We start from the raw sequence: 53,634 nt of genomic DNA on the forward strand, positions 1-53,634 counted from the left end.
GAATTCGATTCTCAGCGTCTCGCCCGCTCCATTGCGCCGGATCCCATCGCCGTCAACTGCCCAACCCGCCTCATCCAGCAGCTTCATCGCGCGGCGTAGGTTCTTGCGGTCGTTCTGGCGGTCGGGGCTGGAAGTGTGGGCACTCACCGGCTCTTCGCTCAGCACCGCCGGGTCGAGTGCATCGCCCAGCGCCTCCAGCACTTCGCGCTCACGTCCCTCGGGCAGGCCTGTCGCCTCAAGCGGGGTGCCTTGCCAGAAGGAGTGGCGCTGCTGGAACAGGCCATACTGCAGGCTCTCGTTGGTCCATTCGAAGTTGAACGCCAACTGCACCGCCGCGCGCACGCGGATATCCTGAAACTGTGGCCGGTCCATGTTGATCACGAAACCGCTGGCGCTGGGCACATCGCCATCGCGCAGCTCGGCCTTGATCACATGACCCTTTTCGATGGCCGGAAAATCATAGGCGGTGGCCCAGCTTTTCGAGTTGTTCTCTTGCCGCAAGGTATAGTTGCCAGCCTTGAACCCCTCCATCGCGGCGATGGTGTCGGTGTAATACTCGACCCGGATACTGTCGTAATTGTTGCGCCCGACATTTACGTTCAGATCCGCGCCCCAGTAATCGGGATTGCGGCGATAGGTGATGCGCCGGTTGATGTCGAAGCTGTCCAGCACATAGGGCGCCGAGCCGATTCCCTGCTCAAGGCGCGGCTCGTCCAGGCGGCGTTTCTCGGGATCGGCCATGAACCAGGCCTTGGAAAAAATCGGCGTGCCGCCGACCTGGGTAATCAGCGCCCGGCGCGGGATGTCCGGGGCGAAATGGAATTTCACCCGGTGGCTATCCAGCGCCTCGGCCTTGGGAATGCGTTTCCTGACCGCCTCGGCATAGGATTTCAGACCCTGCTCCAACAGCAGTTCGTGACTGAACACGACATCTTCGGCGGTGATCGGCGTGCCATCGGAAAACCGCGCCTCGGGCCGGATGTTGAAGATCACCCAATCCTGGCTTTCGGGATACTCCAGGCTTTCGGCGACGAGACCGTAATACGACGCCGGTTCGTCATAAGACGGGAACAGCAGGGACTCGTATTGATCCGCCGACCTCGCCGCGGCGCGCCCCTTGCGGGTGAACGGGTTGAGGTTGTCGAATGTCCCGACTGCGGCGTAGCTCAGCTCGCCCCCTTTGGGTGCATCGGGGTTCACATAGTCGAAATGCGCGAATCCCTCGGGGTATTTCAGATCGCCGAATTCCGAGAACCCGTGACTTTTGATGATGGTTTCCTCGGCGCGGGCAATCCCGGCCAACGCCATCAGCAACAGCCCGGCAAACAGCAGCATCACACCTGGCCGGATATCCAATGCTCTGGCACGGGTGGCGGCGCGGGGGCGTGTGGTCAAGGCTCTTCCTCCGGGTTGGGTTGGCATATGCGCCAATCTTGTTGCCGTTAGCTAATGGTCCAGCGTGGGGAGTTGCAAGTTTAGAATAGGTGAAGCAATCGTGAAGTCACGCCGACCAACGAAAAAGGCCGCTGCACGGGGCAGCGGCCTTTGGTCAAAACCGGTCTGTGTCGAGCGATCAGTTCGAAACGCTCTGCAGATAGGCGATCAGGTCGACCCGGTCGCCTTGTTTCTTGAGGCCCGAGAAGCTCATCGAGGTGCCAGGTACGGCCGCCGACGGCTTGGTCAGGAATTCATCCAGCGCCTCGGGCGTCCAGTCGCCGCCGTGGCCCTGCATCGCGCCGGAATAGCCGAAACCGGCAACCGAGGCGACCGCGCGCCCAACCACGCCATCCAGATGCGGGCCGGTGGCGTCTTCGCCGTTCACCTTGTGGCAGGCGGCGCATTTCTTGAACACTTTTTCGCCCTTGGCGGCATCCGCCGAGGCCATCAGCTCTTCAAAGCTGACGGTTTCTTCGGTGCCGCTGGCCTCTTCGGCTTCGGCAACTTCGATTGCATAGGCGGGCTCGTCCCCGTGGCCACCAACATGATAGACCGTCTCGGCCGCCCACTTGGCGAGAAGAAGCGCCAGGAAAGCGCCGAACAGGCCGGCAGCGGCCTTGGTAACTGTCATCGTGTCGAACATTGATCGCGAGTCCATTTCAGCTGTCTGGGCGGCTGTCTAAGGCTTCCCCTCGCAAGAGGCAAGGTATAGACACCGCGACCAAACGCCCAAAATGTAACTTGTTGCACGGAAACGACCCCATGACCCATCGCATTGCCTTCCAGGGAGAGCCCGGCGCCTATAGTCACGAGGCCTGCCGCAACGCACGCCCGGACATGGAGGCGCTGCCTTGCCGCACCTTCGAGGACGTGATCGAGGCGGTGCGCCGGGGCGAGGCCGAGCTGGCGATGCTGCCGGTCGAGAACACGACATATGGCCGGGTCGCCGATATCCACCGCCTGCTGCCCCATAGCGGGCTGCATATCATCGACGAGGCCTTTGTGCGCGTGCATATCAACCTGCTGGGCGTGCCGGGTGCGACGCTGGACGATATTCGCGATGCCTATTCGCATCTGGTGTTGCTGCCGCAATGCGCGGGTTTCCTGAAACAGCATGGCATCACCGGCCGGGTCAGCCCCGATAACGCCCGCGCCGCGCGCGAGGTGGCCGAACGCGGCGACAAGAGCCATGCGGCACTGGCCAGCGAGCTGGCGGGCGAAATCTATGGGCTGAACGTGCTGGCCCGCCATATCGAGGATACCGACAACAACACCACGCGTTTCCTGGTGATGTCGCGCGAGACAGACGATTCGCGCCGCGGTGATTTCGGCATGATCACCAGCTTCGTCTTCGAGGTTCGCAGCATTCCCGCCGCTCTGTACAAGGCGCTGGGGGGCTTTGCCACCAATGGTGTCAACATGACCAAACTGGAAAGCTACATGTTGGACGGTTCGTTCTCGGCCACGCAGTTTTATGCCGATATCGTCGGCCACCCCGAAGACGCCAATGTGCGCCTGGCGATGGACGAGCTGAACCACTTCACCACCAATGTCGAGATCCTGGGCGTCTATCCGGCCGCCCAGCCGCGCGGCTGAAGCGCCCGCTTAGCGGGCGGATCGAGTATGGCGCCCGCTCAGCGGGCGCAGCGGCTCTCGATCTCTTTGGCAAACTCTGCCATCCGCAGCTTGAACCGGCGGGTCATGTTCTTGCGGGCCAGTTTCAGCGATTGCAGGAACAGGCGCGCGGACAGCGTGTTTGCCTTCAACTCGACCGAAAAGCTCATCCTGGTACGGCGCGGCGACAGCGCCAGCAATTCGATCACCACATCGCCGTTGATGCCCTTGCTGTGACTGGCAAAGCGCATCAGCGAGGGCGCGTCATACTGTTTCAGCACCACATGCATCTCGCGCGGTTTGCCGCGCAGGCGAAACCGGGTGTCCCAGGCCATTCCCGCACCGATCGGAGCACTGGCATCGACGCGCTGCACCTCGACACCGCGCCGCATGGCCGAGCGTTCAAAGGTCTCGAATTCCGACAGGATTGCAAAGACCTGCGCGACCGGCGCCTCGATGTCTTCCTTGCTGATGAACTGCATGACCCCTCGCCGGTTGTGATTTTTGCGCGAGTTTCCCCTTAATCCAGCGTGTCCGCAAGCCAGTTCTGCAACAGGAAATGGGCAATTGCCCCCTTGCGCGCAGGCAGCAGGCGGGGGTGCTCTCCGGCAAAGGCCAGCATCATGTCGCTGCGGCTGACCCAGATCGCATCCTCGATCTCGACCGGGTCGATGGTCAGGTTCCGCGACAGGGCCTCGCCCGCGCAGCCGAACATCAGCGAGGCGGGAAACGGCCAGGGCTGGCTGGACAGATAGGTGACCGCACCAACCGGCACGCCGGCCTCTTCCAGCACCTCGCGGCGTACGGCGGCCTCCAGCGTCTCGCCCGGTTCGACAAATCCGGCAAGCAGCGAATACATGCCCTCGGGCCAGCCCGGAGAGCGTCCCATCAGCACCTGATCGCCATGGGTGATCAGCATGATCACCACCGGATCGGTGCGCGGAAAATGCTGTCCGCCACAGTCCGGACACCCGCGTTGCCATCCCGCCTGGGCAATCTCGCTGCGGGCGCCGCAGCGGGCGCAGAACCGGTGGCTGGCATGCCAGCCGATCACCGCCTTGGCGGTGGCGGCCAGTTCGGCGTCGCGCGGGCTGAGCCGGGTCATGATCCGTCGCAATTCGGCAAAGACCTGCCCCTGTGGCAGGTCGGGGTGCTGCTGCTCGGATCTGTCGACGAACCCGCCCAGCCCGGTCAGGTCCTGCCCCTCGGCCCCCCAGGCCGAGATGTCCTGTGCAAAGAGCGGCGCGCCGTTCTCGTCGAGGCCCAGGAAAATCGGCGTTTCGGCCTCGCCCCCCGGCCCCTCGGTCACCAGCGGATGGGTCGGGCCGACCCAGGCCAGACGTTCCAGCCGCTCGCCTTCGACCAGCAGCTTGCCGCGCCACAGCAACAGACAGCGCGCACGCGGATCGGCCGACATGCGCTTCTGCGCCTCTCCATCGCCGCGCAGATGCGCCGCCCGGTCCAGGCCCGAGCCTCCGAATGTGACTTGCTCTGCCGTTTTCATCCCTGCCCCTCTCCTTCTTCGTATTCACCGGCTTGCCGGTCGCAAAGGGCTGCCACGACACGCGGTTCAGATCAATCGCGAACTGTCCGATGTGACGCCGGCAAGCGGCAGAGTTGACACAAATCGCCACCAACTAACCTCTTGCCATAATAAACTATTTTTTATTTGTGAGGGGTGGCTCTACCTATGGGAGAGTTTGGGCGCTGACTTGGCAATGGAATTGGAATGCAACCTTCAAAACAAGCCCTGTCATCCGCCCCGCATGCTCAGGACGCCGCCACGTTACGGGTGCGCCTACTCGCCACAACCGACCTGCACATGCAACTGACGGGTTACGATTACTATTCCGACCGCCCGGAAAAGACCGGAGGTCTGGCGCGGCTTGCGCCGCTGATTGCGGCGGCGCGTGCAGAAACAGGGGTAGACCTGTCCCTGCTGTTTGATAATGGCGACAGCATTCAGGGCACCCAGATGGGTGACATCGCCGCCAGACACCCCTCGGCCCCGCATCCGCTGATGCGGGCCTTTTCCTATCTGGGGTATGATGCGCTGGGGCTTGGAAATCACGACTTCAACTTCGGGCTGGAGGTTCTGGATCAGGTTCTGGAACAGGCCCCCTGCCCGGTGGTCTGCGCAAACGCACATCGGCTGGACCGCGCGACACCCTGGCAGCAGGAGGTGATCCTCGAGCGCGAGGTTCGAACCGGCGCTGACGTGACCCTGCTGCGGATCGGCGTGCTGGCCACCCTGCCGCCTCAGACGGTGGACTGGGACGCGCATCTGTTGTCGGGCCGGATGCGTGTCGACGGAATCGTCGAGGCGGCACGCCATGCAGTGACCCGCCTCAGGGCAGCGGGCTGCGATCTGATCATTGCCCTGGCTCATAGCGGGTTGGCCGAGGCAGACGCCGCGCCCGATCAGGAAAACGCGGTGATCCCGCTGGCTGCGCTGGATGGGATCGACGCGGTGATCGCCGGGCACACTCACCTGCGGCTGCCTTCGCAGGATGCCGCCCCCCTCCCCCATACGGATCGCGCCAATGGGTTGGTTCATGGCAAGCCGGTGGTGATGCCGGGGCATCACGGCTCGCATCTGGGGATCATCGACCTCGATCTGCGGCAAACCCCGGGTGGCCGCTGGCGCGTCGCGCGGGCCCAGGCCGTCTTGCGCCCTGCCGAAGGACCTGCGGATACCGCCCTTATGCAGCTGCTGGCCGCGGATCACGCCGCCACCTGCGCTGCCGCCAATCAACCCGCCGGACATGCCGACGACGCGATGCACAGCTATTTCACCTTTGTCGCTCCGGATCGCGGACTGGCCAAGGTTGCCGCCGCGCAAGCCGCCGCCTTGCGCCCGTTTCTTGCCGGTACGCCCTTGGCTGACCTGCCCCTGCTGTCATCGGTCTCCCCGCTCAAGGCTGGGGGGCGCGCGGGTCCAGACCACTATACCGACGTGCCCGCCGGGCCATTGTCGATGCGCCATGTGGCCGACCTGCACATGTTTCCCAACGAGTTGCGGGCGCTGGTCCTGACCGGCGCCGACCTGCGCGAATGGCTGGAAATGGCCGCCGGCGTATTTCTGTCACCGGCACCGGCCGGGGCCTGCGACATGTTGCTGGATACCTCTGTGCCCGGGCATAACTTCGACAGCCTTTACGGGCTGACCTATGAGATCGATCCGAGAGCGCCACCGCGATACGATATCGGCGGTCGCCTGATCGCGGACGAGAACCGACGGATCGGCTCCCTGTGCCACAACGGCACCCCGGTCGATGATCGGCAGAAATTCGTAGTTGCACTCAACAACTATCGCGCCAATGGCGGCGGCCATTTCCTGATGCTGGATCGGGGAGAACCCGTGCCACTGCCAAGCCTGCGGATACAGAGCGCCCTGCATGACTATCTCTCTGGCCGGCTGCCCGCCGACCCGCTGGAACAGGCGCCGCACCCCTGGCGACTGGCGCCACTGCCGGGGCAGAGCGCGATCCTGCGCACCGGACCACGGGCCCGCGATCATCTGGACGAGCTTGCCGGGCGCGACATCTCCGATCTGGGCCTTGATGCCGAGGGGTTTCTTCGCCTGCGCGTCGGGCTTTGAGATCTTGTCATCCCGACCCGACCCGCCTATATCGGGTCGCGAGAGGTTGGCGCGGGCGAGCGCCTCGCCAACCTGGTCAGGTCCGGAAGGAAGCAGCCACAACGAGTCCCGCTTGGGTCGATGTCCAGCCTCTCACTTTCACCGCCGTTCGCTGTGCCGCACTTGGAACCCTCTAGACTGCGGAGGGATTTATGATTGTAGCAACGACCCTTCGGGCAGCGCGGTTCTGACGACTCATACCCCTGCATGAACCCGTTCCGATCGAATGCGCGTGCGCCATCCGCCCGTCTTGCGTTGTTTCGCAACAAGCAAACCGGTGTCTCTTGCACTTCCGGACCTTGGATGGTCCCCTTTCTTTGCCACGCAGGCCGCGGCCCTTTCCGGCGCCTATGTCGCGCGGGCCGAAGCGCTGGTGCCGTTCCTGACGGTGCTGGCGGTCAACGCGTGCGGCCCAACCGATCTGGGCCCGATCCTCGCCTGGTGTCACTCCGACCGGACCGGGGCGCTGGTGGACTCGTCCGGCGTGTGCAAGACCACTTTGATGATCTCTCAAACCGACGCCGGGGAGGCAACGGTCGGTATTCGCGAGGGTGCTCGCAACTCGGAAAGCGTGGCCGAGGCCCGCGCGCCCGACAAGGCGTTCGACAAGATGGTGCGCGCGGTGAGGCGTGAGATGATAGGTCGAAACAAACGCTGACCGGCCCTCGATCGCCCCTGCCTCAAGGGGCGATCAACCGGGGCCACAGCGCGGCGTTTCGTCGGGCGAAAGCGCCCAGATGACCGATCTCGCGCAACCCAAACGCGCGCGGGTGCAGCAGATGCCTGCGCACGGTCTCGCCATAGACATCGGCTAGGCGCCAGACACAATTGGGCGGGATGGTCGTGTCATCCTCGAATGCGAACATGTCGACCGGCGCACCCGAACGGCTCCAGTCGGCTTGCGGCAGGCGGTCGCCCATCTCGGGCAGATAGGCGCCGGGCGTGGTGCACCAGCGCCGCCATTCCCAATAGACGCCGGGTGGCAGGTCGGACCCGAAACCGATCCGCCGCCCCGGCAGATAACCGAGGGTTTTCACCAAAAGCGGCGCGTGACCGAACCAGAACAGCCGCGCCAGCGCCTGATAGGGCCAGGGGTGGTCCGAATGATGCACCAGCCCGGAACAGACGCAGATCATCCGGGCGATAGGCTCGATCCCCGGTTGCAGCGGGCCAAGCATACCACCGACCGAATGGCCGATCACCCAAAGCGGCAGATCGGGATACCGCCGCTGCATCTCGGCATAGGCGGCGGGCATGTCGATCAGTGCCCAGTCGGACATGGTGGCGGTCGAGGCCGCGAGCGGCCCCCTCAGCGAATGCCCGAAATCGCGGTAATCATAGGTCAGGCAGGCGATGCCGCGCTCGGCCGCCAGCCAGGTGGCGAAATGCTGGTAGTACTCGCGCGGCACCCCGGTGGCGCCGTTGATCACCACTGCAACCTGGGGCGTGCCCGCAGGCAGATAGAGCCGCGCCGATAGCTGCGCCGACCCTGACGGAAAATGAAAATCCTCAACCACGACGCTTGCTTGCATATCCAGCATTCCAGCCTCCAGATGCTCTAGACCGATTGGTCTATTTCTCCCATCTGGACCAATCGGTCTAGAGCTGTCAATATCGCTGTCAAATGACCCAACGTCCGCTTCCGACCAAAGATCGCCTGATCCGCGCCGCCGCCCAGCTGTTCCAGCGCAGCGGGTATCACGGTGTTGGATTGTCCGAGTTGCTGGCCGAGGCCGAAGCGCCCAAGGGCTCGCTTTATCACCACTTTCCCAACGGGAAATCCGACCTGGCGCTGGCGTCGGCCACCTGGGCCTCGGACGAGATGCTGCGGCTGATCGCGGCCTCGTTCGAACCGGCTGACAGCTTTCATGCCGGGATGGAGGTGCTGTGCGGCAAGGTCGCTAAACTGTTCGACAAATCGGGCCAGTGGGATGGCTGCCCGATCTCGTCAACCCTGTTCGAAGGGCCGGACAACGCCGCATTCCGCGCCCATGCCCACCACCTGTTCGAAGGCTGGATCACCGAGGGCGCGCATCACGCCAGCCGCTTTGGGCTGGCCGATCCGCAAAAGACCGCCGAGACCATGTTCATCCTGCTGCAAGGCGGCTGGATGCTGGCCCGCGCCCGGCAATCCTCGGACGTGCTGCGCCGCCTGCCCGAGATGCTGCCGGGCGCGGATTAGAGCCGGTTGGTATTGAAGGTGTCGCAGGTTGCGACTTGGCCGCTTTCGAACCCGCGTTCGAACCAGGCCGCCCGCTGCGCCGAGGTGCCGTGGGTAAAGGTATGCGGCTGCGGAACCCGGCCCGCCTGACGTTGCAGCCGGTCGTCGCCGATCATCCGGGCGGCGTTCAGCGCCTCTTCCAGGTCGCCCTGCTCCATCAGGCCCCAGACCGAGCGCGCCCAGACCCCGGACAGGCAATCGGCCTGCAATTCCAGCCGCACGGTCAGGGCGTTGGCCTCGACCTGCGAGGAGCGCCGCCGGGCCTGATCCACCTTGCCAAGAATACCCAGCTGATTCTGCACGTGATGGGCCACCTCATGGGCGATGACATAGGCGGCGGCGAAATCGCCCCCCGCCTGCAATCGCCGCGCCAGGGTGGCAAAGAAATCGGTGTCCAGATAGGCCTTCTGATCGGCCGGGCAATAGAACGGCCCGGTCGCACCCGAGGCGCCGCCGCAGGGGCTGGATGTCACCTGCGAGAACAGCACCAGCGTCGGCGGGGTGTACTCGCGGCCCAGCTGGTCGCGGAACACCCCGGTCCAGACCTCTTCGGTTGTGGTCAGCACGCGCGAGACGAATTCGCCCGCCTGCCGTTCTTCCTCGGACAGCTCTGTTGGGGCGCTCTGGGGCGCTTGTGGCTGCTCTGTCAGAAACGGGGTCACGTCGATGCCGGTAAAGGCGCCGATCACCAACAGCAGCAGCACCCCGCCGATGCCCAGGCCGCGCCCGCCGATACCCTTGCCGCCACCGCCGCGTTGTCCGCGCCGATCCTCGACATTCCTGCTGCCGCGAACGCCTTTCAACCGCATGCCGATCACCCTTCGCAGCCTGTCTGTCCGGCGCCGACTCTAGCACCCGTCAAAAGGGTCCGAAACCCGGAATGGACTTGCGCTTGACAGGCGCCCGCAACACCCGCTACCGCTGGGTCGATGGTTCCCGGTCGTGCATGCGCCGGGATGAAAAGGGAACACGGTGCGGCCCTCTGGCGACAGAGGACCAATGCCGAGACTGCCCCCGCAACTGTAAGCGGTGAGCGATGCCGAAATGCCACTGGCCCCCGGGCCGGGAAGGCCGGCAAAGCCCGGACCCGCAAGTCAGGAGACCTGCCATCGCAACCGTAACTCGAACCCGGGCGGGGTGTCCGGACGGGATGCCTTGGCCCTGAGTGGCCGGTCCCCGACACCCTGTTCCGCCGCGCGGAGGGCGCAGGATGATCTGGACCACACAAACGCATGAATTTGCCGCAACCCTATGCCGTCGCACCGGCAGGCCCTGCCCCGCCCTGTCGGGGCTGGCCGAGAACCTGACCCGCGCGTTGCGCCGGGCCGAACCGATGACCGATGCGTCATTCGAGATCGAAGGCCATTGCGAGATGCCGCCCTGCGGGGCCGGTTGTCTGGCACGCTACGCCGCCTCGCATAGCCGGGTGCGGGTGTTCTGCGGCGTTGACGAAGATACCGCCCTGCCACACCTGCACCGGTTTGCCGATGCGCTGCTGGGGTCTGAAGGCGGAGGTTTTGCCGCCGGAAGCGGCCCGGTGCCCTGCGCCATGGTCGAAGCCCGCGCGCACGCGGCACAAGTCTCGGCACCCGTTCAGCCAACCGCCTGACGGGTCACTCGCGGATCGCCCGGCCAGCCAACGCCCAGTCCATCTGGGCGTCGGTTTCGACCGCGCAGGAGCGGACCGAGCGCAGATGCGCCAACGCCGCCTTGGGGGCTTCGCCTGTCTCGATCATCAGGCGCAGCGCCGCCATGCCGGACCGGCCACAGCCGCCCTTGCAATGGATCAGCACCCGCCCGCCGCCGCGCAGGGCATGGCGGGCCGAGGCGCTGATCGCGCTCCATTTCGCCTGCGCCTCGCGGCCCGGAGTTCCGAAATCCTCGACCGGCAGATGCGCCCAACGGCAACCCCGGCTTTGTACATCGGCGCCAAAGTTGCGCGCGCCATGCTGCAGCATCTCGACCTCGGTCGTCATCGAGATCACCAGCCCCGGCGCCCAGGATCCGATCAGATCGACATCGCCCGCATAATCGCCCGATATACCCGGCAACTGGCAGATCGCCAGCGTGCCGCCGCCGACTTTCAGCGCATAAAGCACCAGCTGCGCCATCTGCGGTATCCCTTCCCGACCGACCATTGCCACGGGGCGTGGCGATCCTGACCCCAAGGGTAGAATGGCCTTTAACGCGGTGGTATCGCAAGACAAGATACCCGTGAACAGATCAAACTGCACCGCGACGCGGGTCAGCGGTTGTCTATATACACGCGAATCTGATCCGGGCTCACGCCCTGAGCGCCGATCAGGTGCGCCACCCGAATGCCGTTGATCAGGACCATGGTGCCGGTCTGATCATCAAGCTCCTGCACGCTGACCGGTGTCTCGTCTCCGTTCCCCGGACGCAGCAGCGAAGCTTCGCCTTGCAGGGTCAGGACATCTCGTGCCGTATCGAAATCGGTGATCGTGACAACGTCATAGCCGTCCGCCACGCCGCTATAGGTTTCGAGGATGTCTTGATCGGCCCCACCCCTGGTGGTGACCAGGTCCCCCTCGTCCACGACCAGGGTATCGCGCCCGACGCCACCCTTGACGGTGTCCACCTTACCCAGGTCGCTGCGATCGTCCACCGCAACAATGAAATCATCTCCCTGCTGTCCGTTGATCAGGTTAGAGCCGAAATTGTCGGAATTCGCATCATCGCCCGCGCCACTTGCACTCGTGTCATCGTCCCGAACGGCGTTACCTCCAACGGGAAGGGACACGACGGAACAGATTCGTATACCCCTGTACGCGTCTGCATCAATCTCGAGAGAGGGGAACGCACCCGCCATTTGCGGCCCAATCCTGTTCCATCCCTGAAACAATCACACGGGCGGTGGACCTTCGCCCCGCTGGCCAGTACCGTCTGCAGAACCAGAATCCAGACCCGACGAAAGTTGAAAATGTCCGACGCGCCCTCGACCCCCTATCAGGTGCTGGCCCGCAAGTACCGGCCCGAGACCTTTGCCGATCTGGTGGGGCAGGACGCGATGGTGCGGACGCTGAAAAACGCCTTTGCCGCCGACCGGATCGCGCAGGCGTTCATCATGACCGGCATCCGGGGCACCGGCAAGACGACCACGGCGCGGATCATCGCCAAGGGGATGAACTGTATCGGTCCCGATGGGAATGGCGGCCCCACCACCGAGCCTTGCGGCAAATGCGAGCATTGCGTGGCCATCATGGAAGGCCGCCATGTGGACGTGATGGAGATGGACGCCGCCAGCCGCACCGGCGTGAACGACATCCGCGAGATCATCGACAGCGTCCGCTATCGTGCCGCCAGCGCGCGCTACAAGATCTATATCATCGACGAGGTTCACATGCTGTCGACCAGCGCGTTCAACGCGCTGCTCAAGACGCTGGAGGAGCCGCCGGCGCATGTGAAGTTCATCTTTGCGACCACCGAGATCCGCAAGGTGCCGGTGACGGTGCTGAGCCGCTGCCAGCGGTTCGACCTGCGCCGGATCGAGCCCGAGGACATGATCGCGCTGATGCGCCGGATCGCCGATGCCGAAGGCGCGCAGATCGCCGAGGACGCGCTGGCGCTGATCGTGCGCGCGGCGGAAGGGTCGGCGCGGGATGCGACCTCTCTGCTGGATCAGGCGATCAGCCATGGTGCGGGCGAGACCAGCGCCGAGCAGGTGCGCGCGATGCTGGGGCTGGCCGACCGGGGCCGGGTGCTGGACCTGATGGACATGATCCTGCGCGGCGATGCGGGCGCGGCCCTGACCGAGCTTGGCGCGCAATATGCCGAGGGTGCGGACCCGATGGCGGTGCTGCGCGATCTGGCCGAGATCACCCATTGGGTGTCGGTGGTCAAGATCACCCCCGATGCCGCCGAGGATCCGACCGTGTCGCCGGACGAGCGCGCGCGCGGCCAGCAGATGGCGGATGCGCTCGCGATGCGGGTGCTGACCCGGATGTGGCAGATGCTGCTCAAGGCGCTGGAAGAGGTGGCCGCCGCCCCCAACGCGATGATGGCCGCCGAGATGGCAGTGATCCGGCTGACCCATGTGGCCGATCTGCCCAGCCCCGAAGAGCTGATCAAGCGGTTGCAGGATGCGCCGCCGCCGCCGAACCCCGGCGGAGGGCCGCGTGTTGGTCAGGGCGCGAGTGCCCCGGCCCAGAACGGCGTCAGCGCCAGCTATGCGCCCGCCCCGCGCGGCGGTGGCGGCGGGCCGGTTGCGGCGCTGGCGCAGGATCCGCAAACGGCGCTGGCGCGCTTTCCCACCTTCGAGCATTTGGTCGAGCTGATCCGCGCCAATCGCGACGGCAAACTGTTGGCCGATATCGAGATGGACCTGCGGCTGGTCAGCTATCAGCCGGGCCGGATCGAATTTCAGCCCACCGAACGCGCGCCCACCGATCTGGCGCAGCGGCTGGGCAGTGCGCTGCAACGCTGGACCGGCAATCGATGGGCGGTCAGCGTGGTGGCGCAGGGCGGCGGCAAGACCATCGACGAGATCCGCAACGCCGAGAAATACGCGCTGGAGGAAAAGGCGCGTGAACACCCGCTGGTACAGGCGGTACTGGCGCAGTTTCCCAAGGCGCGGATCACCCATATCGAGACCCCGGAACAACGCGCCGCCAAGGTGGTGACCGAGGCGCTGCCCGAGGTCGAGGACGAATGGGATCCGTTCGAGGACGGCTGAGCGCCAACTCTCGATCGCGGAGCGCCGAGAATTTTCGACGAAAATTCTCGTGGCCGCCCGGGGCAACCGTTGGCGCGCTTCAGAAAAGTCTCTTTTGCATGGTGATCGAGGTGGGCCGATCGTAACCGGGATGCGCGGTTTCGCCGGTCTTTGCGAATCCCAGCCGGGCGAAGGTGGCGTGGTTCTCCACCAGTTCCACCCGCGTTTCCAGCTCGACAACCGGCAGGCCCAGTATCCGGGCGCGGGTCTCGGCCTGTGCCACCAGCCGGCGCGCCAGACCCTGACCGCGCATGGATGCATCCACCGCCAGCTTGCCGAGATAGAGCCGCCCCGGCTTGACCGTCAGGAACACCACCGCCACCGGCGGCGCGCCCAGCGCCCAGACCTCACCGGCAGCGGCCTGCGCGGCAACGGCCTGTTCGGTCAGCCGGTGCATCGAAGAGGGCGGGTCGATCCGGCCATCCATAAAGGCGAAACTGTCACGGATCAGGGCCAGGATCGCCCCGATCTGCGGGCTGTCCGGAGCGATCCGATAGGGCGCGACGGGCGTCATAGCGAGGCCTCCGGACGGAAGTCTTGGGGGATGTTATCCTGCCCCTCCAGCACCAGTTCGGCCATCACATGGGCCACCTTGGGCGCCATGCCGAAGCCAATCTTGAAGCCGCCATTGGCGATGAACTGGTCGGGATAAAGCGGATGCGCCCCCAGCATCGGTGCGCGCGAGCGCGAGCGCGGGCGCACGCCCGCCCAACGTTCGATCACCTCGGCGCCGTGCAAGAGCGGCACCGCCTGCATTGCGCGGTCAAGAACCGTGTCCAGCGCCGCGTCGGTACTGGTCGGGTCGTCATAGTCGCGTTCCGAGGTGGAGCCGATTGCCAGCGTCCCGTCCGCATGGGGCACGATATGCACCGTATCGGCAAAAAGCTGCGGCGCCTGCCGCCCGGCATCGAAGCGCAACAGCGCCGCCTGTCCCTTGACCCCGGTGCCCACGAGGCGCCCCCGCGCCCGGTTCAGCTCTTCCAGCCCGGCGATGCCGGTGGCGTGGATCACCTGCCCCCGGTCGGGCGCCTCGGCCAATACCTCGACCCCGCGAACGGCCAGCGCACCCACCAGCGCAGCACAGGCGCGGCGCGGATGCATCCGGGCGCTGAGCGTATCATGCACCACCAACCCGGTGGGTGAGGGCGGGCACCAGCTGCCCATCTCATCAACCGGGCAGACCCGCCATTCAGCCTGCCCCTGCCACAGGGTGCGGGCGTTTTCCGCCCGCTCATCCGCCAGATCCACGGCGCGCTCATCCGCCAGTGGCTGGATGCGACCGGTGCGGCCATATCCGGGCGACACGCCACCCGCCGCCTCGACCCCTGCCCAGAACCCTTCGGCCATGATCAGGCTATCGAACTGGAAGGCCTTCTTGGCGTTCCAGTTTTCCGGCACATGCGGGGCCAGCGCGCCAACCAAGCCGCCCGAGGACCCGGCCCCAGGCCCGAACGGATCGACCACCTGCACCCGCGCCCCGCGCAACACGCAGGCCCATGCGATGGAAAGGCCGAAAATCCCCGCGCCGCGTATCGTCACATCGGCCATTGCCATCGCCCGTCCCTTTCGCCAGTGTCGCGCCGATTTCGTAGGGGATATTCGCATGGTTGACCAGCAAGCGAAACTCAGCTGGACCGAGGACCGGATACCGGTCTCGGATCGGTTCGACGACCCCTATTTCTCGCTCGAAAACGGGCTGGCGGAAACGCGGCATGTGTTTCTGGCCGGCAACGGCCTGCCCGGGCGGTTCACGCCGGGGTTCCATATCGCCGAGCTGGGCTTTGGCACCGGGCTCAACATGCTGACCGCTTGGGCCGCATGGGAAGGGGCGGGGATAGAAACCCCGCTGCGTTTCACCAGTTTCGAGGCTTATCCGATGGCGCCGGCCGACATGGCCCGGGCGCTGGCGGCCTTTCCCGAGCTTGGCCCCTGGGCCGAGCGGTTCCTGTCGGCATGGGCCGGAACGCCCTGCGATCTGGGCACTTTGCAACTGGACGTGGTGCAGGGCGATGCGCGCCAGACCCTGCCGGAATGGACGGGCCGGGCCGATGCCTGGTTCCTCGACGGCTTTTCGCCCGCCAAGAATCCCGAGCTTTGGCAGGAGGATTTGCTGGCCCATGTCGCAAACCGGACAGCACCGGGCGGCACGGTTGCCACATACACGGCGGCAGGCTTTGTGCGGCGCGGGCTGGAGGCGGCAGGCTTCACCGTGACGCGCCTGCCGGGATACGGCCGCAAACGGCATATGACACAAGGGGTTCTGCGATGACGCAAGGCACGGCACGGGCGCAGCAGAACAACATCCCCGTCGGCATCGCGCTGATGCTGGCCGCCACGGTCGTGTTCGCACTTCAGGACGGTATCTCGCGCCATCTCGCGTCAAGCTACAACACCTACATGGTGGTGATGATCCGCTATTGGTTCTTTGCCGCTTTCGTGATCGCGCTGGCGGCCCGGTCCCGTGGCGGATTGCGCGCCGCTACCCGCACTGCGCAGCCGGGCCTGCAAATCTTTCGCGGGTTGCTGCTGGCGAGCGAGATCTGTGTGGCAGTGTTTGCCTTTACCGTTCTGGGCCTGATCGAGAGCATGGCGGTGTTCATCTGCTACCCGCTTCTGGTGGCGGCCCTGTCCGGCCCGGTCTTGGGAGAAAAGGTCGGCTGGCGGCGCTGGGCCGCGATCGGTGTCGGGCTGGTCGGCGTGCTGATCATCCTTCAGCCGGGCATGGGCGTGTTCAACCCCTGGGCGGTGGTGCCGCTGATCTCGGCCCTGATGTTCGCGCTTTACGGCCTGCTGACCCGCTATGCCGCCCGGCAGGACAGCACCGCCACCAGCTTTTTCTGGACTGGCGTCACCGGCGCAGTGGCGATGACCGCCGTGGGCCTGTGGTTCTGGGAGCCGATGAGTGCCCCCGACTGGCGCTGGATGGCGCTGCTCTGTGTCAGCGGCGCCCTGGGGCATTGGCTGCTGATCAAATGCTACGAGATGGCCGAGGCGAGCGCGGTGCAGCCCTTTGCCTATTTCCACCTGATGTGGACCGCGATCCTGGGCATCACGGTGTTTGGCGAGACCTTGCGCAGCGCCGTCATCATCGGTGCGGCGCTGATCGTGGCCGCCGGTCTATTCACCCTGTGGCGCGAACGCGCGCAAAGTCGATCCCGCTAGCTCGGCTGAAAAGGGCAGCGGCAGCGGCTCCTTGCCAAGGCGCGCGCGATAGACCGGCAGGCTCTCGGTCACCCGCATGATGTAATTGCGGGTCTCCTCGAACGGGATATGTTCGATCCAGTCGACGATATCGGGCGTGCCGCTGCGCGGGTCGCCGAACCGCTCCATCCAGCTGATCGGGCGATTGGGGCCGGCATTATAGCCCGCCGCCATCATCACCACATTGCCGTCGAACTCTCCGGCCAGTTCGGCCAGGTAGTTGGCGCCAAGCTTGGCGTTATATTCCCAATCCGCGGTCAGGCTGTCGGTGGAATGCCCGCCCAGAATGCCCAGCGCGTCGGCCACCAGCCGCGCCGTGGCGGGCATCACCTGCATCAGGCCGCGCGCGCCTGCGCCCGAAATCACCACCGGGTCGAACTCGCTTTCGCGGCGCGCGATGGCCAGCGTCATCTCGGGCGCCATCGGCAGGTTCAGCCGCCCGACCGGGTGCAGCGGGTAATAGGCGCCGGTCAGCACCACCCCCTCCTGCGCCTTGCGCTTGGCGATCATCACCGACAGATGCGGCTCCTGCATCTCCAGCGCCATCTCGGCAAGTTGCGTCGCTTGCACCGGGTCAAGGCTCTCGGCCAGATGGGTCAGGAACCGCTCGGCCAGGTCCAACTCTCCGGCGCGCAGCAACAGCAACCCGGCCTCAAGCACGCTGGAGGACATGAACGCCGCCTCCCGCCAGGGGGGTGTTGCGGGTGGGTTGGCCAGCGTCGGGTCAAAGGGGCGTCCGATCCGCTCTGCCGCAAGCAGGCCATAGAACGAGGTCTGATGCTCTGCCCCCATGGCATAGGCGGCATGGGCCTTGTCCGCATCGCCCAGCGCCGCATAGGCGCGGCCCAGCCAATAGCCCGCCCGCCCCTTGGAGATCGGCGAGTTCACCGCCGCATCAAAGCGCTGGAAATGGGCGACGGCCGCAGCTGGGTCATCCAGCTTGGCCAGGGCCAGATACCCCGCCAGCCATTCCAGATCGGCATAGGCATAGCCCATACCCGGCGTCATGAAGTGACGCGCGGCCATCTGATAGGCGCGATCATTGCGGTCCTGCCGCATCGTCAGCCGCGTCAGACGCGCGCGCGCCTGGCCCCATTTGTCCGGCTCGCCCAGCGCATCGGCGCTGGTCGAGCGTTCCAGCATCAGGTCGATGGCGCTGTCATCCAGCTCCTTTCGATCACGCCAGACAAAGCGGTCATGGGCCAGCCCCGGCGACTGGGCCAAGGCCACGGGCACAGCGGCGATCAGGGCATCGATACCGGGCACGCGGTCCTGCAACCCGATTCGCGCCTGCGCCAGCTTGCGCTGGCCCTCGTCCACCAGCGACAGCATCTGCTTGGCGCTGATCGTGTAGCCCTCCCACAGCATCCGGTCGAGCCGCGCGACATGATGCGGCGCCAGCAGCTTGCCATAGTTCTCGACGTAATCCCGTTGCAGCCCGGCGCCCATCGGCAGGGTGCGCCAGGCCTTGACCAGTTCGGCCTCGGCATCGCCGCGCTGTCCGGTGGCCAGCAGGGCCACGGCGTAGTTCAACACGCCCTCGGCGGTCTGCGGCGGCGCGCCGGAATAGAACTCCAGCACCCGTTCCGGTGGGGAAAGGGTGAATTGCGGCTCGGATTGGCGGCGCAGATAGTCAAGTCCCGGCCAATCGCCGCGGCGGTTCAGGAACACCAGCGCATCGCCATCGGTTCCATAACTCTTGCGCAGCCAGTGCCAGACGATGATGTCGCGCGACACCGATCCCCGCGCGCCCGCGACCCTGAGCGCCTCGGTCCAGTTTTCGGCCCGCATCTCGCGCAGGGCAGCGCGCAGATTCGCCGCAGCATCGGCCCAGACCGGGCCGATTGCCGCAAAACACCAGAAAATCGCGGCCAGACTGGCGATCAGAACGCGGGACATCCCTTGCATTTCCTGCCGAACCAAGGCTAGAGCCTTTCACGTTATACCTTGTGCGGCCCGGATCAATTCACTTTCCGGACCAAGCGGGGGAACCGGCGGGCATCTGCCCGCATACCACTCTATCTAGGGAGCGTTTTCCATGTTCAAAGGCTCGATGCCTGCCCTCGTCACCCCGTTCCGCAACGGCGAGCTGGACCTGGAGGCGCTCAAACGTCTTGTCGAATGGCAGATCGGCGAAGGCTCGACCGGTCTGGTGCCCGTCGGCACCACCGGCGAAAGCCCCACGCTGAGCCACGAGGAACACGAAACCGTGGTGGCCGAGGTGGTCAAGGCCGCCGCCGGACGTGTACCGGTGATCGCGGGCGCGGGGTCGAACAATACCACCGAGGCGATCCGCTTCGTGCAATTCGCCCAGCGGATCGGCGCCGATGCGGCACTGGTGGTGACGCCCTATTACAACAGGCCGACCCAGCGCGGGCTGATCGCCCATTTCACCGCGCTGCATGACTGCGCCGAGATCCCGATCGTGATCTATAACATCCCGGGCCGCTCGGTTGTCGACATGACGCCCGCCACCATGGGCGCGCTGGCGAAACTGCCGCGTATCGTGGGCGTCAAGGATGCCACAGGCGATCTGGCCCGGGTCAGCCAGCAGCGCGCCAGCTGCGGCGCCGATTTCATCCAGCTCTCGGGCGAGGATGCCACCGCGCTTGGCTTCAACGCCCATGGCGGGGTCGGCTGCATCTCGGTCACCGCCAACGTTGCACCGCGCCTGTGCGCCGAGTTCCAGCAGGCAACACTGGCGGGCGATTATGCCAAGGCGCTGGACTATCAGGATCGCCTGATGCCGCTGCACGAGGCGATCTTTATCGAGCCGGGCCTGGTCGGCGCCAAATACGCCCTGTCGAAACTTGGCCTGTGCAGCGAAGAGGTCCGCTCGCCCCTGACCGGTCTCGAAGACAGCACCAAGGCTGCCATCGACGCGGCGATGAAACACGCCGGGCTGTTGTAACAGCCGGACAAAGAACCGGCGCCCGATATCTGGGCGCCGGACTTCTGCTTCTTTCTGGTCAGAAATACTCAAATGCGACGTCGCCGCGCGGGCTAACGTTTGCCGTAGTAGAGCCCGACCACATGTTCGGCCTGGGCAAAGAACAGCCAGCGCGACACCGCCACGCCCGCCAGATGCGACAGCACCGCCAGCAGTGCAAGCGCATGCCCGAAGGGCAGCAGCAACAGCAGCACCGGCAAGACGAAAGCCAGTACCAGCGCGATCACCCGCAGCTTGGCGGCATGTTTGCGCCCCACCACATGCACGAATTCGCGCAACAGATAGTTGCTGCCGGTATGGGGCGGCTCGAAGGCGCGCACCACGCCGCCCTGCCCCAACCCGGTCGCGCTCGCCAGATCGGTGCCCGACCGCGCCAGCGCCCCGTCACCCTGTCGCCACCAGACCAGTTGCACCAGCGCGGCCGAAACAAGCAGAATCAGCGCCAGCCTCACCTGCCCTGCCAGCAGCGCGCCACCGGCCAGGCTGAAGGCCAGGAACAGCACCGGCGTCAGCGGGCTGTGCCAGCGCGGGACGGTCCTGAGCTGCGCATAGATCATCGAGGTCGTAAACACGGTGCCCAGCGACAACAGCGCGCCCAACCCTCCCAGCAGGCTCCAGCGCTGGTCCAGAAACACCAGACCCAGCGCATAAAGCCCCATGACCAGCAAGGCAGCCACTGCCGCACATCCCTCGCGGCTCAACCAGCTGGTGCGCCATTGACTGAAAGCCTTCCAGGCGCGCTCGGGGTGACCAAGGTGAAAGGTCGAGGCCAGCAGCCCCCCCACCGCCATGGCATAAGCGATGACGAAGAAGACAAAGGCGACCCAGCCGGATACCGAGGGCAGGCCCAGCCCAAGAAAGAACAGCAGGCCAAAACCCAAGCCCGAGAGCGTGGTGAAGAGAATGACGGAAGGGGCGGGATGCATCAGAGTTTCTCCAGTGCCTTGTCGAGCCAGGCCATGAACCCCTTGGGCTCATCGGCGACCGGCGCCAGCAGGGGCGCCAGAATGTCGATCTGCGCTTCGATCTGGTCCTTGGGCCGGGGCGGCAGATACTTGTTCACGGGCCTGGTGCCCATTTCGGGCATCAGATCCATGCCGCCGCGCTCGGCCACCAGGTGCGACACCGCGCTATCCGGATCACCCAGATCGCCGAAATGCCGCGCACCCGCCGGGCAGGTGCGCACACAGGAGGGGACGCGGTCCTCCTCGGGCAGGTTCTCGTTATAGATACGATCCACACACAGGGTGCATTTCTTCATCACGCCTTCGGCCAGATCCAGCTCACGCGCGCCATAGGGGCAGGCCCAGGCGCAGAGGCCACAGCCGATGCAATCGCTCTCGTTGACCAGCACGATCCCGTCCTCGGAGCGTTTGTAGCTGGCGCCCGTCGGGCAGACGGTCACACAGGGCGCGTCCTCGCAATGCAGGCAGGATTTCGGGAAATGGACCAGCTGGGCGTGCCCCTCGGGCGGCTGCACCTCATAGGAATGCACCCGGTTCAGGAAGGTGCCCGACGGATCGGCGCCATACGGATCCTGATCGCTGAGCGGGGCGCCGTAATTCTCGGTGTTCCATCCCTTGCAGGAAATCACGCAGGCATGGCAGCCGACACAGGTATCGAGGTCGATCACCAGCCCCAGCTTACGGTCGGTCTTCTGCGGCAGCTCCGTCATGTCACGCTCCAGCAGCCACGGGCACACGCAAGAAAATTCGACGAATTTTCTTGGCAATTTTCTGTGCAGAAAATTGTTCCCCTCATTTCCCCACCTTCCATGTCAGCTCTTTCGGGCCGGTTCCCACGGGCGATTTCAACGCGGGAAACTCGGGCTGGCTTTCAGCTCTCTCTTCAGGGCCTGCGACCCTTTCGATCTTCACCTTGAGATCGAACCACGCCGCCTGACCGGTCACCGGATCGGAGTTGGCCCAGCGCAGCCCGTCGCCCTTGGGCGGCAAGAGCTCGTGGATCAGATGGTTGAGCAGGAAGCCCTTGGTGGCCTCGGGCGCGTCGGGTTCCAGCGCCCAGGCGCCCTTGCGCTTGCCGATCGCGTTCCAGGTCCAGACGGTGTTCTCGTTCAGCGCCGCCATCTCCATCACCGGCACCACGATCTCGCCATGGGGCGAGGTCAGGCGCGCCCAATCGCCATCCTTCATCCCCTGTTCGCGCATGATTTTTGTCGGAACATAGAGCGGGTTGCGCCCGTGCAGCTGCCGCAGCCATGCGTTCTGGGTGCCCCAGCTGTGATACATCGCCATGGGTCGTTGGGTCAGCGCGTTGACAGTGAACCCTTCGTTGCCCTGCTGGTCAGTCTCGTACCAGATCGGCAGCGGGTCCAGCCGCGCACCGATCCGGGCGCGCAGATGGTCGGGCGGTTGCCGCTCGCCATGGCCTTCGGCCGCCAGCTGGAACCTGCGCATCGGCTCGGAATAGAGCTGGAACAGATATGGTTGCGGGCTGTCGTAGAGACCCATGCCGACGGCCCAGTCCTGATAGGCCGTGTTCCAGGGTTTGTAATATTGCGCCCCGTCCGGCACATGTTCGACAAAGAAGCCGCCGTTTTCGATATAGCGATCGAGCTGATCGGGGTTGACCTCGCCCCGCCCGGCCTTGTCGCCCGCCTCTCCCCGGAAACCGGCAAGCGGGCCGATGCCCGGTTTGCGCTGGTGGTTGACGATGTAATCGGCGTAGTCGGTATACTTCGCCGCACCGCTTTCATCGGTGAACCCGGGCAGTTGCAGCTTGTTGGCCAGCTGCACCAGCACCGTCTGAAAGCCGCGTACATCGCGGTCGGGTTCGATCACCGGCCAGCGGATCGCGTCCGCCGCGGCATCGGCCTCGCAGATCGGGCGGTCGAGCAGCGAGATACAGTCGTGCCGCTCCAGATAGGTGGTGTCGGGCAGGATCAGGTCGGCATAGGCCACCATTTCCGAGCTATAGGCATCGGAATAGATGATCCGCGGGATGACGTATTCGCCGCTTTCGTCCTTGTCCGTCAGCATGTCCATCACACCACGGGTGTTCATGGACGAGTTCCAGGACATGTTCGCCATATACATGAACAGCGTGTCGATCTTGTACGGGTCCCCGGCATGGGCGTTTGAGATCACCATATGCATCAGCCCGTGCGAGGACATCGGGTTTTCCCAGGTGAACGCCTTGTCGATGCGGGCCGGGCTGCCGTCGGGTTTCAGCGCCAGATCTTCGGGACCGCGCACGAATCCCAGATGCGGGCCGTCAAGGGGCGCGCCTGGCGTTGCCTTGCAATGGGGTTTGGGATGGGCCTCGACCGGTTTTGGATAGGGCGGTTTGAAGCGGAAGCCGCCAGGCACCTCGACCGTGCCCAGCAGGATCTGCAACAGGTGCAGCGCGCGGCAGGTCTGGAATCCGTTGGCATGGGCCGAGACCCCGCGCATCGAGTGGAACGAGACCGGGCGCCCGGTCATCACGTTGTGGGTCTCGCCCCGGAAATCGGTCCATTCCTGGTCGATCTCGAACGCCTCGTCAAAGGCGACACGGGCGATCTCGGCGGCCAGTGCACGAATGCGCGGCGCCGGGATTCCACAGCGCTCGGCCACCGCCTCGGGCGCGTACTCCGCGCTCAGGTAACGCTCGGCCATGGCCTGCATCACCGTGCGGCAGATGCGTCCGTTCACCTCGGTGCTGCCCGACAGATCGGGGCGCACGCCGGGGCGGTCGAACGGGGTCAGTTCACCGCTGGCCCGGTCGATCACCAGAACCTTGTCATCGGCGTCGCGCAGCAGCAGGCCATGATCGGCGCCGCCGGGATTGTCGATCACCAGACAGGGCGCATTGGTATAGCGGGCGAGATAGTCGAGGTCGACCTTGCCTGCCTTCATCAGCACGTGGATCAGCGACAGGATCAGCAGACCATCGGTGCCGGGCGTGATCCCGTACCAGTCATCGGCCACCGCGTTATAGCCGGTGCGGATCGGGTTGACGCCGACCACCCGCGCGCCACGCGCCTTGATCTTGCCGATGCCCATCTTGATCGGGTTGCTGTCATGATCCTCGGCCACGCCCAACAGAATGAACAACTTGGTATGATCCCAGTCGGGCTGCCCAAACTCCCAGAAGGCGCCGCCCATCGTGTAGATGCCAGCCGCCGCCATGTTGACCGAGCAGAAGCCGCCATGGGCGGCATAGTTCGGGGTGCCGAAATTCTGGGCCCAGAAACTGGTAAAGCTCTGCGACTGGTCGCGGCCGGTGAAGAAGGCCAGTTTCGACGGATCGTTCTCGCGGATCGGTTTCAGCCAGCCGGTGGCGATCTCCAGCGCCTCGTCCCAGGTGATCTCCTGGAACTCGCCCGAACCGCGCGGCCCCACCCGTTTCAGCGGCGCGCGCAGGCGCGAAGGGGCGTTGACCTGCATGATCCCGGCGGAGCCCTTGGCACAGAGCACACCCTTGTTCACCGGATGCTCGCGGTTGCCCTCGATATAGGCGACCCGCTTTTTGCCATCCGGGCCATCCTTCATATGCACGTTGATGCCGCAGCGGCAGGCGCACATGTAGCACGTCGTCTTGCGAACCTCGTCGGAGACATGCGGCGAGGTCTCGATCTTTGGCTGGTGGTGGCTCATTCGGGTTTCCCTGTTCTGTCGTTCGACACGCTAGGGCAGATCACCCCATTCCGCGACATTTTCTTGGAAATTCAGACTTTCCGAAACCTTTTTCCGAAAAACTGAATTTCTGGGGTGTTTTGTTCCGTCATTGCGTTTGCGCCATGGCTTGCAGAACGGTGACGGCGATCATCTGGGTGACATCGCCTGCAACGCATCCGCGCGACAGGTCGTTTGCCGGTTTCGCCAGCCCTTGCAGAACCGGGCCGATGGCCGTGTATCCGCCCAGGCGCTGAGTGATCTTGTAGCCGATGTTGCCCGCGTCCAGATTGGGGAAGATCATCACATTGGCCTGTCCGGCCACATCCGACCCCGGCGCCTTGGAGGCACCGACCGAGGGCACAAAGGCGGCGTCGAACTGCAATTCGCCATCCGCGTCCAGATCGGGATGATCCGCGCGCAACCGGGCCAGCGCGTCGGTGACCTTGGAGACATGGGGATGCCGCGCGCTGCCCTTGGTGGAAAAGGACAGCATGGCGATCTTCGGCTCAGCCCGCAAAAGCGCCCGGCACGAAGCGGCAGATGCTGCGGCGATGGCGGCCAGTTCCGCGACCGATGGGTCGATCACCAGCCCGCTGTCGGAATAGAGCATCGCGCGGGCATGGGCGGTGGCGGCCTCGGGCGGATACATCAGGAAGAAGCTCGACACCATCGCGGCGCCGGGCGCGGCGCCGATCACCTGGATGGCGGTGCGCACAACGTCGGACGTGGTGGCAACCGCCCCGCCGACCGTGCCCACCGCATGATCGCCGCGCACCAGCATCGCCGCATAGACAAGCGGAGTGCGAACGGCAGCCAGCGCCGCTGCTTCGCTCACACCCTTGTGGCGACGCAGACCGTAATAGGCGGCGGCAAATTCGGCGGTCAGCGGAGAACTGTCCGGATCGTGGATGGTCAGACTGTCGGCAGGCGCGCCTTGCGCCTTCAACGCGGCGCGGATTTCTGCCGCCTGCCCGACAAGGATCACATCCGCGATCCCCGCCGAGTGGGCGGCCAGCGCCCCCGCGACAACGCGGGGATCGCTGCCTTCGCTCAGCGCGACGGTTGCGCGCCGGGCCGGGGGATCAGACAGCAGCAGATCAATCGGCGTTTGCGTCATCACCCCGGCCCCTGCGACGGTCAGACCTGCTGTTCGCGCATGTCGGCCTTGTCGATACCGGCCACGCGCACCGGCTTCTTCATCGCGTCGCGGCGGAAGGGTTCGCCCAGTTCCTGGTTGATCATCGCCTCGATCAGGGTGGTCTTGCCCGCCTTCTGATCCTCGATGGCCTTGGCCAGCGCGGCGGTCAGCTCGTCCATGGTGCGGGCGACGACGCCTTGCAGGCCGCAGGCCTTGGCGATGCCGGCATAGCTGACCCGCTGGTCCAGCTCGGTGCCGACGAAGTTGTCATCGAACCACAGGGTCGAGTTGCGCTTTTCCGCGCCCCACTGATAGTTGCGGAACACGATCTGGGTAACCGCCGGCCACTCGCCACGACCGATCGCAGTCAGCTCGTTCACCGCGATGCCAAAGGCGCCGTCGCCGGAGAAGCCGACCACCGGCACATCCGGGCAGCCGATCTTGGCGCCGACAACGGCAGGCAGACCATAGCCGCAGGGGCCGAACAGGCCGGGGGCCAGGTATTTACGGCCCTCGTCAAAGTCGGGATAGGCGTTGCCGATGGCGCAGTTGTTGCCGATGTCCGACGAGATGATCGCCTCGCGCGGCAGCGCCGCCTGAATCGCGCGCCATGCCATGCGGGGGCTCATCCAGTCGGGCTTGTCGGCGCGGGCGCGCTCGTTCCAGGTGGTGCCCGGATCGTCATCCTCGTGGGTCATCGACGACAGCTGCTGGGCCCATGCCGATTTGGTCTGGGCGATACGGTCCTTGCGCGCAGCGCGGCCTTCGTCACCGGCGGTGTCGCTGAGCTGGGCCAGGATGCCCCGGGCGACCTTGGCCGCGTCGCCGATGATGCCGACCGAGACCTTCTTGGTCAGGCCGATGCGGTCGGGGTTGATGTCGACCTGGATGATCTTGGCATCGGCCGGCCAGTATTCCATGCCATAACCCGGCAGGGTCGAGAACGGGTTGAGACGGGTGCCGAGGCAAAGAACGACATCGGCGGTCTTGATCAGCTCCATCCCGGCCTTGGAGCCGTTATAGCCCAGCGGCCCGGCAAACAGCGGGTGCGAGCCGGGGAAGGCGTCGTTGTGCTGATAGCCGACGCAGACCGGCGCATCGAGACGTTCGGCCAGCGCCTTGGACGCGGCGATACCGCCCTTGGACAGCACCACGCCGGCGCCGTTCAGGATCACCGGGTTCTTGGCGTTCGACAGCATCTCGGCGGCGGCGGCGACAGCCTCTTCGCCGCCCGAGGGGCGCTCGAACTCGACAATCGCGGGCAGCGCGATGTCGATGACCTGGGTCCACATGTCACGCGGGATGTTGATCTGGGCCGGGGCGCTGGCGCGCTTGGCGTTCATGATCACGCGGTTCAGCACCTCCGCCACGCGGGAGGGGTCGCGGACCTCTTCCTGATAGGCGACGCAGTCGGCGAACATGCGCATCTGCTCCATCTCCTGGAAACCGCCCTGACCGATGGTCTTGTTGGCGGCCTGCGGGGTGACCAGCAGCAAAGGCGTGTGGTTCCAGTAGGCGGTTTTCACCGCGGTGACGAAATTGGTGATGCCGGGGCCGTTCTGGGCGATCATCATCGACATCTTGCCGGTGGCACGGGTATAGCCGTCGGCCATGAACCCGCCCGAGCCCTCGTGCGCGCAATCCCAGAAGGTGATGCCAGCGGCCGGGAAGATGTCCGAGATCGGCATCATGGCCGATCCGATGATTCCAAACGCATGCTGGATGCCATGCATCTGCAGGGTTTTGACGAAGGCTTCTTCGGTCGTCATCTTCATGAGTACGCACTCCATGGTGTTCTGATTGGCCGGCCTCAGTGGGACCGGCATCTTGGCTAAAGGTTTAGGCGGAACCCGAAGGCTGGCGTTAGGGCCAGAATGAAAAGCGGGATAGGTCCAGAGCCTACCCAGCGTGCCGGGCGATGGCACCAGCGATGCGCTCGATCCCCGGCGCGATGCGGCTGGTCGGGATCGAGGAATAGCCCAGGCGATAGTAATTCCTGGGCCGGTCCGCCCCCGAAAAGAAGGCGGTGCCGGGTTCGATGTGAACGCTTTCGCCGCGCAGCGCCATCGCCAGCGCCTCGCTGTCCACCCCGGCGGGCGCCTGCATCCACAGGGACGAACCGCCATAGACGCCGCGCCCGGCGATGGTCAGGCCATGTTGGGCGATGGCGCGCTCGATCTCTTGCCGCCGTTGCAGCAGGACCGAAGACATGCGCCGGATCTGGGCATCGTAATGGCCCAGCGACAGGAAATAGGCGGCGGTGCGCTGGATATGGCCCGGCGGATGACGCAGCACCAGCGAGCGCAGCGCGCGCGCCTCGCGGATGAACGGCTCGGACCCGACCATGTAACCCAGACGCAACCCGGGAAAGAGCGATTTCGAGAAACTGCCGACGTAAACGACACGCCCATCGCGATCGAGCGACTTCAGCGCCGGAGAGGGCGCGCCCAGAAAGGCCAGCTCGAATTCGTAATCATCCTCGACGATCATCGCGTCGATCTCTCTCGCGCGCTCCAGCAGCGCATGACGGCGGGGCACCGGCATGGTGGCGGTGGTCGGGCTTTGATGGCTGGGCGTGGTAAAGATCACGTCGGTATCGTCGGGAATGGCGTCGGGTGGCAGCCCGTCCAGATCGACCCTCAGCGAGACCAGATTGCAGCGCGACTGGATCAGCAATTCGCGCAGCGCGTAATAGCAGGGATCCTCGATCGCGGCCTTGCGCCGACGGTTCAGCAGCACCCGCGCCGCCAGCCACAATGCGTTTTGCGCGCCCAAAGTGATCAGGATCTCTTCGGGCCGGGCCGAGATACCGCGCCGGGGCAAGGTGTGGCGCGCGATGAATTCGATCAGCAGCGGATCGTCCTGATCGACATAGTCGGCGGTAAGCGAGGCGAAATCCTTTTGCCCCAGCGCCCGCACCGCGCAAAGCCGCCAGTTGGCGTGATCGAACAGTGTGGGATCGGCCTGGCCGTAGATGAACGGATAGCGATAGTCGCGCCAGTCCGCCGGTTTCTGCAATGTATCCCCACCCGAGAACTTGCGGGCGATGGCGCGCGACCAGTCGACCGTTTCCTGATCGCGCTCCATCGGGGCATAGCTGGGCGGGATCGGCGCGTTATCGGATACGAAATAGCCCGACCGCCCGCGCGATGTCAGATAATCGTTTGCCAACAGCTCGGTATAGGCCAGCGTCACGGTGATCCGGCTGACCCCCAGATGGGTCGCCAGCCGCCGCGATGACGGCAGTTTCTCGCCCACATGGAACCGGCCCGACAGGATGCCCTCGGCGATCATCTGCTGGATCTGCGCCTGAAGCGTGCCCTGCGCGCCCTGTTTCAGAAAGAAGGTCTCGACCGGTATCGCCATGGGCTCACAATAGGTTGGACTTATGACGTTATCAATTTGGACTTATTGCGCGCTGACAAGGGGCATTGGTGTTTTGGAGTCAAGGGCGCCCGCTATCTGGCCTTATCCCGGCGTGAATTCTCGCGGTTGACGGTTCATTTAAAACTATATAACCAGTTTTATAGTTATATTGGAGGCTGACATGTGGGACGAGGCAGCAGGCGGATTCGCCGCCATGGGATCGTCGGCGCGGCTCAAGGTGTTGCGGGTTCTGGTGCGGGCGGGACAGCCCGGTCTGACGGTGGGCGAAATTCAGCAGCGCACGGACATGGCCGCCTCGACCCTCGCCCATCATCTCAAGGCGTTGGCGGCAGGCGGGGTCATCGAGCAGACCCGGCAGGGTCGTCAGACCATCAATCGCGCCCGGTTCGACCAGCTCGAGGCGCTGGCGCAGTTCATCATGGCGGAATGCTGTGCCGATCAATGTTCGGCCCAAATCCAGGAGACAGACAATGGTTGAAATCACCTCCTCTCCCCGGCGCGCGCCGGGCCGTCTGACAGCGTGGCTAAAAACACCCTGGACGGTGGCCGCGGGGTTGCTGGGTGCGGTGGCGCTGCTGGACCCGGCGCAGCTGGGCGCGGTTGCCCGTTTCGCCGCGACCGCGCTGGCGGGCACGGCGCCCTATATCCTGTTTGCGGTCCTGCTTCTGGCCTGGCTCAAGGCGACCGGCGCCGAGGTTCTGGTGGCGCGCGCCTTTGAAGGACGCGAGACACGGATGATCCTGCTGGCGGCGCTGTTCGGCGGGCTGGCCCCCTTCTGCTCTTGCGAGGTGATCCCATTCATCGCCGGGCTGCTGGCACTGGGGGCGCCCTTGTCGGCGGTGATGGCCTTCTGGCTCAGCTCGCCCCTCATCGACCCGCCGACGCTGCTGATCACGGCGGGCGCTCTGGGCTGGCCCTTTGCCATCGGCAAGGCGGTGGCGGCGGTTGGGCTGGGCCTGTTCGGTGGCTTTGTCGTGCGCGCCTTGTCGGCGGGTGGCGCACTTAGCGATCCGCTGCGCAGGGCCAAGTCCTCATGCTGCGGCTGTGGCGCCCCGAAACCGGCGGCCCCGCACTGGCGGTTCTGGACCGAGGCCGAGCGCACACGCATCTTTCGCGCCGAGTTCCTCAGCAACGGGATGTTCCTGCTGAAATGGATGACGCTGGCCTATGTGATCGAGGCGCTGCTGGTCACCTATGTGCCGGCAGAAGTGATCGCTGGGCTGGTCGGGGGCGAGGGGGTAATGCCCATCGTGGTGGCCGCGCTGGTTGGCATGCCAGCCTATCTGAACTCTTACGTGGCGCCGCCGCTGCTGGCGGGGCTGATGGAACAGGGCATGACAGGTGGGGCGGCCATGGCCTTCATGGTGGCGGGCGCGGTCAGCTCGATCCCGGCGATGGCGGCGGTCTGGTCACTGGTGAAACCGCGCGTCTTTGCGCTGTATCTCGGGCTTGGCCTGACCGGCGCGGTGATCGCCGGCATGCTGTTCCAGACGCTGTAACCCGGTTACTGCCCCGTGCAATGCTGGGGCAGTTTCAGCCGATAGCGTGCCTCGCCACTGGTGACATAGACGCGCTTTTCCACACAGGCGGTGGTGGTCACGCTGGCCGCCACCGGCCCCTCGGTCGAGGTGATCGAGGTCGCCTGGCCACCCGGCAGGCGCACCGAGACAATCGCCCCGTTGCGCAGATCTCCGTTGATCGCGGTCAACGACAACACGTCGAGGGTCAGAAACGCCTCGTGCTCATGAGGCTCTTCTCCCCTGCCGAACAGCAGAAGCCCGCCAAGGATGGCGGCGAACAGGGCACCGGCGGCAAGCGCGGCGCCGCGGGTGTGCAGGAAGGCATAGACCGACACCGCCCGGTGCGGGCCAATCAGTTTGGAAAGCAAATCAAGCATGGGTCGCCGAATGTGAAAAAGCCCCGGCCACAGGGCCGGGGCGGTTTCGATCAGTAACGCGGATCGTCGTCTTCGTCCTCGTCATCCGTGCCGCCCTTGGGCAGGTTGAAGAAGCTGTCGGCATCGGCGATGGACCGGTGATCTTCCTCGTCGTCATCGCTGGTGCTGATCGGCTCGGACAGCGAGAAATTCTCCAGCCCCTCGATCGCGGTCGGGATGCGCGGTCCGGTATCCATGCCCAGCGACTGTTCGGTCGAAACCAGCTTGCGGCGCTCGTCATCGCTCATCACGCCACCTTCGGCGGCTTTCTTGGCGGCGGCCTTTTGCACCACCGAGTCCAGCTCCGACTGGCGGCACAGGCCCAGCGCCACCGGGTCGATGGGCTGCATGTTGGAAATGTTCCAGTGGGTGCGCTCGCGGATCGACTGGATGGTCGGCTTGGTGGTGCCGACCAGCTTGGCGATCTGGCCATCGGACAGTTCGGGGTGGAACTTGACCAGCCACAGGATCGCGTTCGGGCGGTCCTGGCGTTTGGACAGCGGGGTGTAACGCGGGCCACGGCGCTTTTCCTCGCCGGCGGCGGCCGGGTTGAACTTGAGCTTCAGCTTGTGCAGCGGGTTCTGCTCGGCCTTGTCGATTTCTTCCTGGGTCAGCTGGTTGTTGGCGATGGGGTCGAACCCCTTGACGCCTGCCGCCACATCACCATCGGCAATGCCCTGAATTTCCAGCTCGTGCATGCCGACGAAATCGGCGATCTGCTTGAAGCTGATCGTCGTGTTGTCCACCAGCCAGACGGCGGTTGCCTTGGCCATCAGAGGTTTTGCCATGGCTTGTCTCCTTGCGAATACATCTCTCCCGTCGCCGGAATTCGGCTGCCCCGTGGTCTGGGGCGTGTTTCCGTTGTCGGGGAACTCCGACCGTATATAGTCAGGCCGGGCAGATAAGGAAAGAGCGAATGCGCTGGCTGGTTTTATGGGCATTGACCGCAACCGCCGCCTGGGCCGAGGGCGAGCAGGCGGGCGATTTCGACTATTACGTGTTGTCGCTCAGCTGGTCGCCCAACTGGTGCGAGACCACCGGCGATGCGCGCGGCGCCGATCAATGTGACGCGCGCCATGACTATGGCTGGGTGTTGCACGGGCTGTGGCCGCAGTATCACCAGGGCTGGCCCAGCTATTGCCGCACGCCCGAGGCGCCGCCCAGCCGCCGGATGAGCGCGGAAATGGCCGATATCCAAGGCAGTTCCGGCCTGGCCTGGCATCAGTGGAAGAAACACGGCACCTGCTCGGGGCTGAGTGCGGCGGCTTATTACGCCCTGTCGCGCGAGGCATTCGACAGCGTGATCCGCCCGCCGGTCTTTCGCCAGTTGGACAAGGCTGTGAAACTGCCCGCCCGGCTGGTCGAAGAGGCCTTCCTGAAGGCCAATCCCGCCCTTGAACCCGACATGGTGACCGTGACCTGCGCCGATGGTTTCATTCAGGAGGTGCGCATCTGCCTGTCGACATCTCTCGACCCGGTGCCCTGCGGCCGCGACGTGGTGCGCGACTGCCGGCTCAAGGATGCGGTGTTCACGCCGATTCGCTGAACGACCGCATCCGGTCCGGGGTCGGGTCTCAGTTCTGGGCCTTCTGGCATTCGCGCGCATATTCCAGCGCCTTCGAGGTGCCCTTGAGATCAATCGCCATGACCTGCTGACCCTCGGCGCCATAAACCGTCATCACCTTGCGCTGGGCGATGGCATGCACGAATTCGCGGTCGGTGAAGAACACCGTCGCGCCGCGCACCTTGCCCTTGTTGGCGCCGATGGCGGTGGCCTCGAACCGCTCGCCATCCAGATCGAAGGTAATGGGATAGCTGCCGCCATCCTCGATGGAACCCCAGTTCTTGTTGAAGACGGTGAAATAGCCGCGGTTGCCGGTGCGGTCATAGCCAAGCCGCACCACCGACAGATCCTCGTAAACCGTCTGGATCAGACAGCCATTGCCCAGCGCCGGGTCGACCATCAGGTTCCAGCCATGCACGAACCCCTTGTCGATCAGCTCCTGCGACCAGGCAGCGGTGGCGGTGGCGGCGGCAAGAACAAGGGCAAGAATGCGGGTCATCGGGGATACTCCGGGGAATGAATGTCTGAACCCTTGGTACCCGCAAATCCGGGCGTGCCAAAGGCAAAGATGCAGGCCGGGACACAAAGGCCGCTTTGTCTCGCAAATGCGCCTACAGTTCCTTGCGCGCGCGCATCGCGGCCGAGATCGTGCCGTCGTCGAGATAATCCAGCTCGCCCCCGATCGGCACGCCCTGCGCCAACGAGGTCAGCCGCACCCGGCCGCCCAGCTGATCGGCGATGTAATGGGCGGTGGTCTGGCCGTCGATGGTGGCGTTGAGCGCCAGGATCACCTCGGAGATCGCCTCGGCGGTGACGCGATCCGCCAGCCGGGGAATGCGCAACTCGTCCGGGCCGACCCCATCCAGCGCCGACAGAGTGCCACCCAGCACGTGATAACGGCCCTTGAAGACGCCCGAACGTTCCATCGCCCACAGATCGGCCACGTCCTCGACCACGCACAGCTCGCCGGTCGCGCGCCGTTCATCGGTGCAGATATCGCAGATATCCGAGGTGCCGACATTGCCGCAGTTGAGGCATTCGCGGGCGGTGGCCGCAACCTGCCCCATCAGATCGGCCAGCGGGGTCAAGAGCAGCGCGCGCTTGCGGATGAGATGCAGCACCGCGCGCCGCGCCGAGCGCGGGCCCAGACCGGGCAGACGCGCCATCAGCTCGATCAGCGCGTCGATATCCTTGGTCGATCCGGCCATATCCTGTTCCCCGTGCGATCCCCGCTTTGACGCGATCATGCCCGCAGTTCAAAGCAAAGGGAACGGCCCGCGCATCAGAACGGCAGCTTGATGTCCTTGGGCAGGCCCATGGCCTCGGTCAGGGCGGCCATCTCCTCTTGCGCCTTTTCGGCGGCTTTGGCCTGTGCGTCCTTGATCGCGGCCAGGATCAGGTCTTCGACCACTTCCTTGTCGTCGCCGTTGAAGATCGACGGGTCGATATCCAGCCCTTTGAGCTCGCCCTTGGCGGTGGCGGTGGCCTTGACCAGCCCGGCCCCGGATTCGCCGGTGACCAGGACAGAGTTCAGGTCCTCTTGCATCTGCGCCATCTTGGTCTGCAGTTCCTGCGCCGATTTCATCATCTTGGCCATGTCGCCAAGTCCGCCCAATCCTTTGAACATGGGTATCTCCTGTGTTCCGGTTCCGGGGCTAGATACGGACGCCCTGCCGTTCAGGCAAGGGGAATGCGGCGCGAAACCGCGCCCGGTGGGAATGCGGCACGAAACCGCGCCCGATAAGCGCCCGGTGTCAACCCAGTCCGCGACTTGAAGGCGCGGGCAAAGGCGGGCAGGTCGGCATACCCGACCGTCCAGGCGATCTGGGCGATGTTCTCGGCCCCGCGTTCCAGCGCGCCGCGCGCCTTCTCGATCCTGAGCGCTTGCAGATAGGTCGCAGGCGCATGGCCGGTCGCGGCCTGAAACCGGCGGATGAAGCTGCGCAGCGGCAGACCGGCCACCTGTGCCAGTTGTGGCACAGTCAACGGACCTTGCAGATGCATCTCCATATGACGCTGAGCCGCCAGCACGGCGGTATCGCCATGACCGCGCTCGGGGCGAAAGCTTGAATAGTTGCGCTGCTCGCGTCCGGCCGGGTCAATCAGCAGGTATCGCGCCAGCCGCGAAACCATGGCGCCGCCATACCACAAGCCGGTCAGGTGCAGGCCCAGATCTGTCCAGGCCATCAGCCCACCAGCCGTGATCACATCGCCATCGTCGATCAGGATATGTTCAGGCTCCAACCGGGCCTTGGGAAAGGTCTCTCGAAACGACTCCTCAAGCCCCCAATGGGTGGTAACCGGGCGCCCGTCAAGCAGTCCGGCATGGCCCAGCCAGAAAGCGCCTGCACAGACAGAGCAAGCCAGCGCGCCCTGAGCATGCTGCCGGTGCGCCCATCTGGCCAGGGGGTGATCGAGCGCCCCGCGTGCGCCGCCGATCGAGGGCGGAAAGAGGAGCGCGGTAACCCCCTGTTGCGGCAGGGTGTCGGCGTTGACGATGGTGACCTCGGGCCCGGCAGCCTCTGGGTCGAGCCGCGCGATCAGGCGGAACATGTCGGCGAGACCATGCAGCGCGGCCCGCTGCGCGCCGGGATAGTCGACCAAGGCTATGTTTGGCACAATCTGCATGGTCATTGTCATATACGCCAATCGTACCCCTGCTCAATCCGTATCAGGATGCAGGTCATGAATTTGGAACGGAGACTGACAATGACCAAAACAGCCCTGATCCTGGTCGATATCCAGAACGACTATTTCCCCGGCGGCGCATGGGAGGTGCCCGGGATGGAGGCGGCCGCCGGACAAGCCGCCCACCTGTTGGCGGCGGCGCGGCGCGACGGGGTGCTGGTGATCCATGTACGGCACGAGTTTGCCAGTGCCGAGGCGCCCTTTTTCCGCCCCGGAAGCAGCGGTGCCGAGATTCACGCCTCTGTCGCTCCTACCGCGACAGAGACGGTTCTGACCAAGGCACGGCCCAATGCCTTTGTCGGCACCGCGCTGCTGGACCTATTGCAGGGTGGGGACATCCAGGCGGTCACCCTTTGTGGGGCAATGACCCAGATGTGCATCGACGCCACCGCCCGCGCGGCGGCTGACCTCGGCTTTGCCGTCACCGTGGCCGCCGATGCCTGTGCGGCACGGGCCGTTTCGTTCGACGGGCAGGACGTGCCCGCCGAGATGGTGCATGCGGCGTTTCTGGCGCCGCTTGCTGCCAGTTATGGCCGGGTGGTTCCGGTCTCAACCTTGCTCGACTAGCTCAGCGCAGCGCCTCGGCGCGCAGCTTGTCCATCAGGGATTGCAGGGTCTGGGCATAAAGTTCGCCGGTCAGATGGCCGTTCTCGTCGAACTGGTTGGAACTGTCCGCCAGATGCACCTCGGGGCCACTCAGCAGGCGCGGCTGAAACGGCACCATGAAGCCGCGCAGAACCGCCTGTGCGCGCTCACCCCCGGCGCGGCCACCCGCCGCCGACATCACCGCGACCGGCTTGTCCGCCCAGGGTTTGCCGCTGGTGCGGCTGACCCAGTCGAGCGCGTTCTTTAGCGCGCCCGACGGCCCCTTGTTGTATTCCGGGGTCGAGATGATCACCGCATCCGCCGCCGCGATCTGGTCGGCCAGGCGCTGCACCGCCTCGGGAATGCCCTGTGCGGCCTCGTCATCGCCGTCGTAGAGCGGAAGATTCAAATCAGCCTCGGTATAGGTCGAGGGTCCGAACAGACGCGCCGCTTCGCGCAGCAGCTTGCGGTTGGTCGAGGCGGCGCGCAAGGCACCACTGAGGCCCAGCAGGGTGAGGTCGGTCATTGGGTTCTCCTGTTTCTGCGTCCCCCGCTACCTAAGGGGCAATGCCTGCGATCCAAACCCCTGACTGCGCGCAAGCGATGTTCATTTACGCAGAGAGCCGCCCGTCGCCCGCTGTCAGGCCACGATGATCACCTGCCCGCTCAGCGCCCCTTCGACACTTTTGGCATAGGCCCGGCCAACCCGTTGGGCGGGCACGGGTTCATGCCCGGGAAACCAGGCGCCATAGCGCGGAACAGAGACATCGAGCAGGCCCGGGCTGACCACGTTGATCCGTTGGTGGCGCGGCATTTCGATCGCGGCCCCCATGACGAACCCGCCCAGGGCACCATTCGCAGCCGCCGCACCGCTGCCCATCGGGATCGGATCCCGATCAAGCACACCGCTGGTCAGGGTAAAGCTCCCACCCTCGGCCACGGTGTAGAACCCGCCCAGCACCAGGTTGATCTGGCCCATGACCTTGTTGCGCAGACCGATCATGAAGGTCTCGCGGTCAAAGTCGCGCAAGGGCGCGAAATGCACCTCTCCCGCGGTCGAGATCACCGCATCGACCGGCCCGGTGCGGGCATACATCGCCGCGACCGAATGCGGGTCGGCGATATCGACCGTCACGTCACCCCGGCTGCGCCCGGCCCGGATGATCTCGTGCCGGCTGCCCAATTCCTTGCAAACCGCCCTGCCGACGTCACCCTCGGCCCCAACCACAATGATCCGCATCTCATCCTCCTTCGATCTCGCAATAGCGTTGCAATTTGTGCGCCAGCAGCGCCGCACACCGGTCAAGCGCCGCCCGGCGCCCGTTCAGGCTGGCGGCATGGTCCTGCAGGATGCGGCGCCGCTCGGGGATGGTGGCATCGCCCTGCCGGTAAAGCTCGGCAAAGCGGCGCATCGCGCGCAACTCCATCCCGGTTTCACGCAAGGAGGCGAGTAATCTGAGCCAGTCCACCGTTTCGGGTGAAAACCGCCGCATCCCGTCAGCACCGCGTGCAATTGGCGGCAGCAGGCCCGAGCGCTCGTAGAAACGGATCGTGTCGATGCTCAAACCGGATCTGGCGGCAGCTTCTGCAATCTTCATCCGCGATCTCCGCTGCTGGGTTTTCCCAAGCCTACCGCCCTTGAGCGGCTCCAGATCAAGCGGTTTCTGCGGGCAGGCAAACTCACCGGTGCAAAGACAAAACCCCGCGCCTTGTCGGGCGCGGGGTTTGAGTGCCTGGGCTGCTGCCCCGATCAGTTACGTGGGATCACGACGATCTCGACACGCCGGTTGCGGGCCTTGCCCTCGGGCGTCAGGTTCGAAGCGATCGGGCTGTTCTCGCCCATGCCCAGGGTCGAGATCCGGTCATAGGTCACGCCGCCCGCCTGCAGGATGTCGGCCACGGCGCCAGCGCGCCGCTCGGACAGACCCTGGTTATAGGCGGCCTCGCCGTCGCTGTCGGTATGGCCGATGACCTGCACACTGGATTGCGGGTAGCGTACCAGATGCGCGGCCACCTTCTGCAGGTCAGACCGCAGGCCCGGGCGGACCGTGGAACTGTCGGTGTCAAAGGTGATGTCGTTGGGCACGCTCACGATCAGGCGGTCGCCGGTGTTGGTGATGGTGATACCATCATTGGCCAGTTCCTGCCGCAGCTCGGCGGCCTGCTTGTCCAGCGAGTTGCCGATCAGCCCGCCGCCCGCGGCCCCGATTGCGGCGCCGGCCAGCGCGCCCAGACCGGGATTGGAGTCATTGGCGATGGCGCCGACACCGGCCCCAAGGATACCGCCGATCAAGGCGCCCTGTTTGGCCTTCTGGTTGGGGTCGGTATTGGTGCTGAGCGAGGCCGGATCGGTGCAGGCCCCCAGCGCCAGAATGGCGGTCAGTCCAGCCGCGGCCGAGAGTTTCGTGAATGTCATGGCGTCACCTTCTGCTCATGCTCCCGCCTTGTGCGGAGTCTTCTCTATTGCGGGCATTATATCGTCATAGGTGCACTGCGTCTCAAGCGAGAAAAAGGGGAAATCGGCGATTCCCCGCCCATCCACCTATCGAGCCGGCATTGCGGCGGCCTCGTCCCAACCGCTTTGATCCTGCCAGAGCTGGCGCAGGGCCTTGGCCTGCGGGGCGAAACTGTCCTCGAGCAGGTCACAGGCCCAGATCCGGTCGGTGCGGAAATTGCGAAACCCTTGCCGCAACTCGCACCAGGCCGCCACCATGGTGCAATCGAGGTGATAGATCAGCCCTACCGGGCGCAGCACGCGCAGCGTCTGGGCGCCCTCGCCGCTGCGATATTCGATCCTGATCTTGCGCGCCTCGCGCACCGCGCTGCGCAACAGCGCGATGGGGGTGCACCCCTGCCCGGGATCGTCGGCGGGCGCCCCCCAGGGCGCCACCCGCAACCAGTCCGCCGGATCGTGCAGCGCATCGATCTTGGCGCAGACTCGTTCTGCCGCCTGTTGCAGCGCGCTGTCGCCGGTGCGCGCCAGCATCGACAGGCCGACACGCAGCGCCTCGACCTCTTCCTGGTCGAAATTGAGAGGCGGCAGGTCATAGCCGCCCCGCATGACATAACCCAGACCCGCCGCGCCCTCGATCGGGGTGCGCATGGCCTGAAGTGCCGCGATATCGCGATAGACGGTGCGGGCCGAGACCTCGAGCCGCGCGGCCAGATCCTCGGCGGTGATGGGCACGGTGGCGGCCCGCAGGATCTGGATGATTTCGAACAAACGGGTGGAACGGCGCATGAGACCCTCTGACTGGCTGCTGACACCCTAGCACATCCCCCTGACAACGGGGTGTCAGCAGGCATCAGCTTGAATGGTCGCCACACCGGCAGTTACAGGAGACCGATCATGCCAAGCCGCGACCACCATGTGCTGATGGCCTGCAAACTTGAACGTTGGAGTGAACCTCATAACCTGCGCAACTGGGAGATCGAGAGAGAGCTTGCCGCCCGGCGCGCGGCACGGCCCAGGCGGTTGCATCTGTTGCGCTGGATGGCGGCGCGCTGGCGCTAGGCCTCGCTGCGGGCCGCTTCCCAGGCCAGCATGGCGCGTTTCACCGGCAGGCCCCAGTGATAACCGCCCAGGCCGCCCGATTTGCGCAGGGCGCGGTGGCAGGGGATCAGCCAGCTGACAGGGTTGCGCCCCACCGCCGTGCCCACCGCGCGCACCGCGCGCGGCTGGCCGATGGATTGGGCCAGCTCGCCATAGGTGGTGACCTGGCCCGAGGGGATGCGCAAGAGCGCCTCCCAGACCTTGATCTGCAAGGGCGCGCCGATCAGGTAGAGCGGCACCGGTTCCAGGCGGTCACTGGCCGCACCAAAGGCGCTGAGCACCCAGGGGCGCAGGCGCATCGGGTCCTCGACAAACGTGGCTTGGGGCCAGCGCGACAGCAGATCCTCCATCGTGGCCTCGGCGCCGGCCTCGGCGGCAAAGCCGATGCCGCAGATGCCACGCTCGGTCCCCATAACCAGTGCGGGGCCAAAGGGGCTTTCGAACCAGCCCCAGTAGATGGTCAGGTCCGCGCCCTTGCGGGCATAGTCGCCGGGGCTCATCGCCTCCCACCGGACAAAGAGGTCGTGCAAGCGCCCGGTGCCGGACAGACCCACATTCTGGGCCGCCTCCAACAGGGTGAACCGTTCCTCCAGCAGCGCCTTTGCATGGCCCAGCGTCAGGTATTGCTGGTATTTCTTGGGCGAGACCCCGACCCAGCGCGAAAAGATGCGCTGGAAATGCGCGGGGCTCATGTTCATCCGGGCTGCCAGATCGTCCAGCGGCATGCTCTCGCCGCCCGCGTCGATCAGCTCGATCGCGCGGCGGATGACGCCATAGTGATAGCCCTCTTCCGTGGTCTGAACGTTCATGTCGCACCTCTTTGTCTGAACTGGAGAGTAGCGCGCGGGCGCCGTTGTCGCGACCCGGAACCTGTGCAAATATTTGTCAACTTAGTTGACGAATCAACAGGACTAGCCGAGTACTGTGGGCATGACACATGAAACCGATCAGCTTTATCAGGCGGTGCAGGCCACGCGGCCCCTTTTGCGCAACATCACGGCGGCGGTGGAGCGGGGGACTTTGCGCGAGGGCGTAACCGTCGGGCAGCGCGCCATCCTTGAAGGTCTGTCACTGACCCCCGGCGCGACGGCGCCGCAACTGGGCGCCGCGTTGCAGATGAAACGGCAGTATATCTCGCGCATCCTGCAAGAGGTGCAGCGCGCCGGGCTGATCGAGCGGCGTACCAATCCCGAGCATGCGCGGTCGCACCGCTATTGGCTGACCCCCAGGGGGGAGGCCATCATCACCGCGATTCGGGCAGACGAGATGGCAAAGCTGGCGCTTTTCTCCGAGGGGTTCTCGTCCGTCGAACTTACCGCCTATCACAAGGTGCAGCTTGCCCTAACCCGCTTCTTTGCAGATTTGGCCAAGGAGGCCTGACATGTCCTTTCTCTGGATTATCCCCGCTGGATTCGTGATCGCAGTACTCTATGTCCTGCTGGAGATCCGGAAGATCGGCACTCCAACCAAAGGGCCTGTCATCGAGCGTGCCACCCGTCCCGGAACGGCGCTGGTGGTGATCGACATGCAGAGCGATTTCACCGCGCTGCCCGTGTGGGAGGCTGCACAGCTGAACACCGCCATGGAGAACATCAGAACGGCGGTGGATGCGGCGCGGCGGACTGGAATGCCGGTGATCGCGGTCCGGCAGGTGTACAAGGCCGGGCTGGCCCGGCTGTTGAACGGCTGGTTCAATCAGGGGCGCGGCAACGCGGGGTCGCCGGGCATCGGGCTGGACCCGCGCCTGGGTCTGGCGCCCGACGTCGAGGTCGAGAAATCCATGGGAGATGCGTTTTCCGAACCCGCCTTTGTGCGATACCTGGAGGAAAACCGGATCGGCACGCTGATCCTGACGGGCTTGGATGGCTGTCATTGCGTCAAGAACACCGCGTTTGGCGCGCTGAACCGGGGCTATGCGGTGCGGATCGACCCCAAGGCGGTGCTGGCGGCCAATGACGCTGGATGGTCAAAGATGAAGCGGAACCTGACGGCAGCCGGCGCGGAAATGGGCGCGACGGCGGCCTAGTCGCTGCCTTTTCAATTGCGGGGGCTGGTCTGTCAGGGCATTAAGGCCCGGATGGCAAAGCAACTCGATTACCACACGATCCGCGAGATCTTTACCCGGTTCCAGGCCGCCGATCCCGAACCCAAGGGCGAGCTGGAGCATGTGAACGCCTATACGCTGGTGGTGGCGGTCGCGCTGAGCGCGCAGGCCACCGATGCGGGCGTGAACAAGGCCACGCGCGAGCTGTTCAAGATCGCCGACACGCCGGAAAAGATGCTGGCGCTGGGCGAAGAGGGCGTGACCGAGCATATCAAGACCATTGGCCTGTTCCGTCAGAAGGCCAAGAACGTGATCAAGCTGAGCCGCATCCTGGTCGAACAATATGGCGGCGAGGTGCCCAATTCACGCGCCGCGCTGCAATCGCTGCCCGGTGTTGGGCGCAAGACTGCCAATGTGGTGTTGAACATGTGGTGGCGCATCCCGGCGCAGGCCGTGGACACCCATATCTTTCGCGTCGGCAACCGCACCGGCATCTGTCCGGGCAAGGATGTGGACACGGTCGAACGCGCCATCGAAGACAATATCCCGGCCGATTTCCAGCAACATGCGCATCACTGGCTGATCCTGCATGGCCGTTACCATTGCAAAGCCAGAAAGCCGATGTGCGGCACCTGCCTCATCCGCGATCTGTGCCAATTCGAGGACAAGACCCTATGAAGACCTACGATGTCGTTGGCATCGGCAATGCCGTTGTCGATGTGATCTCGCAAGCCGATGACAGTTTTCTCGACCTGATGGGGATCGAGAAAGGCATCATGCAGCTGATCGAGCAGGAGCGCGGCGAGGTGCTGTATGCCTCGATGAAGGAGCGGGTGCAGACGCCGGGCGGCTCGGTCGCCAACACGATCGCGGGCGCGGGTGCGCTGGGTCTGGATACGGCATTTATCGGTCGGGTGCGCGACGATGCGCTGGGCCATTTCTATGCCGATGCGATGAACGAGGGCGGTATCGACTTTGTCAACCCGCCGGTGGCGGGGGAACTGGCGACCTCGCGCTCGATGATCTTTGTCTCGCCCGATGGCGAGCGGTCGATGAACACCTATCTGGGCATCTCGACCACGCTGAGTTCGGCGGATGTGCCACAAGAAGTGACGGGCAACGCCAAGCTGATGTTCCTCGAAGGGTACCTCTTCGACCATGACGCCGGGAAATCGGCCTTTCGCGAGGCGGCGCGGGCGACCCGCGCGGCGGGCGGCAAGGCGGGGATCGCGATTTCCGATCCCTTCTGCGTCGACCGGCATCGCGCCGATTTCCTGTCACTGATCCAGCACGATCTGGATTTCGTGATCGGCAACGAGGCCGAGATCCAGTCGCTGTTCGAGACCGACCATCTGGACGATGCGCTGATGCTGACCTCGGGCATCTGTCCGCTGGTGGTCTGCACCCGCTCGGGCGACGGGGTGACGGTGATGGACGGCACGCTGCGCATCGACGTGCCGGTGGAAAAGGTGGTGCCGGTGGATGCCACCGGCGCGGGCGACCAGTTCGCCGCGGGCTTTCTGTTCGGCATGGCGACGGGGCGCGATTACGAGACCTGCGCCCGGATCGGCAATATCTGCGCCCGCGAGGTGATCAGCCATATCGGCCCGCGCCCCGAGGCGAACATGGTCGAGCTGCTGAAGGAAAACGGGCTGCTCTGAGTTCGGGCTGGGGAGGGGCGCTGCCCCTCTTGCCCTGCGGGCAATTCACCCCGGAGTATTTCCGACCAGAAAGAAGCAGGCGTCGGGCGTCCTCAGGAGGTCCGGCTATGCCTGATCGGCGTGGCTGTTTGAGGTCTCGGCGCTGTTGAGCGCCTTGGCCAGCAGGGTGGTCAGCGCCTCCTGTTCCTCTGCCGTCAGCCCCTCGAGGAGCTGCGATTGTGTCGCCACATGGGCGGCCATCATCTCGTTGATCAGCGCCTGCCCCTTGGGCGTGAGCGCGATGATCACGCTGCGGCTGTCCTCGGGGTTCTTGCGGCGTTCGACCAGCCCGTCCTGTTCCAGCCGGTCTATCCGGTTGGTCATGGTGCCTGAGGCGACCATGGTCGTATCGAGCAGCGCGCCGGGCGACAGCGCATAAGGCGGACCCGAGCGCAGGAGCGTGGCCAGAACGTCGAACTTGGCCGGGTTGAGCCCGTATCGGCCAAAGGTTCTCTGCATCCCCTGGGTATAGGCCATGGACAACCGCGCCACCCGGCCAATCACCGCCATGGCCCGCGTGTCGAGGTCGGGGCGCTCGGCCGCCCATTGCCGGATGATAACGTCTACATGGTCCATGTTCTGGGTTATTTCGAGAATTTATCTTGACGTCAAGATAAATGATGTTATCTCGACGTCAAGATAATTAGATGAGGCCCCCAATGTCACGGACAACAGATATCGCCCTGACCGCAATCGCCCCGGCCATCTGGGGCAGCTCCTATTTCGTCACCACCCAGTTCCTGCCCGCGCATTCGCCCTTTGTCGTGGCGCTGCTGCGAGCGCTGCCGGCCGGGCTGCTCCTGATGCTGCTGGTGCGCAAATTGCCGCCGCGCGGCTGGATCGGGCGACTGCTGATCCTGGGCGCGCTGAACTTTGCGGTGTTCTGGTCGCTGCTTTTCGTCGCCGCCTATCGCCTGCCGGGCGGGGTGGCCGCGACGGTGGGCGCGGTACAGCCGCTGCTGGTGGTGTTCCTCTCGGCGGTGGCGTTGGGGACGCAGATCCGGCTGGGCGCGGTTCTGTCGGCGCTGGCGGGGATTGTCGGCGTGGCACTGTTGCTGCTGGGGCCCGAGGCGCGGCTGGACACGGTGGGGGTGCTGGCCGGGTTGGGCGGTGCGCTGTCGATGGCGGTGGGAGTGGTGCTAACCCGCAAATGGCGGCCTGATGTGCCACTGGTCACATTCACCGCCTGGCAGCTGACCGCCGGTGGCCTGCTGCTGATCCCGGTGGCCTGGCTGGCCGCGCCCGACTGGCCCGGCCTGAGCCTGACCAATCTGGCGGCGCTGGCCTGGCTTGGCCTGATCGGTGGAGCGCTGACCTATATCCTGTGGTTTCGTGGTCTGGCCCGGATCGAACCGGCGGCGGTCTCGCTGTTGGGCATCCTCAGCCCGTTGACTGCGGTGATCCTGGGCTGGCTGGCCCTGGGCGAGGCGTTGAGCCCGGTTCAGGGGTTGGGCGCGGTCATTGTGCTGGGCGCGGTCTGGATCGGGCAGCGCCCGCCGGGCGCCTCCCGCCTGTCGAACTTGGTTCAGCCCAGATGCGGGGCAAAAGCCGCAACGACACGTTCGTAGACGTCACGCTTGAATGGCACGATCTCGGCCACCAGCCGGTCGGGATCCTGCCATTTCCAACGGCTGAACTCGGGGTGGCCGGTTTCCAGGTCGATCTGATCGTCGCGGCCCAGAAAGCGGAACAGGTACCATTTCTGTTCCTGCCCGCGATAGCGCCCCTTCCAGATACGCGGGACAAGATCATGCGGCAGGTCGTAGGGCAGCCAACCGTCGGTCTCGGCGACCATCTCGACCAGATCCGCTGTCACGCCGGTCTCTTCCCACAGCTCGCGCAGGGCGGCCTCGAAGGGGTCCTCGTCCTCGTCCACCCCGCCTTGGGGCATCTGCCAGGCATCGGTATTCTGATCCATCCGCTGGCCGACAAAGACGAAACCATCGCCATTCATCAGGACCACACCCACGCAAGGGCGATAGGGGAGCGCGGCAATCTCTTCGGGAGTCATGGGGGCCCTTCCTTGATTTGCCCCTGTCTAACAAGCGACGCTACGGCGGCAAAGGGGGTGACGTCGGGTTTCGCGTGACAGGCGCGCGGGCTAGGGTGATCTTGCCCGTCAAATCCGAGGGAGAGTAATTTCGATGACTGCGTACCCACACATGCTTGCCCCGCTCGACCTGGGCTTTACCACGCTGAAGAATCGCGTGCTGATGGGCTCGATGCATACCGGGCTGGAAGAGACCAAGGACTGGAACCGGGTGGCCGAATTCTATGCCGACCGCGCGCGGGGTGGCGTGGCGCTGATGGTGACCGGCGGCATCGGTCCGAACATGGAAGGCTCTGTCCTGCCGGGGGCGTCGATGATGACCAGCGACAAGGATGTCGCGAACCATTCCATCGTCACCGCGCGGGTGCACGAGGCGGGCGGCAAGATCGCGATGCAGATCCTGCATGCGGGGCGTTATGCCTATGGGCCGAAATGCGTGGCGCCGTCGCCGGTGAAATCGCCGATCTCTCCGTTCCCGCCGACCGAGCTGGACGAGGAGGGGATCGAGAAGCAGATCACCGATATCGTCAATGCCGCAGTGCTGGCGCAGCAGGCGGGCTATGACGGGGTCGAGATCATGGGGTCGGAGGGGTATTTCCTGAACCAGTTTCTGGTCACCCATACCAACAAGCGCACCGACCGCTGGGGCGGGTCCTATGAAAACCGGATGCGTCTGCCGATCGAGGTAGTGCGCCGCACCCGCGAGGCTGTGGGTACCGATTTCATCATCATCTACCGCCTGTCGATGATCGACCTTGTCCCCAACGGCTCGACCTTTGACGAGGTGGTGCAGCTGGCGAAAGAGATCGAAAAGGCCGGGGCCACCATCATCAATACCGGTATCGGCTGGCACGAGGCGCGGATTCCGACGATTGCCACCAGCGTGCCGCGCGCGGCCTTTGCCTGGGTCACGAAAAAGCTGATGGGGCAGGTGTCGATCCCGGTCATTACCTCGAACCGGATCAACACGCCCGAAGTGGCCGAGGAGGTGCTGGCAACGGGCTGCGCTGACATGGTGTCGATGGCCCGCCCGATGCTGGCGGATGCGGATTTCGTCAACAAGGCGGCGGCGGGACAGGGCGACCGCATCGCCCCCTGCATCGCCTGCAACCAGGCCTGTCTGGACCATACGTTCAGCGGCAAGCTGACCTCGTGCCTGGTGAACCCGCGCGCCTGCCATGAAACCGAACTGGTGGTGGCGAAGGCGGCGGCACCCAAGAAGGTTGCCATCGTGGGCGCCGGTCCGGCGGGCCTGTCGACCGCGATCACCGCCGCCCAGCGCGGCCATGCGGTGACCGTGTTCGACAAGTCGGACGAGATCGGCGGCCAGCTGAACATGGCCAAGCAGGTGCCGGGCAAGGAAGAGTTCTGGGGCCTCGTGGACTGGTACCGGGTGATGCTGGCCGATCTGGGTGTGACCCTGAAACTGGGCAAGGCGGTTGGCGCCGGTGATCTGAGCGGATTTGACGAGGTGGTGATCGCCACGGGCGTCAGCCCGCGCGATCCGGCGATCCCGGGACAAGACCGGGCCAATGTGCTGAGCTATATTGACGTGCTGCGCCACAAGAAGCCGGTGGGCAAGCGGGTCGCGGTGATCGGCGCGGGCGGCATCGGGTTCGACGTGTCCGAATTCCTGCTGGAAGAGGGCCACAGCCCGACAATCGACCTGCCGCAGTGGATGAAGGAATGGGGCGTGAGCGACCCGGCCGAGCACCGCTCGGGGCTTGCGCCCGAGGGGCCGCAACCGGGCAAGCCGGAACGTGAGGTGACGCTGCTGCAGCGCAAGGCCAAGGCGCATGGCAAGGATCTGGGCAAGACAACGGGCTGGATCCACCGCGCGACGCTGAAGATGAAGGGCGTCAGTTTCGTGGGCGGCGTGAACTACGAGAAGATCGACGACGAGGGCCTGCATATCAGCTTTGGCGAGGCGCGGGAGAACCCGACGCTCATCGCCTGCGACACGGTGGTACTGTGTGCCGGTCAGATTTCCGACCGGTCGCTGGCAGATGCGCTGGAGGCCAAGGGCGTGCATTGCCACGTCATCGGCGGCGCCGATGTGGCCGCCGAGCTGGACGCCAAACGCGCAATCAACCAGGGCACCCGCCTGGCGCTGACCTTCTGATCCGGGCGGGGAGAGATTTTTCGACGAAAAATCTCCGCCTCCGGCGGGAGGATTTGGGGCGGAATGAAGGGGCAAAGCCTTTTTGCGCTTTTCAGGTCTTGTGCTAGTGTTCAGCCATTGGTTGCAAGGATTGGATTCTCATGTCGGAAAACGCGCTTTATGAACCCCTCTCAGCCAGCGATCCCCTGTTTTCGGGCTATCGCTTCCGCACCAATGATACCGGTGCTCCGCAGACCGAGGGGCTGGGCCTTGGTCTGGGCGGCGAAAACGGGTTGAAGCCGGGCGACCCGGTGGCCTTGGATCAGCACTATGTGCGCGCGGTGGCCTTTACCCGCGAGGCCGGTGGCAAGGTCAGCTGGTTCAACAGCCTGTTCAGCGCCCAGGCCAGCGGCAAGTCGGTGGGGGTGCTGCAGGAGGCGAAATCCTTTATGGTGGGCACCATCGACGGCCAACAGGTTGAAATCGGCGTTGCGGTTCTGTTGAAGATCGAGGCCAGCAGTTTCAAGTCCGAAGCGCAGGTCTCGGTGGCCAATATCGCCGCCGAGGCGCAGCTGGGCCTGTCGCGCGCCGAGATGGAGATCAGCGTGCGCGGCTTCACCGGCGCGCTGGGCGACATGCTGCCTGCGCCGAGCGAGGTCGACCTGACCTCGTACACAACCTATCTGAACGCCTTCGAGCGCATCCAGAAACATGTGTTCGGGCCCGGTGGGACGGCGCAGTATTCGCCCGTGGTGCTGGGCAAGCTGCGCACCGATGCCGGGGGCGATTGACCGCCACACGGATCGGACCGCGCCCCCTGCTGCCTATCCCGCCTGCTGCGTTGGCTGCGGCCGCTCTAGCCGTGGCGGGCACGGCTGTCCTCGGGCGCCTGATCCCGCTCGTGCATCCCGTAATCGCGGATCACACCCGCGACGCGCAGGCGGTATCCCGCAAACAGCGCCTCGCGCCCACGGGTCTGCGCGCCGCGATGGGCGGTCAGCTGGCGCCAGCGGGCAACCGCCTCTTCATCCTCCCAGAACGAGAGCGACAAGAGCTTGCCGGGATTGGTGAGGCTCTGGAACCGTTCGACCGAGATGAAGCCCGGCATATCGTCAAGCAGGGCGCGCATCCGGCCTGCGAGGTCGAGATCGGCCTCCTGTTGCCCTGGGGCGGGTTCGACCTCGAAAATGACGGCGATCATGTCTGTCCTCCATGTGGCGCCGAGGCCAGTTTGAGCCAGGTGCGGTCCTCTCGCAGAATGAACTTCTCGGATTGGGCGAAGTCGTAGTTCTGCCGCCCCAGCGGATCGGCGACGAGACGGGTGCGATAGGCCTCGTATTCGGCAAGACTGGGGATGTTGTAGATGCCATAGGCCAAGGTCGATGACCCTTCGTGCGGGGCGTAATAGCCGATCAGGTCAGCACCGCAGCGCGGGATCGCCTGTCCCCAGGTCCGGGCATAGCGCTCGAACTGGGCCCGTTTGGTCGGGTCGATGTGATAGCGGATGATACAGGTCAGCATAGGGGGTCCTTTCAACTGGACCCCCGTCCTAGGACGGGCGCGGCGCGCAATGGTTCGGCCCGGGCCGAACTGTGCGACTTACTTGACCTCGATCGTGATCACCTCGGACATGATCGGGGTGGCGTGGGGGACGTGGGTATAATCGCCCATCACCAGTTGCAGCGTGTGTTTGCCGGGGGCGAGATCGAGCGTGACCTCGGTCTGGCCCTTGCCGAAGTGGCGATGGTTGTCATCGGCGGGAAGGGCATAGGTCAGCTCTTCGGCGCCGTCGGCCCCCTGACCCATCGGCGGGCGATCTACCAGCAGATGGTGGTGGCCGGTATTCTCGGCCTCGGTCCCGGCGGGCGCGACGCCCATGCCGCTGAGGCCGAAGATCACCGTGACCGGCGAGGAGACGGTATCGCCATCGGCCAGATTTGCGAAGTAGACGCGCGCCTCGGGATTGGCGGCTGTGTCACCTCCGGCAAGGGCCGCGGTTGCCAAAAATCCGATTCCAATGGCCGTCAGTATGTTTTTCATAACCGGGTCCTCGTTGCTGAGACACTGGCCCTATTCTACGCGATGACGGGTTCGAAATCGAACACGCATTGCAAGGACACAGACTTGTGTAATGCCCCCTGGCAGCGCAAGGTCGCGCGTGTCTAAGGGGGCAGCGAGGCAAGCATGATCGCGACAATCCTGATGGGGCTGGTGCCCAGCTTTCTGATGGTTGGTCTGGGCGGCATGGTCCGGGGCCGTCTGACGCCCGGCGCCTGGCAGGGGCTGGACAAACTGAATTTCGAGATCCTGTTTCCGGCGTTGCTGTTCTTTGCCGCCTGCAACCGGCCGATTGCAGTGCAGGATGTGATCCGCATTGGCCCGGCGGTCTGGGCGGTGATGGGGCTGGCGCTGATGCTGGGCTATCTGGCCCGCCGGTTCGGGCCGGAACGGTTTCTCGATTTTGCCGGTGCGTGGCAGACCAGCTGGCGATTCAACACCGCCATGGCCTTTGTCGCAGTGCCAACGCTGCATCTGGCCGATGTCGGCCAGATGGCGGTGGCCATTGGCATGGCGGTTCCGGTGGCCAACCTGCTGGCGGTTTCGGCTTTGTCGCGGGGCGGCAACCTGTCGCTCAGGGCCACGGTGCAAAGGGTTGCCCTGAACCCGTTTCTGCTGGCCTCGGTCGCCGGGGTGGGGGTGGGCCTGTCGGGGTACAAGATCCCGGACCCGATCCTGGCTCCGGCGCAGATGCTGGCGCAAGCGGCCATTCCCATCGCCCTGCTGTCGATCGGCGCAACGATGGACTGGCGCGCCCTGACCCGGCTGGACCTGTTCAATGGTTATCTCTGTGCGGTGCGGCTGGTGCTGACCCCGGCGCTGGCTTGGCTGCTGTGCGGCCTCTTGGGGGCCGAGCCCGGTCTGGCCGCAGTAGTGATCCTGTTCGCGGCCCTTCCGACGGCGTCGGCAGCGCATGTGCTGGCCTCGGGCTTTGGTGCCGACCGCAGGCTGGTCGCCACGCTGATCGCGCAATCCACCCTGCTGAGCGCCGTGACGCTGCCCCTGTGGATCTATCTGATCGGTCTAGGTTTCCAAGGGTAGCTGCGCGTCTGTCCGGATTGTTTCCCTGTTTCCCCGCCGCAAACGATCCGCGACAAAACCCCGATATTATCCCAGCTCTGCCCCGTTCTCGCCCAGATCTGCCCGGATAAGTGATCCTCAAGCAAGATCAATCAGCCGAGGAACCGAGCATGGACCGACTGACAGAAATGGAAGCTTTTGCCAATGTCGTGGACCAGGGCGGATTCACCGATGCGGCAAAGAAGATGGGCATCTCGAAATCCGCGGTGTCCAAACATGTTTCCAGTCTCGAAGCACGCCTGGGTGCCCGGCTTCTGAACCGGACCACCCGCCGGGTGTCGCCGACCGAGATCGGCCTGGCCTATTACGACCGCGCCCGCCGGGTGCTGAACGACGCCGGAGAGGCCGATGCGCTGGTCACCTCGATGCAATCGGCGCCCTCGGGGCTGCTGAGGATCTCGGTTGCGACCGATTTCGGCGTCAATCACCTCTCGCCGGTCCTGTCGGATTTCCTGGCCGAGTTCCCGGACATCACCGTGAACATGGTGCTGAACAACCGGTATGTAGAGCTGATTTCGGAAGGGTTCGACATGGCAGTGCGGATCGGCGAGCTGGAAGACAGCACGCTGCGTGCCCGCAAGCTGACCGAGACCACCAAACGGATGATCGCCAGCCCGAAGTATTTCGAGAAATACGGCCACCCGCAAAAGATCGACGACCTGAACGAACACAAGCTGTTGCACTATTCCAGCCAGGCCTCGGGCAATGTCTGGAAGCTGACTGCGCCTTCGGGCGAGAAGCGGCAGGTCCGCACCGCCGGCTGGCTGAGCGTCAATGACGGCCAGTCGCTGTTGAACGCCGCCATTTCGGGTCTGGGGATCGCTTATCTGCCCTGCTACCTGTTCGCCGAAGCGATGGAACAGGGGCTGGTCGAGGATGCGATGCCTTCGCTGCCCGACGAGGTGCAGGGCATCTATGCGGTCTATCCGCCGGGCAGGTTCACCCAGCCCAAGGTGCGCGCCTTCATTGATTTCCTGGTCCATTCCTTTGCGGATAAGGGACCGATGAACTGGTAATTCTCCCCGCTTGCTTCCCTTGGCAAGATACCTGCCCCGCGCCCGTCGCGGGGCTTTTTCGTTGCGCTCTTCCGGGATGCGGACAAGGGCAGATCGCCAGCTCTCTTCCATTCCGTCGCATCCTGTCTAGACTGCGCGCATGCGAGGCTGGCTCAGGTCTCTGACCTGCACTGACGACAAAGGGGCGCGCCCATGAATATCCTGTTCATCATGTTCGACCAGCTGCGCTGGGATTACCTCAGCTGTTACGGCCACAAGACCCTGAACACGCCCCATATCGACCGGTTGGCGGCAAAGGGAGTGCGGTTTGACCGCGCCTATATCCAATCACCGATCTGCGGCTCGTCCCGGATGAGCACCTATACCGGGCGCTATGTGCATTCGCACGGGGCCAGCTGGAACGGCATCCCGCTCAAGGTGGGCGAGATGACCATGGGCGATCACCTGCGCGCCGCCGGCATGGGCTGCTGGCTGGTGGGCAAGACCCATATGCGCGCGGACGAGGAAGGTATGGCCCGGCTGGGGCTGGAGCCGGATTCGCTGATCGGGGCGCGGGTGGCCGAATGCGGGTTCGACGTGTTCGAGCGCGACGACGGCATGCTGCCCGAGGGGCCGGATGGCTATTACGACCCCGATGGCGCCAAGGAATACAACAAGTTCCTCCGCGCCAAGGGCTATGAGAGCGACAACCCCTGGCACGACTTTGCCAATTCCGGGCTGGACGACGAGGGCAATGTGCAATCGGGCTGGTTCCTCAAAAACGCGACCCGCCCCGCCAATATCGCCGAAGAGGATAGCGAGACCCCCTATCTGACCTCCCGCGCGATGGAGTTCATCGAGCAACAGACCGGCCCGTGGTGCTGTCACCTGAGCTATATCAAACCGCACTGGCCCTATATCGTGCCCGAACCCTATGCCAGCATGTTTGGCCCCGAACATGTGCAGGACGTGGTGCGCAGCGACAGCGAGCGGCAGAACGCCCATCCCCTGTTCAAGGCCTTCATGGACACCAAGGTGGGCGAGGCCTTCTCCCGGCAAGAGGTGCGCGATGCGGTGATCCCCGCCTATATGGGGCTGATCAAACAGGCCGACGACCAGATGGGGCGGCTTTTCAAATGGCTCGAGGACACCGGGCGCATGCAGGACACGATGATTGTCCTGACCTCGGATCATGGCGATTTCCTGGGCGATCACTGGATGGGGGAAAAGACCTTTTTCCACGATGCCTCGACCCGGGTGCCGCTGATCATCTATGACCCGCGCCCCGAGGCCGACGCGACCCGGGGCAGCGTCTGCGACGCGCTGGTCGAAAGCATCGACCTGGCGCCGACATTCGTCGAGGCGGCAGGCGGAAAACCGGCGATGCATATCCTCGAAGGGGAAAGCCTGATCCCGATCCTGCACGGCGCGCGCGACCATACGCTGCGCGATCATGTGATCTGCGAATACGATTTCTCGGCCTCACCGATTGCGCATCTGAACGACATCTCGGTGCGGCAGGCGGTGATGTTCATGGTGGCGGACAAGAACTGGAAGCTGATCCATTTCGAGGCCGACCCGCGCCCCATGCTGTTCGACCTGAAGAACGACCCGCAGGAACTGGTCGATCTGGGCGGCGACCCGGCCCATGCCGATGTGATAGCCGGGATGTATGACAAGCTGTTCCGCTGGACCCGCCGCCAGTCGCAACGCACCACTCGCAGCGAGGAACAGCTGATCGCCATGCGCACCAAATCCCGCAAACGCGGGATCGTGCTGGGCATCTATGACGAGAACGAGACGCCGCTGGAACTGACCGTGAAATACCGCGACCGCAAGGCAAGGCCCTACAAGGACTATCTGAAGGGGTGAGAGCTGCGCTAGCGTCCATTCACGGGCGTAGGCTTCCCAATAGGAACAAGGTATTCGAAACCCCAACCCTCAATTTCGGTTCTTTCAAAGCTGTCTTTGCGCATCGCCTTGAACAGCGCAGAAACACGGTTATGAACGTCTTCTGGCCCAAGCGCGTTCATATCCATAGTCGATGCCTCCTGAACCATTGGCAGCTCTTTCAAAACTCGATCAGATGCGACAAGCAGCAACTCACATTTGATGCGGTCGTACGCTCGACGAGTTTCATCTGTTCTAAATTCGACGTGATCAAAAAGAGCCTCTAGAAACCGTTGGTATACACTTCGACGGCGTTCATTGAGAGACTCTCGACGATCCACGCGCTTTTGATTCCATAAGCTACTGCGCCGCCGACTATTGCGATCAAAGCTGTTACTATTGGAACCCAAGAAGCAATCACCGACTAAGCCCACCATGCAGGTTCGGCATA

Annotated in this window: 60 protein-coding genes, 1 other RNA gene and 1 riboswitch (2 of these 62 running past the window's edge); of the genes, 25 read left to right on the forward strand and 36 right to left on the reverse strand. The window is 64.7% G+C overall.

The genetic code is table 11. The features are described 5' to 3' along the window. Both SPO_RS17920 and SPO_RS17925 read right to left on the reverse strand, forming a co-directional pair. On the reverse strand, nt 1-1,422 hold the 5' portion of the coding sequence (locus SPO_RS17920; RefSeq protein WP_044028782.1) for an extracellular solute-binding protein. The gene continues 510 nt to the left of window position 1, outside the view; 1,422 of the gene's 1,932 nt are visible here — the first part of the coding sequence; its start codon is at nt 1,420-1,422; its stop codon lies off the left edge, out of view. A gap of 151 nt (nt 1,423-1,573) precedes the next feature. Continuing rightward, a complete protein-coding gene (locus SPO_RS17925; protein ID WP_011049218.1) occupies nt 1,574-2,080 on the reverse strand; it encodes a c-type cytochrome in 507 nt (168 codons plus the stop codon). Between the two features lie 119 nt (nt 2,081-2,199). Between SPO_RS17925 and SPO_RS17930 the strand changes: the two genes are divergently transcribed. Then, on the forward strand, nt 2,200-3,033 hold the full coding sequence (locus tag SPO_RS17930; protein ID WP_044028784.1) for a prephenate dehydratase: 834 nt from the start codon (nt 2,200-2,202) through the stop codon (nt 3,031-3,033). Nucleotides 3,034-3,071: 38 nt separating this feature from the next. Here SPO_RS17930 and SPO_RS17935 read toward each other — a convergent pair whose 3' ends face one another. After that, complete coding sequence (locus tag SPO_RS17935) at nt 3,072-3,533, reverse strand: SRPBCC family protein (RefSeq protein ID WP_030003267.1); 462 nt, start codon at nt 3,531-3,533, stop codon at nt 3,072-3,074. A gap of 38 nt (nt 3,534-3,571) precedes the next feature. After that, nucleotides 3,572-4,555: an NAD(+) diphosphatase gene (gene nudC / locus SPO_RS17940; protein ID WP_011049221.1), complete on the reverse strand. Its 984-nt coding sequence runs from the start codon at nt 4,553-4,555 to the stop codon at nt 3,572-3,574. Nucleotides 4,556-4,780: 225 nt separating this feature from the next. On the opposite strand from nudC, the gene SPO_RS17945 reads away from it, so the two are divergent. The 3 genes from SPO_RS17945 (at nt 4,781) to SPO_RS17950 (ending at nt 7,349) form a co-directional block, all read left to right on the forward strand. Next, complete coding sequence (locus tag SPO_RS17945; protein ID WP_011049222.1) at nt 4,781-6,652, forward strand: bifunctional 2',3'-cyclic-nucleotide 2'-phosphodiesterase/3'-nucleotidase; 1,872 nt, start codon at nt 4,781-4,783, stop codon at nt 6,650-6,652. Nucleotides 6,653-6,691: 39 nt separating this feature from the next. After that, an RNA gene (gene ffs / locus SPO_RS22615) (signal recognition particle sRNA small type) lies at nt 6,692-6,790 on the forward strand. A gap of 127 nt (nt 6,791-6,917) precedes the next feature. Next, entirely contained in the window at nt 6,918-7,349 is a 432-nt protein-coding gene (locus SPO_RS17950; RefSeq protein WP_011049223.1) for a hypothetical protein, read from the forward strand. Between the two features lie 22 nt (nt 7,350-7,371). Here SPO_RS17950 and SPO_RS17955 read toward each other — a convergent pair whose 3' ends face one another. Further along, nucleotides 7,372-8,232 (reverse strand): alpha/beta hydrolase family protein, encoded by an 861-nt coding sequence (locus SPO_RS17955; RefSeq protein WP_011049224.1) that lies wholly within the window; start codon nt 8,230-8,232, stop codon nt 7,372-7,374. 83 nt (nt 8,233-8,315) lie between these two features. On the opposite strand from SPO_RS17955, the gene SPO_RS17960 reads away from it, so the two are divergent. Next, entirely contained in the window at nt 8,316-8,873 is a 558-nt protein-coding gene (locus SPO_RS17960) for a TetR/AcrR family transcriptional regulator (protein ID WP_011049225.1), read from the forward strand. Here SPO_RS17960 and SPO_RS17965 read toward each other — a convergent pair. Next, a complete protein-coding gene (locus SPO_RS17965) occupies nt 8,870-9,721 on the reverse strand; it encodes a KPN_02809 family neutral zinc metallopeptidase (protein WP_011049226.1) in 852 nt (283 codons plus the stop codon). The two genes, SPO_RS17960 and SPO_RS17965, sit on opposite strands and share 4 nt — an antisense overlap. Before the next feature lie 104 nt (nt 9,722-9,825). Continuing rightward, nucleotides 9,826-10,037: riboswitch (cobalamin riboswitch) on the forward strand. Nucleotides 10,038-10,122: 85 nt separating this feature from the next. Between SPO_RS17965 and SPO_RS17970 the strand changes: the two genes are divergently transcribed. Further along, the gene (locus SPO_RS17970) at nt 10,123-10,521 is read left to right on the forward strand and encodes a hypothetical protein (RefSeq protein WP_044028786.1); all 399 of its coding nucleotides are present in this window, start codon (nt 10,123-10,125) and stop codon (nt 10,519-10,521) included. Between the two features lie 4 nt (nt 10,522-10,525). Here the strand turns inward: SPO_RS17970 and SPO_RS17975 are convergent, their stop codons facing one another. Continuing rightward, complete coding sequence (locus SPO_RS17975) at nt 10,526-11,023, reverse strand: protein-tyrosine phosphatase family protein (protein ID WP_011049228.1); 498 nt, start codon at nt 11,021-11,023, stop codon at nt 10,526-10,528. A gap of 134 nt (nt 11,024-11,157) precedes the next feature. Further along, entirely contained in the window at nt 11,158-11,673 is a 516-nt protein-coding gene (locus SPO_RS17980; protein WP_144084028.1) for a hypothetical protein, read from the reverse strand. A gap of 180 nt (nt 11,674-11,853) precedes the next feature. On the opposite strand from SPO_RS17980, the gene SPO_RS17985 reads away from it, so the two are divergent. Beyond that, the gene (locus SPO_RS17985; protein ID WP_011049230.1) at nt 11,854-13,605 is read left to right on the forward strand and encodes a DNA polymerase III subunit gamma/tau; all 1,752 of its coding nucleotides are present in this window, start codon (nt 11,854-11,856) and stop codon (nt 13,603-13,605) included. 79 nt (nt 13,606-13,684) lie between these two features. Here SPO_RS17985 and SPO_RS17990 read toward each other — a convergent pair whose 3' ends face one another. Both SPO_RS17990 and SPO_RS17995 read right to left on the reverse strand, forming a co-directional pair. Further along, nucleotides 13,685-14,158, reverse strand: coding sequence for a GNAT family N-acetyltransferase (locus SPO_RS17990; protein WP_011049231.1), 474 nt, complete (start codon nt 14,156-14,158; stop codon nt 13,685-13,687). After that, nucleotides 14,155-15,198, reverse strand: coding sequence for an NAD(P)/FAD-dependent oxidoreductase (locus tag SPO_RS17995; RefSeq protein WP_011049232.1), 1,044 nt, complete (start codon nt 15,196-15,198; stop codon nt 14,155-14,157). The genes SPO_RS17990 and SPO_RS17995 overlap by 4 nt, the downstream gene beginning before the upstream one ends. A 49-nt stretch (nt 15,199-15,247) precedes the next feature. On the opposite strand from SPO_RS17995, the gene mnmD reads away from it, so the two are divergent. Continuing rightward, the gene (gene mnmD / locus SPO_RS18000) at nt 15,248-15,913 is read left to right on the forward strand and encodes a tRNA (5-methylaminomethyl-2-thiouridine)(34)-methyltransferase MnmD (RefSeq protein WP_011049233.1); all 666 of its coding nucleotides are present in this window, start codon (nt 15,248-15,250) and stop codon (nt 15,911-15,913) included. After that, on the forward strand, nt 15,910-16,806 hold the full coding sequence (locus tag SPO_RS18005; protein ID WP_011049234.1) for a DMT family transporter: 897 nt from the start codon (nt 15,910-15,912) through the stop codon (nt 16,804-16,806). Before mnmD ends, SPO_RS18005 begins: the two co-directional genes overlap by 4 nt. Here SPO_RS18005 and SPO_RS18010 read toward each other — a convergent pair. After that, nucleotides 16,762-18,744 (reverse strand): lytic transglycosylase domain-containing protein, encoded by a 1,983-nt coding sequence (locus tag SPO_RS18010; RefSeq protein ID WP_044028788.1) that lies wholly within the window; start codon nt 18,742-18,744, stop codon nt 16,762-16,764. The genes SPO_RS18005 and SPO_RS18010 overlap by 45 nt on opposite strands. Before the next feature lie 139 nt (nt 18,745-18,883). Here SPO_RS18010 and dapA point away from each other — a divergent pair, with 139 nt between their 5' ends. After that, the gene (gene dapA / locus SPO_RS18015) at nt 18,884-19,756 is read left to right on the forward strand and encodes a 4-hydroxy-tetrahydrodipicolinate synthase (RefSeq protein ID WP_011049236.1); all 873 of its coding nucleotides are present in this window, start codon (nt 18,884-18,886) and stop codon (nt 19,754-19,756) included. Nucleotides 19,757-19,848: 92 nt separating this feature from the next. Here the strand turns inward: dapA and SPO_RS18020 are convergent, their stop codons facing one another. The 6 genes from SPO_RS18020 to SPO_RS18045 all read right to left on the reverse strand — a co-directional run bounded on the left by SPO_RS18020 (nt 19,849) and on the right by SPO_RS18045 (nt 28,918). Then, the gene (locus SPO_RS18020; RefSeq protein ID WP_011049237.1) at nt 19,849-20,721 is read right to left on the reverse strand and encodes a dimethyl sulfoxide reductase anchor subunit family protein; all 873 of its coding nucleotides are present in this window, start codon (nt 20,719-20,721) and stop codon (nt 19,849-19,851) included. Further along, complete coding sequence (locus SPO_RS18025) at nt 20,721-21,470, reverse strand: 4Fe-4S dicluster domain-containing protein (protein ID WP_044028789.1); 750 nt, start codon at nt 21,468-21,470, stop codon at nt 20,721-20,723. Before SPO_RS18025 ends, SPO_RS18020 begins: the two co-directional genes overlap by 1 nt. Nucleotides 21,471-21,552: 82 nt before the next feature. Further along, on the reverse strand, nt 21,553-24,393 hold the full coding sequence (locus SPO_RS18030) for a molybdopterin oxidoreductase family protein (RefSeq protein WP_011049239.1): 2,841 nt from the start codon (nt 24,391-24,393) through the stop codon (nt 21,553-21,555). A 127-nt stretch (nt 24,394-24,520) separates the two neighbouring features. Beyond that, nucleotides 24,521-25,531: a phosphate acetyltransferase gene (pta, locus tag SPO_RS18035; RefSeq protein ID WP_044029392.1), complete on the reverse strand. Its 1,011-nt coding sequence runs from the start codon at nt 25,529-25,531 to the stop codon at nt 24,521-24,523. A 20-nt stretch (nt 25,532-25,551) separates the two neighbouring features. After that, on the reverse strand, nt 25,552-27,327 hold the full coding sequence (gene xsc, locus SPO_RS18040) for a sulfoacetaldehyde acetyltransferase (RefSeq protein WP_044028790.1): 1,776 nt from the start codon (nt 27,325-27,327) through the stop codon (nt 25,552-25,554). Nucleotides 27,328-27,451: 124 nt separating this feature from the next. Then, complete coding sequence (locus SPO_RS18045; RefSeq protein ID WP_011049242.1) at nt 27,452-28,918, reverse strand: PLP-dependent aminotransferase family protein; 1,467 nt, start codon at nt 28,916-28,918, stop codon at nt 27,452-27,454. A 181-nt stretch (nt 28,919-29,099) separates the two neighbouring features. On the opposite strand from SPO_RS18045, the gene SPO_RS18050 reads away from it, so the two are divergent. Together SPO_RS18050 and SPO_RS18055 are read left to right on the forward strand one after the other, a co-directional pair. After that, nucleotides 29,100-29,417, forward strand: coding sequence for an ArsR/SmtB family transcription factor (locus SPO_RS18050; protein WP_011049243.1), 318 nt, complete (start codon nt 29,100-29,102; stop codon nt 29,415-29,417). Then, nucleotides 29,410-30,438, forward strand: a complete 1,029-nt coding sequence (locus SPO_RS18055; RefSeq protein ID WP_011049244.1) for a permease — start codon at nt 29,410-29,412, stop codon at nt 30,436-30,438. Before SPO_RS18050 ends, SPO_RS18055 begins: the two co-directional genes overlap by 8 nt. A gap of 5 nt (nt 30,439-30,443) precedes the next feature. Here the strand turns inward: SPO_RS18055 and SPO_RS18060 are convergent, their stop codons facing one another. Next, a complete protein-coding gene (locus SPO_RS18060) occupies nt 30,444-30,836 on the reverse strand; it encodes a hypothetical protein (RefSeq protein ID WP_011049245.1) in 393 nt (130 codons plus the stop codon). A gap of 50 nt (nt 30,837-30,886) precedes the next feature. Next, nucleotides 30,887-31,663 (reverse strand): DUF1013 domain-containing protein, encoded by a 777-nt coding sequence (locus SPO_RS18065; RefSeq protein ID WP_011049246.1) that lies wholly within the window; start codon nt 31,661-31,663, stop codon nt 30,887-30,889. A 128-nt stretch (nt 31,664-31,791) separates the two neighbouring features. On the opposite strand from SPO_RS18065, the gene SPO_RS18070 reads away from it, so the two are divergent. Next, nucleotides 31,792-32,421, forward strand: coding sequence for a ribonuclease T2 family protein (locus SPO_RS18070; protein ID WP_011049247.1), 630 nt, complete (start codon nt 31,792-31,794; stop codon nt 32,419-32,421). Between the two features lie 28 nt (nt 32,422-32,449). Here SPO_RS18070 and SPO_RS18075 read toward each other — a convergent pair whose 3' ends face one another. The 4 genes from SPO_RS18075 to SPO_RS18090 form a co-directional block, all read right to left on the reverse strand. Further along, nucleotides 32,450-32,938 carry a hypothetical protein gene (locus tag SPO_RS18075; protein ID WP_044028791.1) on the reverse strand — a complete coding sequence of 163 codons (489 nt, stop codon included), beginning with the start codon at nt 32,936-32,938 and terminating at the stop codon, nt 32,450-32,452. Nucleotides 32,939-33,050: 112 nt separating this feature from the next. Then, nucleotides 33,051-33,647: a recombination mediator RecR gene (gene recR / locus SPO_RS18080; RefSeq protein WP_011049249.1), complete on the reverse strand. Its 597-nt coding sequence runs from the start codon at nt 33,645-33,647 to the stop codon at nt 33,051-33,053. A gap of 74 nt (nt 33,648-33,721) precedes the next feature. Then, on the reverse strand, nt 33,722-34,066 hold the full coding sequence (locus tag SPO_RS18085; protein ID WP_011049250.1) for a YbaB/EbfC family nucleoid-associated protein: 345 nt from the start codon (nt 34,064-34,066) through the stop codon (nt 33,722-33,724). 50 nt (nt 34,067-34,116) lie between these two features. After that, nucleotides 34,117-35,067 (reverse strand): GlxA family transcriptional regulator, encoded by a 951-nt coding sequence (locus SPO_RS18090; RefSeq protein WP_230981752.1) that lies wholly within the window; start codon nt 35,065-35,067, stop codon nt 34,117-34,119. 81 nt (nt 35,068-35,148) lie between these two features. On the opposite strand from SPO_RS18090, the gene SPO_RS18095 reads away from it, so the two are divergent. Continuing rightward, nucleotides 35,149-35,694 (forward strand): cysteine hydrolase family protein, encoded by a 546-nt coding sequence (locus tag SPO_RS18095; RefSeq protein WP_011049252.1) that lies wholly within the window; start codon nt 35,149-35,151, stop codon nt 35,692-35,694. 1 nt (nt 35,695) lies between these two features. Here the strand turns inward: SPO_RS18095 and SPO_RS18100 are convergent, their stop codons facing one another. The 5 genes from SPO_RS18100 to SPO_RS18120 all read right to left on the reverse strand — a co-directional run bounded on the left by SPO_RS18100 (nt 35,696) and on the right by SPO_RS18120 (nt 38,953). After that, nucleotides 35,696-36,238, reverse strand: a complete 543-nt coding sequence (locus SPO_RS18100; protein ID WP_011049253.1) for an NADPH-dependent FMN reductase — start codon at nt 36,236-36,238, stop codon at nt 35,696-35,698. A 114-nt stretch (nt 36,239-36,352) separates the two neighbouring features. Continuing rightward, a complete protein-coding gene (locus SPO_RS18105) occupies nt 36,353-36,952 on the reverse strand; it encodes a short chain dehydrogenase (protein WP_011049254.1) in 600 nt (199 codons plus the stop codon). 1 nt (nt 36,953) lies between these two features. Further along, nucleotides 36,954-37,310 carry a MerR family transcriptional regulator gene (locus SPO_RS18110; RefSeq protein WP_011049255.1) on the reverse strand — a complete coding sequence of 119 codons (357 nt, stop codon included), beginning with the start codon at nt 37,308-37,310 and terminating at the stop codon, nt 36,954-36,956. A 152-nt stretch (nt 37,311-37,462) separates the two neighbouring features. Continuing rightward, on the reverse strand, nt 37,463-38,128 hold the full coding sequence (locus tag SPO_RS18115; protein ID WP_011049256.1) for an OmpA family protein: 666 nt from the start codon (nt 38,126-38,128) through the stop codon (nt 37,463-37,465). Nucleotides 38,129-38,254: 126 nt separating this feature from the next. Next, nucleotides 38,255-38,953, reverse strand: a complete 699-nt coding sequence (locus SPO_RS18120; protein ID WP_011049257.1) for a helix-turn-helix transcriptional regulator — start codon at nt 38,951-38,953, stop codon at nt 38,255-38,257. Between the two features lie 108 nt (nt 38,954-39,061). Here SPO_RS18120 and SPO_RS23130 point away from each other — a divergent pair, with 108 nt between their 5' ends. Next, nucleotides 39,062-39,226 carry a hypothetical protein gene (locus SPO_RS23130; RefSeq protein WP_158454189.1) on the forward strand — a complete coding sequence of 55 codons (165 nt, stop codon included), beginning with the start codon at nt 39,062-39,064 and terminating at the stop codon, nt 39,224-39,226. Here the strand turns inward: SPO_RS23130 and SPO_RS18125 are convergent. Beyond that, entirely contained in the window at nt 39,223-40,074 is an 852-nt protein-coding gene (locus tag SPO_RS18125; RefSeq protein WP_011049258.1) for a methylated-DNA--[protein]-cysteine S-methyltransferase, read from the reverse strand. The genes SPO_RS23130 and SPO_RS18125 overlap by 4 nt on opposite strands. Before the next feature lie 121 nt (nt 40,075-40,195). Here SPO_RS18125 and SPO_RS18130 point away from each other — a divergent pair, with 121 nt between their 5' ends. From SPO_RS18130 to SPO_RS18145, 4 genes are read left to right on the forward strand one after another with little or no spacing between them, the layout of a single operon-like run. Next, entirely contained in the window at nt 40,196-40,645 is a 450-nt protein-coding gene (locus SPO_RS18130; protein ID WP_011049259.1) for a MarR family winged helix-turn-helix transcriptional regulator, read from the forward strand. 1 nt (nt 40,646) lies between these two features. Then, complete coding sequence (locus SPO_RS18135) at nt 40,647-41,291, forward strand: cysteine hydrolase (protein WP_011049260.1); 645 nt, start codon at nt 40,647-40,649, stop codon at nt 41,289-41,291. A gap of 51 nt (nt 41,292-41,342) precedes the next feature. Then, nucleotides 41,343-41,987: an endonuclease III gene (gene nth, locus SPO_RS18140; RefSeq protein ID WP_011049261.1), complete on the forward strand. Its 645-nt coding sequence runs from the start codon at nt 41,343-41,345 to the stop codon at nt 41,985-41,987. Further along, nucleotides 41,984-42,970: an adenosine kinase gene (locus SPO_RS18145; RefSeq protein ID WP_011049262.1), complete on the forward strand. Its 987-nt coding sequence runs from the start codon at nt 41,984-41,986 to the stop codon at nt 42,968-42,970. Before nth ends, SPO_RS18145 begins: the two co-directional genes overlap by 4 nt. Nucleotides 42,971-43,075: 105 nt before the next feature. Here SPO_RS18145 and SPO_RS18150 read toward each other — a convergent pair whose 3' ends face one another. After that, complete coding sequence (locus SPO_RS18150) at nt 43,076-43,585, reverse strand: MarR family winged helix-turn-helix transcriptional regulator (protein WP_011049263.1); 510 nt, start codon at nt 43,583-43,585, stop codon at nt 43,076-43,078. A gap of 83 nt (nt 43,586-43,668) precedes the next feature. Between SPO_RS18150 and SPO_RS18155 the strand changes: the two genes are divergently transcribed. Next, entirely contained in the window at nt 43,669-44,577 is a 909-nt protein-coding gene (locus SPO_RS18155; protein ID WP_051420401.1) for an EamA family transporter, read from the forward strand. Here SPO_RS18155 and SPO_RS18160 read toward each other — a convergent pair. Beyond that, complete coding sequence (locus SPO_RS18160; protein WP_011049265.1) at nt 44,535-45,020, reverse strand: RNA pyrophosphohydrolase; 486 nt, start codon at nt 45,018-45,020, stop codon at nt 44,535-44,537. The two genes, SPO_RS18155 and SPO_RS18160, sit on opposite strands and share 43 nt — an antisense overlap. A gap of 133 nt (nt 45,021-45,153) precedes the next feature. Here SPO_RS18160 and SPO_RS18165 point away from each other — a divergent pair, with 133 nt between their 5' ends. Beyond that, nucleotides 45,154-47,181, forward strand: coding sequence for an NADPH-dependent 2,4-dienoyl-CoA reductase (locus SPO_RS18165; protein ID WP_011049266.1), 2,028 nt, complete (start codon nt 45,154-45,156; stop codon nt 47,179-47,181). A 140-nt stretch (nt 47,182-47,321) separates the two neighbouring features. Beyond that, nucleotides 47,322-47,951, forward strand: coding sequence for a hypothetical protein (locus SPO_RS18170; RefSeq protein ID WP_011049267.1), 630 nt, complete (start codon nt 47,322-47,324; stop codon nt 47,949-47,951). 65 nt (nt 47,952-48,016) lie between these two features. Here SPO_RS18170 and SPO_RS18175 read toward each other — a convergent pair whose 3' ends face one another. The 3 genes from SPO_RS18175 to SPO_RS18185 all read right to left on the reverse strand — a co-directional run bounded on the left by SPO_RS18175 (nt 48,017) and on the right by SPO_RS18185 (nt 49,200). Beyond that, nucleotides 48,017-48,361 carry an antibiotic biosynthesis monooxygenase family protein gene (locus tag SPO_RS18175; RefSeq protein WP_011049268.1) on the reverse strand — a complete coding sequence of 115 codons (345 nt, stop codon included), beginning with the start codon at nt 48,359-48,361 and terminating at the stop codon, nt 48,017-48,019. Next, on the reverse strand, nt 48,358-48,681 hold the full coding sequence (locus SPO_RS18180) for an NIPSNAP family protein (RefSeq protein ID WP_011049269.1): 324 nt from the start codon (nt 48,679-48,681) through the stop codon (nt 48,358-48,360). The genes SPO_RS18175 and SPO_RS18180 overlap by 4 nt, the downstream gene beginning before the upstream one ends. A 78-nt stretch (nt 48,682-48,759) precedes the next feature. Next, nucleotides 48,760-49,200: a DUF4399 domain-containing protein gene (locus SPO_RS18185; RefSeq protein WP_011049270.1), complete on the reverse strand. Its 441-nt coding sequence runs from the start codon at nt 49,198-49,200 to the stop codon at nt 48,760-48,762. Nucleotides 49,201-49,344: 144 nt separating this feature from the next. Here SPO_RS18185 and SPO_RS18190 point away from each other — a divergent pair, with 144 nt between their 5' ends. From SPO_RS18190 to SPO_RS18200, 3 genes are all read left to right on the forward strand, one after another. Further along, nucleotides 49,345-50,259: an AEC family transporter gene (locus SPO_RS18190; RefSeq protein WP_011049271.1), complete on the forward strand. Its 915-nt coding sequence runs from the start codon at nt 49,345-49,347 to the stop codon at nt 50,257-50,259. Between the two features lie 149 nt (nt 50,260-50,408). Then, nucleotides 50,409-51,314, forward strand: coding sequence for a LysR family transcriptional regulator (locus tag SPO_RS18195; protein ID WP_011049272.1), 906 nt, complete (start codon nt 50,409-50,411; stop codon nt 51,312-51,314). Nucleotides 51,315-51,506: 192 nt separating this feature from the next. Then, on the forward strand, nt 51,507-53,165 hold the full coding sequence (locus SPO_RS18200; protein ID WP_011049273.1) for a sulfatase-like hydrolase/transferase: 1,659 nt from the start codon (nt 51,507-51,509) through the stop codon (nt 53,163-53,165). A gap of 8 nt (nt 53,166-53,173) precedes the next feature. Here the strand turns inward: SPO_RS18200 and SPO_RS22955 are convergent, their stop codons facing one another. Both SPO_RS22955 and pheS read right to left on the reverse strand, forming a co-directional pair. Then, a complete protein-coding gene (locus SPO_RS22955) occupies nt 53,174-53,620 on the reverse strand; it encodes a hypothetical protein (RefSeq protein ID WP_144084029.1) in 447 nt (148 codons plus the stop codon). Then, a protein-coding gene (gene pheS, locus SPO_RS18205; RefSeq protein ID WP_011049274.1) for a phenylalanine--tRNA ligase subunit alpha crosses the window boundary here: on the reverse strand, nt 53,601-53,634 show its 3' end. Its footprint extends 1,040 nt past the window's final position; the window shows 34 of its 1,074 coding nt (coding positions 1,041-1,074); its start codon lies beyond the right edge, outside the window; the stop codon is at nt 53,601-53,603. The genes SPO_RS22955 and pheS overlap by 20 nt, the downstream gene beginning before the upstream one ends.

The sequence above is a fragment of the Ruegeria pomeroyi DSS-3 genome (assembly GCF_000011965.2).
Lineage (GTDB): Bacteria > Pseudomonadota > Alphaproteobacteria > Rhodobacterales > Rhodobacteraceae > Ruegeria_B > Ruegeria_B pomeroyi.

Excerpts from the sequence above, each read along its gene's own strand:
- SPO_RS17925 (WP_011049218.1), bottom strand. The coding sequence starts at position 2,080 with ATGTTCGACACGATGACAGTTACCAAGGCCGCTGCCGGCCTGTTCGGC.
- SPO_RS17930 (WP_044028784.1), top strand. The coding sequence starts at position 2,200 with ATGACCCATCGCATTGCCTTCCAGGGAGAGCCCGGCGCCTATAGTCAC.
- SPO_RS17935 (WP_030003267.1), bottom strand. The coding sequence starts at position 3,533 with ATGCAGTTCATCAGCAAGGAAGACATCGAGGCGCCGGTCGCGCAGGTC.
- nudC (WP_011049221.1), bottom strand. The coding sequence starts at position 4,555 with ATGAAAACGGCAGAGCAAGTCACATTCGGAGGCTCGGGCCTGGACCGG.
- SPO_RS17945 (WP_011049222.1), top strand. The coding sequence starts at position 4,781 with ATGCAACCTTCAAAACAAGCCCTGTCATCCGCCCCGCATGCTCAGGAC.
- SPO_RS17950 (WP_011049223.1), top strand. The coding sequence starts at position 6,918 with ATGCGCGTGCGCCATCCGCCCGTCTTGCGTTGTTTCGCAACAAGCAAA.
- SPO_RS17955 (WP_011049224.1), bottom strand. The coding sequence starts at position 8,232 with ATGCTGGATATGCAAGCAAGCGTCGTGGTTGAGGATTTTCATTTTCCG.
- SPO_RS17960 (WP_011049225.1), top strand. The coding sequence starts at position 8,316 with ATGACCCAACGTCCGCTTCCGACCAAAGATCGCCTGATCCGCGCCGCC.
- SPO_RS17965 (WP_011049226.1), bottom strand. The coding sequence starts at position 9,721 with ATGCGGTTGAAAGGCGTTCGCGGCAGCAGGAATGTCGAGGATCGGCGC.
- SPO_RS17970 (WP_044028786.1), top strand. The coding sequence starts at position 10,123 with ATGATCTGGACCACACAAACGCATGAATTTGCCGCAACCCTATGCCGT.
- SPO_RS17975 (WP_011049228.1), bottom strand. The coding sequence starts at position 11,023 with ATGGCGCAGCTGGTGCTTTATGCGCTGAAAGTCGGCGGCGGCACGCTG.
- SPO_RS17985 (WP_011049230.1), top strand. The coding sequence starts at position 11,854 with ATGTCCGACGCGCCCTCGACCCCCTATCAGGTGCTGGCCCGCAAGTAC.
- SPO_RS17990 (WP_011049231.1), bottom strand. The coding sequence starts at position 14,158 with ATGACGCCCGTCGCGCCCTATCGGATCGCTCCGGACAGCCCGCAGATC.
- SPO_RS17995 (WP_011049232.1), bottom strand. The coding sequence starts at position 15,198 with ATGGCAATGGCCGATGTGACGATACGCGGCGCGGGGATTTTCGGCCTT.
- mnmD (WP_011049233.1), top strand. The coding sequence starts at position 15,248 with ATGGTTGACCAGCAAGCGAAACTCAGCTGGACCGAGGACCGGATACCG.
- SPO_RS18005 (WP_011049234.1), top strand. The coding sequence starts at position 15,910 with ATGACGCAAGGCACGGCACGGGCGCAGCAGAACAACATCCCCGTCGGC.
- SPO_RS18010 (WP_044028788.1), bottom strand. The coding sequence starts at position 18,744 with ATGTCCCGCGTTCTGATCGCCAGTCTGGCCGCGATTTTCTGGTGTTTT.
- dapA (WP_011049236.1), top strand. The coding sequence starts at position 18,884 with ATGTTCAAAGGCTCGATGCCTGCCCTCGTCACCCCGTTCCGCAACGGC.
- SPO_RS18020 (WP_011049237.1), bottom strand. The coding sequence starts at position 20,721 with ATGCATCCCGCCCCTTCCGTCATTCTCTTCACCACGCTCTCGGGCTTG.
- SPO_RS18025 (WP_044028789.1), bottom strand. The coding sequence starts at position 21,470 with ATGACGGAGCTGCCGCAGAAGACCGACCGTAAGCTGGGGCTGGTGATC.
- SPO_RS18030 (WP_011049239.1), bottom strand. The coding sequence starts at position 24,393 with ATGAGCCACCACCAGCCAAAGATCGAGACCTCGCCGCATGTCTCCGAC.
- pta (WP_044029392.1), bottom strand. The coding sequence starts at position 25,531 with ATGACGCAAACGCCGATTGATCTGCTGCTGTCTGATCCCCCGGCCCGG.
- xsc (WP_044028790.1), bottom strand. The coding sequence starts at position 27,327 with ATGAAGATGACGACCGAAGAAGCCTTCGTCAAAACCCTGCAGATGCAT.
- SPO_RS18045 (WP_011049242.1), bottom strand. The coding sequence starts at position 28,918 with ATGGCGATACCGGTCGAGACCTTCTTTCTGAAACAGGGCGCGCAGGGC.
- SPO_RS18050 (WP_011049243.1), top strand. The coding sequence starts at position 29,100 with ATGTGGGACGAGGCAGCAGGCGGATTCGCCGCCATGGGATCGTCGGCG.
- SPO_RS18055 (WP_011049244.1), top strand. The coding sequence starts at position 29,410 with ATGGTTGAAATCACCTCCTCTCCCCGGCGCGCGCCGGGCCGTCTGACA.
- SPO_RS18060 (WP_011049245.1), bottom strand. The coding sequence starts at position 30,836 with ATGCTTGATTTGCTTTCCAAACTGATTGGCCCGCACCGGGCGGTGTCG.
- SPO_RS18065 (WP_011049246.1), bottom strand. The coding sequence starts at position 31,663 with ATGGCAAAACCTCTGATGGCCAAGGCAACCGCCGTCTGGCTGGTGGAC.
- SPO_RS18070 (WP_011049247.1), top strand. The coding sequence starts at position 31,792 with ATGCGCTGGCTGGTTTTATGGGCATTGACCGCAACCGCCGCCTGGGCC.
- SPO_RS18075 (WP_044028791.1), bottom strand. The coding sequence starts at position 32,938 with ATGACCCGCATTCTTGCCCTTGTTCTTGCCGCCGCCACCGCCACCGCT.
- recR (WP_011049249.1), bottom strand. The coding sequence starts at position 33,647 with ATGGCCGGATCGACCAAGGATATCGACGCGCTGATCGAGCTGATGGCG.
- SPO_RS18085 (WP_011049250.1), bottom strand. The coding sequence starts at position 34,066 with ATGTTCAAAGGATTGGGCGGACTTGGCGACATGGCCAAGATGATGAAA.
- SPO_RS18090 (WP_230981752.1), bottom strand. The coding sequence starts at position 35,067 with ATGCAGATTGTGCCAAACATAGCCTTGGTCGACTATCCCGGCGCGCAG.
- SPO_RS18095 (WP_011049252.1), top strand. The coding sequence starts at position 35,149 with ATGACCAAAACAGCCCTGATCCTGGTCGATATCCAGAACGACTATTTC.
- SPO_RS18100 (WP_011049253.1), bottom strand. The coding sequence starts at position 36,238 with ATGACCGACCTCACCCTGCTGGGCCTCAGTGGTGCCTTGCGCGCCGCC.
- SPO_RS18105 (WP_011049254.1), bottom strand. The coding sequence starts at position 36,952 with ATGCGGATCATTGTGGTTGGGGCCGAGGGTGACGTCGGCAGGGCGGTT.
- SPO_RS18110 (WP_011049255.1), bottom strand. The coding sequence starts at position 37,310 with ATGAAGATTGCAGAAGCTGCCGCCAGATCCGGTTTGAGCATCGACACG.
- SPO_RS18115 (WP_011049256.1), bottom strand. The coding sequence starts at position 38,128 with ATGACATTCACGAAACTCTCGGCCGCGGCTGGACTGACCGCCATTCTG.
- SPO_RS18120 (WP_011049257.1), bottom strand. The coding sequence starts at position 38,953 with ATGCGCCGTTCCACCCGTTTGTTCGAAATCATCCAGATCCTGCGGGCC.
- SPO_RS23130 (WP_158454189.1), top strand. The coding sequence starts at position 39,062 with ATGCCAAGCCGCGACCACCATGTGCTGATGGCCTGCAAACTTGAACGT.
- SPO_RS18125 (WP_011049258.1), bottom strand. The coding sequence starts at position 40,074 with ATGAACGTTCAGACCACGGAAGAGGGCTATCACTATGGCGTCATCCGC.
- SPO_RS18130 (WP_011049259.1), top strand. The coding sequence starts at position 40,196 with ATGACACATGAAACCGATCAGCTTTATCAGGCGGTGCAGGCCACGCGG.
- SPO_RS18135 (WP_011049260.1), top strand. The coding sequence starts at position 40,647 with ATGTCCTTTCTCTGGATTATCCCCGCTGGATTCGTGATCGCAGTACTC.
- nth (WP_011049261.1), top strand. The coding sequence starts at position 41,343 with ATGGCAAAGCAACTCGATTACCACACGATCCGCGAGATCTTTACCCGG.
- SPO_RS18145 (WP_011049262.1), top strand. The coding sequence starts at position 41,984 with ATGAAGACCTACGATGTCGTTGGCATCGGCAATGCCGTTGTCGATGTG.
- SPO_RS18150 (WP_011049263.1), bottom strand. The coding sequence starts at position 43,585 with ATGGACCATGTAGACGTTATCATCCGGCAATGGGCGGCCGAGCGCCCC.
- SPO_RS18155 (WP_051420401.1), top strand. The coding sequence starts at position 43,669 with ATGTCACGGACAACAGATATCGCCCTGACCGCAATCGCCCCGGCCATC.
- SPO_RS18160 (WP_011049265.1), bottom strand. The coding sequence starts at position 45,020 with ATGACTCCCGAAGAGATTGCCGCGCTCCCCTATCGCCCTTGCGTGGGT.
- SPO_RS18165 (WP_011049266.1), top strand. The coding sequence starts at position 45,154 with ATGACTGCGTACCCACACATGCTTGCCCCGCTCGACCTGGGCTTTACC.
- SPO_RS18170 (WP_011049267.1), top strand. The coding sequence starts at position 47,322 with ATGTCGGAAAACGCGCTTTATGAACCCCTCTCAGCCAGCGATCCCCTG.
- SPO_RS18175 (WP_011049268.1), bottom strand. The coding sequence starts at position 48,361 with ATGATCGCCGTCATTTTCGAGGTCGAACCCGCCCCAGGGCAACAGGAG.
- SPO_RS18180 (WP_011049269.1), bottom strand. The coding sequence starts at position 48,681 with ATGCTGACCTGTATCATCCGCTATCACATCGACCCGACCAAACGGGCC.
- SPO_RS18185 (WP_011049270.1), bottom strand. The coding sequence starts at position 49,200 with ATGAAAAACATACTGACGGCCATTGGAATCGGATTTTTGGCAACCGCG.
- SPO_RS18190 (WP_011049271.1), top strand. The coding sequence starts at position 49,345 with ATGATCGCGACAATCCTGATGGGGCTGGTGCCCAGCTTTCTGATGGTT.
- SPO_RS18195 (WP_011049272.1), top strand. The coding sequence starts at position 50,409 with ATGGACCGACTGACAGAAATGGAAGCTTTTGCCAATGTCGTGGACCAG.
- SPO_RS18200 (WP_011049273.1), top strand. The coding sequence starts at position 51,507 with ATGAATATCCTGTTCATCATGTTCGACCAGCTGCGCTGGGATTACCTC.
- SPO_RS22955 (WP_144084029.1), bottom strand. The coding sequence starts at position 53,620 with ATGGTGGGCTTAGTCGGTGATTGCTTCTTGGGTTCCAATAGTAACAGC.